Consider the following 57,473-nt stretch of genomic DNA (forward strand, 5'->3'; position numbering starts at 1 on the left):
CAGATACCGATCCTTTTCATCCACAGAATGAAGATCTCAGGCTATGGCAGATAAAGAGAGTGAAAACAAGGCGTTACTTGAACCTTTTCTGTCGGTGACGAAAAACAGTGGTGAAGTTATTCAGCTTCATCCGAATAAAAATAACACCGTACAACCGGTCGCACTGATGCGCCTGGGTCTGTTTGTTCCTACCCTGAAGTCAACGGCGCGCGGAAAATCCGGCGCAATGGCTTCAACCGATGCCACCAAAGAGCTCAAAAACCTGTCGCTGGTGAAAGCGGAAGGTTATGAAAAGATTACCATCACTGGCGCACGGCTGGATATGGATAATGATTTCAAAACCTGGGCCGGCATCATTCAGTCTTTCTCGCGTTATCCGTCGAAAGGCGACACCGTCACGCTGCCGTTTATCGACTTCGTCAAGATGTGCGGTATTCCCTCAGCCAACTCGTCCGCGGCGCTGCGTAAGCGTCTTGACGCCTCGCTGCGACGCATCGCAACCAATACCCTGTCGTTTGAGGGGAATGGTAAGGCCTACCACACGCACCTGGTGCAGTCGGCTTACTACGATCGTGAGAAAGATCTGGTGCGTATTCAGGCCGATCCTAAGCTGTTTGAGCTGTATAACTTCGACCACAAGGTGCTGCTGCAGCTGCGTGCTATCTCGCGCCTCAAGCGTAAGGAGTCGGCGCAGGCGCTGTATACCTATCTGGAAAGCCTGCCCACTAATCCGGCGCCTATCTCCCTGGCGCGCTTACGCATGCGCCTTAATCTCGGCTCAAAAACCACCACGCAAAACCATGTGGTGCGGCGCGCCATGGAGCAACTGAAAGAGATTGGCTATCTGGACTACTCCGAAGTGAAACGGGGCCGTTCGGTATTTTTCATCATCCACAGCCGCACACCCAAACTCGATGGTATCAGCAATCTGGAAAGTATCGATTCGCTGGAAGACCTCGATTTCGAAGACTGACTTCACCCATTCACTGTAATCAGTCAGCTCTCTTCGCGCAGTGTCACTGAGCCTAAAAGTGACACTGCCGCTTTACCCTCATTCACTGTAATCAGCACAATCTGATCTGTTCACTGTAATTGGTAGCATTCACTGTAATCAGTGGTCGCTGCCGGTATCGCCTGTTCCGTAAAAACCCTCCAAACTTCCTTTTCATGCATAACAGCGCTTTTATTGATAGTGGGTACTTACCAGGTGGGTTGACAGACATCTCGTCTACGATTTCAGAGACCGTCTGGCTGATTACAGTGAATGTCTGGTCTGCTGCGCGATTCTGCTGACCACAGTGAACACGTAAGCATACGACCTCACTGATTACAGTGAACGCTTTATCGTATCTGACTGAAAATTAAACGTAATAATCGATATGCAGCAATACATTCACTGTATTCAGTAATTGTGCTGTAAAAGTAACCAGTAAAAGTGACAGGGTTGGTCACTATCACTGATTACAGTGAATCGTGGGAAAGTTTACCGATTATAGTGAACGTCATTTCATGATGAAACGGCTCTCTGCGTTACTGATTGCAGTGAACGTTCTCTACACTCCCCTACCCTCACCGCAGGCACTGGCCTGCAAGGGAGATAAAGCCAGCTACTGACTATAGTGAACGTTATCGGGGTTGAGGCGTAGCGGGCATGCACTGATTACAGTGAATGTGTTCGTCAGGTACTGCTGCTTCAAAGAGCATCGCGCGCGAACCCGGCTACTGATTACAGTGAATGTTGTTAGCTGAGTGCCCTTCCCAGTGCTGCGCGACCATCTCTCAACCTGGCGCGATAAAGATGATCGGGTTTACTGATTACAGTGAATGCTCAGTGAGGCAGGTCAGCGATTCAGGCTTAAACACGCTTTTCCTTTTACTGACTATAGTGAATGCGCCGCAGCGATCAGGTTATGAATATCTGCTCGCGGTCACATTACTGATTACAGTGAACATTGACGAAAAGGTATTCATAGTTTACTGACTACAGTGAATGTCGCTGGCATCGACGTCGCAGTTTACTGATTACAGTGAATCTCATACCTGCTTCAATCGATGCGCTGGCAGATTGCCGCCAGTAAGGCTGCCCTGAACATGGCACTGCACGGCGCTCGCCGCGGCGCAGCCCAATTTTCCTGCAGGTGATGCTCGCCAGCCCGCAATCGCACACCGCGTAATTCTCATCGTGTGCAGCTTCTCCCCTTCGCACTGGCTGGCAGCACTCTCTCACACCGTGCATTGCAGGCAGTCAGTGAGGGAAGAATGTAGTGGGCTTGTGCTGACTATAGTGAATCCTGACCATTTGGTGAGCAGATGATGCGCGGAATAACTGACTACAGTGAACATTTACTCTTGCGCACTGACTCACCCTGGCGCCGGTAGCGCTGTCCCTGCGCTAAAGGATTACTGATTACAGTGAATCTTCCGGCAGGGTTACTGATTGCAGTGAATGTTACGCTGAGTACAGTGAACGCATTCCATTTTTTTACGCCACCCGCTGATTACAGTGAACGTGCGGACTGCTCTGTCAGGTAACGGCGCGCAACATTTCACCGTAATTGACCGCTTCAGCCAGAGATGTCGGTTACTGATTACAGTGAACAGTGGCAGAGTGCCGCCCTTACGCCGAGCACCTTTTCATCAATTGATGGGTAAACAATCAACGCGCGCTACTGACTGCAGTGAACGTCTGGTTTAACCCCCTCTTGCAAAAGGTCTTTTTACAACGCGAGCCGATGATGAACAGATGAGATAGATTTGCCTCATGTGCAGGATTTCGGTATAAAGTCATAAATCCTACATGTGTGGAGCAAGTATGGCTAACGATGAGAAGCAAGTTCTAAAAGTCGCTCAACGCTCAGAAAGAATGCTGATGAGCCTGACGGAGCAGATTCAGGCGCAAAAAGAAGAGTTGCACGAGAATACTTTTTACCAGGTTTATGCCAAAGCGGCGTTAGCCAAGCTGCCCAAGCTGACGCGCGCCAGTGTCGATTACGCGGTTAACGAGATGGAAGAAAACGGCTATCCGTTTGATAAGCGCGCGGCCGGCAGTTCCACCAAGTACGCGATGTCGATCCAAAATATTATCGACATCTACCATCATCGCGGCGTCCCGAAATACCGCGATCGCCATCCTGAAGCGTTTACGCTGTTTGTCGGTAACCTGAAAGGCGGCGTGTCTAAAACCGTTTCCACGGTATCGCTGGCGCACGCGCTGCGCGCGCATCCGCACCTGCTGTTCGAAGATTTACGCATCCTGGTTATCGATCTCGATCCTCAGTCTTCGGCCACCATGTTCCTGAATCATGAACGTTCGGTCGGTTTGGTTGAAGCCACCGCAGCTCAGGCGATGCTGCAAAACGTCAGCCGCGACGAGCTGAAAAGCGAATTTATTGTGCCGTCGATTATTCCAGGCGTTGACGTACTGCCTGCCTCTATCGATGACGCTTTCATTGCCTCACGCTGGGAAGAGCTGTGTGCAGAGCATCTGCCGCAGCAAAACGTGCATGCGGTGCTGTATGAAAACGTGGTGGCTAAGCTGAAAAAAGATTACGACTTCATCTTTATTGACAGCGGCCCACATCTGGATGCCTTCCTGAAAAACGCCATTGCCGCTTCCGATTTGCTGATGACGCCGGTGCCGCCGGCACAGGTTGATTTCCACTCCACGCTGAAGTATCTGACGCGCCTGCCCGAGCTTATCGACATCATCGAAGAGTCGGGAGCCACCTGCCGGTTGCAGGGCAACATTGGCTTTATGTCCAAGCTGTCGAATAAAGCGGACCACAAGATGTGTCACAGCCTGGCGAAAGAGATATTTGGCGGCGATATGCTGGATGCGGCGCTACCTCGGCTGGATGGCTTTGAACGCTGCGGTGAATCGTTCGATACGGTTATCTCCGCTAACCCATCTACCTATGTCGGCAGCAGCGAAGCCCTGAAAAACGCGCGTTCGGCGGCAGAAGACTTTGCCAAAGCCGTTTTTGACCGTATTGAATTTATCCGCCTGAACTGAGGTTATTATGAGCGCAAAAAGAATCACTATTGGCCGCACCTTCAGCCAGAGCCCGTTACAAAATGAACCCAGCGAGGATGGCCACTCCCAGACGTTTATCCTTTCCACCGGTAAACGCGCCCTGTTCACCCTGGAACACATCACGGCTAAAGAGATAGAAGAACGTACGTACGTGGTGATGGAAACCAACGGCCGTGACCAGTCCGGTCTCACGCCAGAGTCACTGCGCGATATCATCCGTACCATTAAACTGCAGCAGTTCTTCCCGGCCATCGGCGTGAAGCGTGGCGATCGGATTGAAATCCTCGATGGTTCGCGTCGTCGGGCGGCCGCGCTGCACTGTAAAACCGGGCTGGATGTGCTGGTTACCGACGTTGCCATCTCTGCCGAAGAAGCCCGTCGTCTGGCGCAGGATATCCAGACCGCGCGTGAGCATAATCTGCGTGAAGTCGGCATGCGTTTGCTGTCACTGAAAGACAGCGGCCTGTCGCAAAAAGAGATTGCGCAAACTGAAGGGCTGTCACAGGCAAAAGTGACCCGCGCGCTGCAGGCTGCCAGTGTGCCGCTGGAGCTGGTCACCCTGTTCCCGAACCATTCAGAATTGACCTATCCTGACTACAAAACGCTGTTGCAGGCCTACGAAAAACTGCAGGAAACCGGTCAGACTGTTGATGCTCTGATCGAAACCATCGGTATGGATGTGGACAGCGTCTGTGCGCGTGAAGGCCTGGCGGAAGATGAAGTCAAGAATGGCATCCTGAGGCTGGTCCGTAACGGTAGCCAGACGCTGGTGCAGGCGCCGGCTAAAGATAAAGTGGTGGCGACACCGCTGTGGACCTTCGCGGATAAAGACCGTTACGCCCGCAAGAAAACGCGCGGACGCATGTTTAGCTATGAGTTTAACCGCCAGTCCAGAGAATTACAGGAAGAGCTGGATCGTGTTATCACCGAGACGCTGAATAAGTATCTCAATCAGTAATAGCGCTTCACCTCTGATGATAAGCAATCTGTAGCAGAACAATCCCGTACACCCTGTACCGTGCCGCTACAGATTGTTACCTCACCCACCAGATATCTCCCCCCAAAATTTCATCCTTCGCCAGCGTGATTTCAGCGCTAAGTGCATGAAATCAAATTAACCTTAGCCGGAATTTCAGGCTGAAATCGCCAGCTCAGCAATGTAATACGGTGAAACCGCGCCATCGCTGTCTGAGACTTTTATGATGGCAAGCTTTGCTGGATGCGAAATCGACAGTGAAAACAGCAGGGGGAATCCTTAATGAAATTTGCCGGAATCAGGCGACGTTCGCCATGGCGATTTCACCTCTAACTGTTTGAAAAAAGGGTTTTTATCTGCAGGATTTCAGGCTGAAATCGCCCGAATTTCACAGCAAATCTTCATGCTGCCGTGAGAAAACGGGGATTTAGCCAGACGATATTCAATGTGTTATCCACAGAAAACGTGGATAACTTTTACTGTAGCCCCTATGCCATAAGCGCCGTCTGGCTGGGCGACTGCCACACTGCATCACGCACGCGCACCGGTTTATGAATCAAACCGAGCGCATAAAAGCGGTCAGCGATAGTTTGCTGTTCTTTGATGACGTGGAAAACCATGGCCCGCGTCTGGTGGCTGCGTCGGGATAAGGCACGTTCCACGGCTGCGAACTCCAGCCCCAGTTCCTGCGCCAGCATAGTGGCGGCTTCATGGCGATGATTATCAATAAAGGTCCCGGTTTGCTGCAGGCTCGTCACCAGCTGCTGCACGATATCGTCATGCTGCTGCACATAATCATGGCGCGCCAGATAAAACTGGTGGTTGTGCACCCGGCCTTCGCCCTTCTCCAGCACGCGCAAATCGGCGTTGCTTTCTGCGGCACTTAGCAGCGGATCCCACATCATCCAGGCATCGACGGCCAGATAATCGCTGGCTGTGAGCGGATATTTCGGCGGCGTGTACACCACTTTAATTTCATCCAGACCGATGCCGGCTTCCTCCAGCAGCTGTAACAGCAGCCAGTGAACATTCGATCCTTTATTGACCGAGATACGCTTACCCCGCAAATCTGCCAGGCTGTGGATAGTACTGTCGCGTGGCACCACAATCCCGACGCTGCCCGGCGCGGGTGGCTCCCAGGCGATATAAGTCACGGCGTTACCGCTGGCCTGCGCGAAGATGGGCGGCACCTCACCGGTGGTGCCGAAATCAATCTCATTATTTTGCAGCGCATATAACAGTTGCGGACCGGCAGGAAACTCACTCCACACCACGCTGATACCCTGCTGGTTAAAGCACTGTTCCAGCGTCTGACGCGCTTTCAATACGCCAAGATTGCCAAATTTCTGATAGCCGATACGCAACTCGCGTTCAGGGCGCGCGGCCCCGCTGGCGTGTGCGAAGGCCATGACGGCGGACTTGCGCCGCCCTTTTATGACGCCCATCTGTGCCAGATGCGTGCGCAGCGTGTGCCGGCTAATGCCCAGCAGCGTGGCGGCCTGCGTCTGATTGTTGTCCGCTATTTCCAGTGCGTTACTGATCAGACTCTGAATCACCCGATCAAACAGCTGTTGCGGTTCGCGTGTAATCTGCTGGCGCAGAAAACTATCCAGCGTCGAATCGTCCGTTTCGCTGTATCCACGTTCACTGTAACCTGCCAGCCGCAGCTGCGTCGGCGTTAATGTCTCATCGCGACTGAGCAGCACCGCATTGTGCAGCGTATTCTCCAGCTCACGAATATTGCCGGGCCAGCTGTAGTCGCGCAGTGCTTCCAGCGCGTCAGGCGACAGGCGACGTGCCGGACGGCCAAGGCGGCGTGCATACAGGGAAAGGAAATGCTGGGCCAGCAGCGGGATATCCTCGCGACGCTGGCGCAGCGGTGGCAGGGGAACAACGGCGATATTCAGACGATAAAACAGATCTTCACGAAAACGCCGTTCGCGAATTGCCTGCGCCAGATCGACATGGGTTGCGGCGATAACGCGCACGTCTATTTTGATGGCCTTGCGTGAACCGACGCGCGTGATCTCACGCTCCTGAAGGACGCGCAGCAGTTTAACCTGCAGCGGCAGGCTCAGTTCACCTATCTCATCCAGCAGCAGCGTGCCGCCCTGCGCCGCTTCAAACCAGCCAGGGTGCGCCTGAGTCGCGCCGGTAAAGGCACCTTTCTCATGTCCAAACAATTCAGCTTCTGCCAGGCTTTCTGTCAGGGCGCCGCAGTTGACGGCCAGAAACGGGGCATGCCGGCGTGGACTGTGGTGATGCAGATACCGCGCGACCACCTCTTTGCCGGTGCCGGTTTCGCCCACAATAAGTACCGTGGCGTCGGTGGGTGCGAATTTATCCAGCAGCGACTGGAAAGCCAGCGATGCCGGGTCGACCAGGCGAGGTGAATCCGGTTGATTGTAAGGTGTCAGCATGAGATGGCTCCTGTAAAGGTCTGCCATCACGCTAAACCCGGTAAGTGGCAATGAACAGCAGGAAAAAAGCATAAGCAGTTGCATATGCAGCAAATGCTGTTGGCGTTGCGTTGCAATTGCAACAGACATTACGCGTTCTGATGGCCTAACTGACTGAAAATGCACAATCTCTGTTTCGTTAAAACCTGGCATGCTTTTCGCTTACGCCTATATAACCAAATAGAAAGTAATGAATGAACGTTTTCTCATAAAGTTATATAGGATAAGCATAATGGCCGATTCTGCGCACGAGAGCATAAATGTCTTCTGGTTCCTGCCGACGCACGGCGATGGCCGTTACCTGGGTACCACAGAAGGCGGACGCCCGGTTGATTTAGCCTATTTACAGCAGGTCGCGCTGGCCGCCGACAATCTGGGCTTTTACGGCGTCCTCATTCCGACAGGCAAAAGCTGTGAGGATTCCTGGCTGGTGGCTTCCGCGCTGGCACCAATGACGCGCCGGCTGCGCTATCTGGTCGCCGTACGGCCAGGGTTACAGCCACCCACGCTGGCAGCGCGCATGGCTACCACGCTGGATCGTCTGTCGGAAGGCCGTCTGCTGATTAACGTGGTCACCGGCGGCGATCCGGTAGAGAACAAAGGCGACGGCATCTTCCTCAACCACAGCGAACGTTATGAAGTGACTCGCGAGTTTCTGGATGTGTATAGCCGGCTGATGCGCGGCGAAAAAGTGGATTATCAGGGCGAGCATATTCAGGTTGAAGGCGCTGAGGTGCTGTTTCCACCGGTGCAGGAAAACGGTCCACCGCTCTACTTTGGTGGCTCATCGGAGGCAGCAATCGACGTGGCGGCGCAGCAGATTGACACCTATCTCACCTGGGGAGAGCCACCGGCGCAGGTAGCAGAAAAACTGGCGGTCGTGCGTGAGCGCGCTGAGTCACGCGGCCGGAAACTCGAATACGGTATCCGCCTGCATGTGATTGTGCGTGAAACCGAAGAAGAAGCCAGAGCGGCGGCGGATAAACTGATTGCCCATCTGGATGACGACACCATCGCTCAGGCGCAGAAGATTTTTGCCCGCATGGATTCCGCCGGTCAGGCGCGCATGAGTGCGCTGCACAACGGTTCGCGTGATAACCTCTACATTGCGCCGAATCTGTGGGCAGGCGTCGGACTGGTGCGCGGCGGTGCCGGCACCGCGCTGGTGGGCAGCCCGCAGCAGGTCGCTGAACGCATCCGGGAATACCGGGCGCTCGGCGTGACTAACTTCATTCTTTCGGGCTATCCGCATCTGGAAGAGGCCCATCGCGTGGCTGAATTGCTGCTGCCTCTGTTACCGCTGGCCCACGGTCAGCAGCAGCGCGCCCGTACCATTAACACTGGTCCGTTTGGTGAAACCATCGGCGGCGATAAGCGCCCATCGGCGAAACAGACGAGCGCCAGCTGATGCAGGAGAAGGCGATGGCAACAGCGCACATCATTATTGTCGGCGGGGGCTTCAGCGGCACAGCGCTGGCGATTCACCTCGCCCGCACGTCGCTCGCGCCGCTACTGATTACAGTGGTCGAACCGCGCGCCAGCCTCGGCGCCGGTGTTGCCTATTCCACGCCGGAACCGGCACACCGCATCAACGTGCCGGCTGCGCGTATGCAGCTCAGCGGAGAAGAGCAGGGCGCCTTTGATCGCTGGTATCGTCAGCAGCCGGAATGTTCACTGGACTCAGCAGCACACTGCGCCGATGGCGCGGTGTATCCGCAGCGTGCGCTGTTTGGTCGCTATCTGGCGCAGCAGTTTGCCGCCGCCGCTGAGGCGCATCCGCATGTCACTCTGCGTCACGTTCAGGCGCGTGCGCTGGCATGGGAAGGGCAACAACTGCTGTTGAGTAACGGTGAAACCCTGACTGGCGACATCCTGGCACTGGCCATCAGCCATCCACCGCCGTCGCTGCCACGCATGCTACAGCCGTTTGCCGACCATCCGGCGCTGATTGCCAACCCGTGGCAGCCAGGCGTGCTGGATAGCGTTGAGCCTGATGCATCGGTGGCGATTGTCGGCACCGGCCTGAGCATGGCTGATGTGGTGGCTTCGCTGGCGACGCGTCAGCATCAGGGGCCGCTGCTGGCGTTCTCACGGCGCGGACAACTGTCACGCGCCAATCTCAGCGGCGAATGGCCGGAGTGGACACTGGCCACGCAACCTCAGCCCAGCGCGCGTTGCTGGCTGCGGCATATTCGTAATGATGTCGCTCGCGCCGCCGCGCAGCAGCTGCCGTGGCAGCGTGTGCTTGATGAGGTGCGTGTGCAGGGACAAACCATCTGGCAGTCACTCCCGCTGCCTGAACAGCGACGCTTTGCACGTCATCTGCGTTCATGGTGGGATGTGCATCGCTATCGCATTGCCCCGCAGGTCGCCGCCGTCATCGCCCGGCGACAGCAGCAAGGTAGCCTGCAGGTATTGGCCGCTCGCCTCGTGGCGATTCACGCTCACCCGCAGCAGCTGGAAATCACCCTGCGTCAGCGCGATGGCACCCGGCAAAACCATGTGCTGGATAAACTGATTGTCACGACCGGACCGGGACATGAAGCGCTGACGACCAGCCAGCCGCTGCTGCAATCGCTCAGCGAGCAGGGCCTGATCCGCGCCGATGCGCTCGGCTTCGGCATTGATGTGGATCACCGCTCGCGCACCCTCAACCGGCACGGCCAGCCCAACGCACGCCTGTTTGTCGTGGGCCCGGCGGCGCGCGCCCGATTTGGCGAGCTGATGGGGTTGCCGCAGGTGGCCGATCACGCGGCCGCCGTAGCGGATGAAATTCTTAAGGTATTGCCTGTCGCTCACGCTGAGCGATGTCCCCCTTCCGCCTCCTGAACACTCAACATCCTGAAAATTAACTGACGAACGCCGGGTCGCTGCACGATCACGGCCTCGCTATGGAGATTGCTATGCCATCGCAACGCGAAATACGCCTGAATGCCTTTGATATGAACTGTGTCGGTCACCAGTCGCCCGGACTCTGGGCCCATCCCCGTGACCGCTCATGGCAGTATAAAGATCTGGAATACTGGGTTGATTTGGCGCGCCTGCTGGAGCGCGGCAAGTTTGACGGCCTGTTCATAGCCGATGTGCTCGGCATTTACGATGTGCTGAACGGCAACGGTGACGCGGCGATACGCCAGGCTACTCAGGTGCCGGTGAACGATCCGCTGGCATTGATTACGCCGATGGCGCTGGTCACAGAGCACCTCGGTTTCGGCTTAACCGCCTCGCTGTCGTTTGAGCATCCATATCCGTTCGCGCGCCGTTTGTCGACGCTGGACCATCTGACCAAAGGCCGCATTGGCTGGAACATCGTTACCTCCTATCTGGAGAGCGGCGCGCGCAACATTGGTCATAAAGCGCAAACCGATCATGACAGCCGGTATGACTATGCCGATGAGTACCTGCAGGTGGTCTACAAACTACTGGAAGGTAGCTGGGAGCAGGATGCGGTGCTGCGCGATCGTCAGCGTCGTATTTTTAGCGATCCCGGCAAAATCCATCCGATTAACCATCAGGGTACCTTCTTTAACGTACCGGGCATCCATCTGTGTGAACCCTCGCCGCAGCGCACGCCAGTGCTATATCAGGCCGGTGCATCGAGCCGCGGCAAACAGTTTGCGGCTGAGCACGCAGAATGTGTGTTTGTCGCCGCGCCGTCCAAAGTGCTGTTGAAGAAAACCGTGGCCGACATCCGGCGTCGTGCTGCCGAAGCCGGTCGCGATCCGCGCAGTATTTTGATCTTCAACCTGCAGACGGTGATTGTCGGTGAAACCGATCGGGCGGCGCAGGCGAAGTGGCAGGAGTATAAAAACTGGGTCAGCTACGAAGGCGCGCTGGCGCTGGTTTCTGGCTGGACCGGCATCGACTTTGGACAATATCAGCCGGACCAGGTGCTGAAATACCTGCACACCAACGCCATTCAGTCAGCAGTTGAAACTTTCTCTACTGCCGATCCCGATCGTCAATGGACGGTGAAAGCCCTGGCTGACTGGGTGGGCATCGGCGGTTTTGGCCCGCTGCTGGTAGGCAGTGCGGCAACGGTGGCGGATGAGCTACAGAGCTGGGTAGAGGAGACCGACGTGGATGGTTTCAACCTGGCGTATGCGCTGACCCATGAAACCTTTGAGGATGTGGTCGAGCTGCTGATTCCGGAGCTGCAAAAACGCGGCGTTTACAAACAGGATTACGCCGCGGGCACGCTACGCGAAAAGCTGTTTGCCGCCGGGCCGCAGCTCAGTGCGCCGCATCCGGGTGCTGGCTATCGCGTACGCAGCGCGCAGCAGCAGGAGGTCATATGATCGAAATCGAGCGCCTGAGTAAACACTACCGTGCGCCGGACGGTCGCGTCACCGACGTGCTGAAAAACATCACGCTGCAGGTGCCGGAAGCCAGCATCACCGCTGTGGTCGGACCGAGCGGTGCCGGAAAATCTACGCTGGCGAAATGCATCAGCCTGCTGGAGCAGCCGAGCGGCGGCAGCATCCGGGTTAACGGCAGCGACTTATCCCGGCTGGATGGCGAAGCGCTGCGCCGCGCCATCGGCACGGTATTTCAGTCTTCCGCGCTGCTGCAGCGTAAAAGTGCCTGGGAAAATATCGCGCTGCCGCTGCGCTATCTCGGTGTGGTCGAGCGCGATATCCGCGCCCGCGTCGGCGAGCTGCTGGAGAGTGTCGGACTGAGCCACAAAGCCAGCGCCTTTCCCACCCAGCTCTCCGGTGGGCAGCGGCAGCGCATCGGTATTGCCCGCGCGCTGGCGCTGCGTCCCTCTGTACTGCTGGCCGACGAAGCCACCTCCGGCCTCGATCCGGAAGCGACGGTCACCATCCTTGAGCTGCTGAAAAAACTGCGTGACGACTACCGGCTGGCAATCGTGCTGATCACCCATGAAATGGATGCCGTACGTCAGGCGGCGGATGCGGTTGCCGAGATTCGCGATGGAGAGATAGTGCAGTATGGCACCGTCAGTGCGCTGCTGGCACAGCCGGACAGCGCGCTCGGCCAGCGGCTGCTGCCGCTGACGGCACAAGTCAGTGATGCCGGACTGGTGCTGCAGCTTAGCTACCGTACCGATGTCGCGGTGGCCAGCGACTGGATTTCGCGCATCAGCCAGCAGTTCGCTTTAAAGGTGGATCTGCTGGGTGCGCATGTCGAGCGGGTCAATGGCATCCAGGCCGGACGGTTGCAGGTGGGCATTCATTTTCAGCAGGAGCAGGTGCCGCTGGCACGGTTGCTGACGCAGCTGGAGCAGTATGGCCTGGCGGCCAGCGTTGCTGTCAGCATGCCGCCCTTGCGGGAGGCGGTATGAGCGTATCCGTGATAAGCCAGGACACGCCCTGGCCTGAAATTCCGGCACTGATGCTGCCAGCGCTGGGTGAAACCGCGCTGATGGTTGCCATTGTGATGCTGTTTGTGGTGAGCCTCGGTGGCGTGGTTGGCGTGGTGCTGTTTAACACCTCGCCGCGCGGACTGTTTCCGCAGCGCGGCGTGCATCGGGTGCTGAGCTGGATCGTCAATATGGGGCGCTCGTTACCGTTTCTGGTGCTGATGGCGGCCATCATTCCGTTTACCTTCTGGCTCACCGGCACCACCATCGGTATTCCGGCGGCGGTGGTACCGATGATCGCCGCCGGGATTCCTTTCTTTGGCCGCCTGGTCGACAACGCATTACGCGAGCTGCCCGGAGAAGTTACCGCCGTGGGGCTGGTGTGCGGCGGTTCGCGCTGGCAGATCATCCGCTCCGCCCAGCTGAGTGAAGCGCTGCCGGCGATTGTCGCAGCCATCACGCTCAACCTGATCTCCATGATTGAGTACTCGGCCATCGCCGGCACCATTGGCGCTGGCGGCATTGGCTACCTGGCGGTGGTGTATGGCTATCAGCGGTTCGATAACCACATCATGATCGCCACCATCGTGGTGTTAATTGCACTGATTCAGACCATTCAATTTTTCGGCGACCGGCTGGTTGCGGCCTTGCGCCATCCTCAGGGGACATCGTTATGACAACACAAGAATTTGAGTTACGTAAAACACGCCGCTGGCCGTGGCTGCTGCTGATTATAGTGGTCATTTTGCTGGCCGTCGCTGGCTGGTTGTGGCGCAGCCAGCAGCCGCAGGCGGTGGTGTTTGGCACCACGCTGAAAGTGCATTATGAGCCGGCAATGGCCGGGGAACAGAAGCTGATTGACTATGTGGGTGAGCATATCGCGCCGGACTACGGCCTGAAGCTGGAGGCGGTCGGTGTGCAGGATCCGGTGCAGGCGGACCGTGCGGTAGCAGAAGGGCAGTATGCTGCGACGGTCTATCAGCATCAGTGGTGGCTGAAGCAGGTGGTCGATGCTAACGGCTTCCAGCTCACTTCCAGCCTGCCTCTGTTCCAGTGGGCCTTTGGTATTTACTCCGATCGCTACCACTCTGTGGCGGATCTGCCGCAGGGCGCAACCATTGTGGTGCCCGACGATGGGGCGAATCAGGGCCAGGCGCTCTGGCTGCTGGCGCGTCAGGGATTGATCACCCTCGATCCGACGGTAGAACCGCGCACCGCCAAACTGAAAAACATTGTCGGTAATCCGCACGGTTTCGTGTTCAAAGAGCTGGATCTGCTGACCATGCCGCGGGCGCTTAATTCGGTCGATGCGGCGATTGGTTATGTGTCGCAGTTTGACGCCGGTAAAGTCCCGCGTGACAAAGGCATTCTGTTCCCGCCCGCGCCGCGCACCTTTGCCTCGCAGCTGGTGATCGGTACGCCTTACCTGGAGCAGGAGAATATCGTCAAACTCAGACAGGCATTTGCCGATCCGCGCGTACAGCAGTGGCTAAAAACCACCGATGACCCGCTGGTCAAAGGCGTACTGGTGCCGGTTTCTGCTGAATAACTTTACTGCCGAATACGCTACCCGGACCCGCATTGCGCGTCCGGGTTTTAGTGTTGGTGTCTTTTTTATCTTATTGATTATATTGTAATTAATAGCAAATATTGTTGCTTTGGTTCCCTGCATAAAGCGCTTATAACCACCTCACCTGCACAACAAAAACAGACGTGAGGCGTTATGAGTACTCTTCCTTTAGAAAACACCTTGCCGGCTTCGCAACCGGTACGTTCGGTCAGTGATGTGGCAAGGCTGATCAACACCCGCAGTAGCAAAAACAACTATGCGCGCATGATTGTGTTTCTCGCGTTGGGTGGCGTGTTCCTGGACGCCTACGACCTGACTACGCTGTCGTACGGCATTGATGATGTGGTGCGCGAGTTTCAGCTATCGCCGTTTATCACCGGGCTGGTCACCTCATCTATCATGGTCGGCACCATCGTCGGCAACCTGATTGGTGGCTGGCTGACGGATAAATACGGCCGCTATTCGGTGTTCATGGCCGACATGCTGTTTTTTGTCGTATCGGCGATTGCGGCGGGCTTAGCACCCAACGTCTGGGTGCTGATTGGCGCGCGTTTCCTGATGGGCATTGGCGTGGGCATCGATCTGCCGGTGGCGATGTCTTATCTGGCGGAATTCTCTAAATTTGCCGGCAAAGGCAACAAAGCCGCACGGCTCGCGGCCTGGTGCCCGATGTGGTATGCGGCTTCCACTGTGTGTTTCCTGCTGATTTTTGGCCTCTATTTTCTGCTGCCTAAAGAGCATCTCGACTGGCTATGGCGCGCCTCGCTGCTGTTTGGCGCGGTACCTGCGCTGTTGATCATCGCGGTACGCAGTAAGTTCATGAATGAATCACCGTTGTGGGCCGCGAATCAGGGCGATCTGACCTCGGCGGTGCGTATCCTGCGTGATTCGTACGGTATTCATGCACACGAAGCAGAACCAGAAACGCCACCCGCGGCGGCGGCACCGAAGGTGAGTTTTCGCGTACTGTTCCAGAAGCCGTGGCGTGAACGCACCATCGTTGCCGGCGTAATGAATATCTGTATTTCGTTTGAGTACACCGCCATCGCCTTCTTCCTGCCGTCGATACTGGCGCAATTTCTTGGTGCCGGTGTGTTCGAGACCATCTCAGCTTCGCTGGGGCTGAACGCGCTGTTTGCCTTTACCGGCGGGCTGCTGGGGATGCGCCTGGCGTGGAAATATCCGTCACGCCACGTGGCGATCGCTGGCTTTGCGCTGCAGTTTTTGGCGCTGGTGGCGCTGGCACTGATTGGCCACCCGCAGGCGCTGGTGGGCATCGTGTTCGCGGTGCTGATGCTCGGGCTGTGGCTGTTCGCTGAAGGCTTTGGCCCGGGCGCGCAGCTGATGGTCTATCCGGCGCTCTCGTATCCCACCTCGATTCGCGCGACTGGCGTCGGCTTTAGCCGTGCGCTGTCGGGCATCGGCAGTGCGCTGGCGCTGTTCATTCTGCCAATTCTGCAGGCGGCGCTCGGCACCAACATGTTCTGGGTGGTATCGCTGGCCGCCATCATTCCGATCTTTTTCCTGCTGGCGGTGCGTCACGAACCGACCCGCCACGACATCGACGACCTTTCCCCTCAGGAGTAAAACATGAGCATTCTCTCTACCGGTACTGACTATGACACGCTGGCGGCGCACTTCCGACCGCTGTTTGCCCGCATCGCGGCGGGCGCGGCGGAACGCGAGCGTACGCGTACCTTGCCTTATGAACCACTGCAGTGGCTGAAGGAGGCCGGCTTTGGCACGGTGCGTATTCCACAGCAAAAAGGTGGCTGGGGCGCCTCGCTGCCGCAGCTGTTTCAGCTGTTGACTGAGCTGGCGGAAGCGGATTCCAACCTGCCGCAGGCGCTACGCGCGCACTTTGCTTTTGTCGAGGACCGGCTCAACCAGCCGGACAATGTGGAGCGCGATGCGTGGTTTCGCCGTTTTGTTGATGGCGAGCTGGTGGGCAGCGGCTGGACGGAGATTGGCAACGTCAGGCTGGGCGACGTGATCACCCGCGTTACGCCTGCCGCCAATGGCTGGACGCTAAATGGCGAGAAGTTTTACAGCACCGGTGCGCTGTTCGCCGACTGGATAGACGTTTACGCACGCCGCGATGACAATCAGGGTGACGTGATCGCGCTGGTTAATACGCATCAGCCGGGCGTCACGCGTGAAGATGACTGGGACGGATTTGGCCAGCGCCTGACCGGCAGCGGCACGACGCGCTTCGAGCACGCGCATGTGGAGACGCAGCACGTGTATGATTTTGCCACGCGCTTCCGTTATCAGACCGCGTATTACCAGCATGTGTTGCTGGCGACGCTGGCGGGCATTGCGCGCGCGGTGGCGCGGGACGGCGCGGCAGCCGTTGCCGCACGAAACCGCGTTTACAGTCACGGCAACGGAGCTGCCTCGCGGCAGGATGCGCAGGTGCTGCAGGTGGTGGGCGAGATCACCAGTCTGGCATTTGCCGTCGAAGCCACAGTGATTCGCGCTACCCATTCACTGCAATCAGCGTATGAAGCGCACGTCAGTGCCGATGAAGCGGCCATCGCCGCCATCAACAACCTGGCGGAAGCCGAGGCCGGACAGGCGCAGGTGATCGCCAGCGAGCTGGTGCCGCGTGCTGCCACCGAATTGTTTAATGCGCTTGGCGCGTCGGATACGCGCGTCAGCAAAGCGCTGGATCGTCACTGGCGCAATGCGCGCACCGTCTCGTCGCATAACCCGGTAATCTACAAAGCGCGCGACATCGGTGACTGGAAAGTCAACGGCACGCCGCCAACCGGCATCTGGCAAATCGGCAGGGGAGAGGGGTAACCAGCCTTGATGAACAAACGGCGCCGTTATCGGGCGCCGTTTAATGGCGCATAATCCGGCTGCGTCATGGAATTAGCACGTCATAAGCCGCAACCCGGCGGCTTAAGAGCGGTATTCAATAATATTGAAACCTTCATCAGCCGCTGGCGCTGAGAAATAACGGCTTATGATTTCAAACTGTTTATCTGAAGCGGCAAAATCGTGGGTGCCAGCTGCGTTACGGGCACGTAATCGGCTCTTACACACCTCATCAGGGACGTTAAGGAAATGCAGGTGGTTAGCAGCACCTGATGCTTTAATGATACTCATCATCCATTCACGACTGGCGGGTGTATTAGCCGGAAAATCCAGCACTACCGACATCCCCGCGTTAAGTAATGACACCAGATGCGGTTTCATGGCATTTCTGAGTTTAGAGGAATACTGCACGTAATCCGCGACCGTGTGCATTTCATCGGCATAGAGCGCTGCAAGCCAGCGATCCTCACTGATAATGAGAGTATGTGGTGCAGCACCTAATTTTGCGGATAACGTGGATTTACCCGACGCAATTTTTCCACATAACAGGTGAAGCGTGGCTTTCTCAGGTGATGCGACATCGGTGGTGTTCATGGCTGACCTCACTGGTTGATTACCGGTAAGGCCCGCCTTACCGGCGGGAAAATGGCAAACGTTATCCCACCTGAACGTGCAAGGTGATAATAATGATTGCGGAAGACAGAGCTGAGCAAGTTTTCATCGTTTTAAACTAACAGGTTAAGTCTCAATAATCACCTGATGCTTTGCTTTAGCTGTGATGGCAGCGTGTTGTTGATAGCGGAGTGCGCAGGGGGTAGGGCCGCTTTGTGCCAGGAGCGGACATTATCTACGTTCGATGCATCCTTCGTGAGACAGGCCATCCCGGTTTGCATTCAGCTAAACTTTTTCCTGTTTTTCGTCCGGAACAGAAAGAATTCCGCTACAGCTGGCTGGTATGTTTGGTCCAGGACATTTAAATCAACAACATGCATGGTCCACTAACGATGAAAGTGATTCTTGTTCGACACGCAGAAACAGAGTGGAATGAGAGAGGTGTTATTCAGGGGCATAGCGATAGTACGTTGACTCTCCGGGGGGAGCGCCAAACATCAGCCTTACTGGCAGCATTTGTCGCGAGTGATTACCAGGTTGAACGTGTTTATGCTTTTCCACTTGGTCGTACCTGGCAAATGGGACAGAGCCTGTCTGAGTGCTTTAGTTGCTCATTGGTAGCTGAAACAGCCCTTGAAGAACAGGCATTTGGTCAGTTTAAAGGCATGTCAACGACACAGCTCCTTCAACACCATCCGAAAGATGCAAATGCGTTATTCAAATTTGATGCGGAGTATTGTCCGCTAGAGGGAGAGTCATTAGCACAGGCAACTCAACGAGTAATAAGTTTCTTACAAAATCTGCAAGGCACCAAACAACATCATTGCGTATATATCGTGTCGCATGGGCATGTCAGTCAGGGAGTGCTGGCAATACTCAAAGAAGGGACTATCGATAACTTTACCCGGTACGCTCACCCCAATGCGACTTACTCCGTTTTCGATTTTTTGGATGGAAAATGCACTGCGCTCAGATGGGGAATTGCCACACATCTACTTGAACGTTAGGTTCTGGTGGCCGTTTGAGTTAGGCGATATTATCTTAAACACGATGTCCGCTTCTCGCTCATATCGAACATTAGCCGGACGTCCGTCCGCTTTGTGCCAGAAGCGGACATTCCTTTTCAAGGAAAAGGGGAGCGCCAATCCCCAATTTAAAAAGGTAAGTTGTCAGAAGTCAGTCGAAGACGTCAGATCACCATATTTTTTAATGACTGAATCAATTTGCTCTCTCTTCTTCTCAAAGACTTTAAGCGCGTCGCTGCCAAGCGGAAGAATGACCGGCGGCTCGGGCATATTCGTGATTTCTATTAACACGCTGGCAAGTTTTTCCGGATCTCCAGGTTGCACATGATTACCAGCATCCAGTTCTTCTATCCGTTTTTGCGATTCAGTTGCATAGGCATCAATGCTCACTGATCCATAACGAACGGAACTTCGGTCAAGGAAATCCGTCCTGAAGCGGCCCGGATAAAGGCACGTAACGGCGATGCCAAAATCAGCAACCTCCTGTGCGAGACCTTCAGACCAGCCAGCCATTGCATGTTTTGACGCGCAATAAACAGACGAACCCACGAAACCTTCAATGCCAGCTATGGAAGCGATATTGATGATATGACCGCTTCCGGCTTTACGCATGACGGGCAGAACTGCACGGGTAACATTAAGCGTACCCAGAAAGTTGACAGCCATTTGCGCTTCAACGGCATCTGCATCAATCTCCTCAAAAAAACCTAACTGACCGTACCCGGCGTTATTAACGAGAACATTCAGGCCCCCAAAAGCCTCAAGTCCTGACTTAACCGCCTCCTTAATGGATTCAGGGTCGTTCAGCTCCAGCTTTACTGATAATAGCCGTCCGTCCGCTATGTCGTTAAGTTCCGAAAGATTTTCAGGTCGTCGGGCTGTAGCGATAACGTTATCACCGTTTTTCAATGCAGCCCTGGCGATGACCAAACCAAGACCACGTGAAGCTCCAGTTATCAGCCATGTCTTCATTTTCGATACCCCTCACTGAATGGTTTAATCGCCCATTAACCATCAACATTTATCCGATGAAAATTATGTTGCGTAAGAATTCAGCCGCTTCATTCGAACGTTCTGTTCTGCCAATGGTATACGCAGCGCGTACTGGCTCTATAATTGCTTCTCTGCAGATAAGCCCAATAAACCTTTCATTAACAGCGTGTCGATAATTTGCGTGCCTGCCGCATTAATACCTACATATCTTGCATAATACCAAAGCATTACCTGAAATGGTTAGATTAATGATATTATCGCCCTTTTTGTTAAAATAAGGCGTTACTGTGTGCAGTTAAATCAAAATCATTTATCCTTATGAGGATAAAAAAGCTGTCTAAATTTTTCAGTTTGACCACTGTCGCAAAATGCTGGCTACGACAACCTCCACCGCGTCCTCCTGAACAAGGTGTTTTGAATCAGCGACAGTAATAAAATTCTGATGAGGCATGCGACTGGCAAATCGTTTACCATCACTCAGACTTATCCATTCATCCTTCTCGCCCCAGATAATAGTTGCAGGGCAACGAAACTCGTTATAACGGTGTTCCACTTCAGCTGTATATTTATCATCAATCTGAGCAACCTGCCGCCAGAACGCTTTTTGGCCGTGTTCACCTAACCATTGATCCAGATAAAGATGCATGTCATTTTCATTTAAGGGCCTTTCTACGGCGTTAGCAATATAGGCCCGGGCAACAGCCTCATGGACATATGCCGGAAGCTCATTAAATACGTTTTCATAAGCTTTTGCTGCCACCACCAGGGGCGAACCAACTGGAGTTACCGAAACGGGATCGATGACAACAAGCGAGTTATAATCAAGACCATTGAGAATATGTCCCCGCAGGGCCGTGGCGCCGCCAAAATCGTGCGCAACAACGTCCGGATTTTCAATTCCCCAGAATTTATAAAGAGCCGACCAGACGTGATTCTGGATGCCTAATGATGTATCAGTATTTAGAGGTTTATCGGATTCACCAAACCCAAGTAAATCGAAATAAAATACCTGGCGTTCTTCGGCAAGAACGGGGGCTATTCTGCGCCAGACCTGAGAAGAAAATGGCCAGCCATGTATTAATACAGCTGGCTTTCCTTTACCGATAGTTCCCCATGCAATTGAGTGGCCTTTAAAATCAAAGCGTTCAGTTAGAAGCAGTTTTTTATCAGACATACCATTCCTCATCATTAATTAAAAAACAATCAGATAAATAATGAACTGAAATCAAAACTTAGTGATAGAGCCTCCCTTTTCGAAAACCTTTCATATTACAAGTGAAGTTTTTACCCGGTAAGAATAACTTTATCTGGAAATTATTCTCTGCCTGCCAGCCAGCAAACCGAATACCGCGTCAAGAAGGGCAAGCGTGACACACAGAATTAGCGGCATATGCCAGTTATGAAAGATTTCGTTCAACTTTCCAATAACCACCGGGCCAGCAGCGGCAAGAAGATAACCAATACATTGCGCCATACCCGACAACACAGCCGCCTGGCCAGCGTGTTCAGTACGTAAGCCGATAAATGTGAGTCCCAGAATAAAACTTGCTCCCGAGCCCAGCCCAAGCAGCACGGACCAGATCGCCGCCTGACAGGGAAATGCCATCAGTCCAAGAAATCCCAGCGCCATCGAGCCAGCCGAAATCACAGCAGCAATACGCTGATCCTTCATGTGGCGAAGAGTTGGGCCAATTATCAGGCCAGGCAAAGCGATAGCCAGCTGCAGAATTCCGTGCATTGTTCCTGCTTTTGCCGGTGTCATTCCGGCATCAGTCAATATGGCAGGTAACCAGCTGATAGCGATATAACTGATGACCGAGTTAAGTCCCAAGAACAGCGTTACCTGCCATGCCAGTGCTGAATGCCAGATTACAGATGAAGATCCCCGCGGAGTTATCACAACTTCGTCGGCCGGAGCTCTACGCAACTGTGGGATCCATACGGCAATCGCCAACAGAGGCAGAACGATCAGTGCTAAAAGAGCATTTGACCAGCCGATAGATGCTGATAACGGAACGATGGCAGTCGAGGCAATTGTTGCCGCAATCCCCATACTTAAGACATAACAACCGGTAATTAATCCAATACGTTCAGGGAAGCTTCGTTTTATCAGGCTCGGCAAAAGTACGTTCGCAATTGCTATACCCGCGCCGATGACGGCAGTACCCGTAAAAAGCGCTCCGGGCGTGTCAAATGCACGCAACAAAATCCCGCCAGCAACCAGACTGACGCCGGCGAAAAGTGCACGGCTTAATCCCAACTTTTTCCCCAGCCAGGCACTTATGGGAGATAACAATGCAAAAACCAGTAAGGGAAGCGTGAGAATTAACCCGGTCATTGTGGTTGTCAGATGAAAATCCCGGGTAACGAGATCAAGGACTGGCGGCAAACCGGTGAACGGAGCACGCAGGTTCGTCGCAACCACTAATACCCCTGCAAAGAGGAGCACTTTTGATGTTTCTGGCGGGTTAAACGACTTGCGCATTTGGGGTTTCCTTATGAAAAACTTTACTCTATACACCCCGCATTTGGTTTAATATGCATGAAATGACATGTACCATTTAAATTATGACAATACGAACTTCTCTCGCGGAATTAAATTCGCATTTCAATCCTGACGCAAACGACCTGCCGGTCATCGCCCTGCGACTGGAAGTAGAACAGAATACGACTGAGCTGCCTGTGCATCAGCATCGAAAAGGACAGCTTGTCGTCGCACGGCACGGTGCAGTGACATGTAAAGTACCCAGAGCCCTCTGGCTTGTTCCTCCTCAGCACGCCGTATGGATCCCCGGAGGGATGCCGCATAGCAACCTTTCTACACACAATGCCAGAATCAGCTATTTGTTTGTCGAACCTGATGTAATACCGATGCCGGAAGAGTGTTGTACGCTTGCGCTCACCCCCCTTGTTCGCGAACTTATCGAATATGCAGCAGACCAGGAGCAGGGTTATCCAAAGCAGGGCATCGTTGCACGGACGATGGCCGTACTGCTGGAACATCTGTCGGATGCGCCGGTAGCTGAATTACATTTGCCCGTTTCTGAACATCCTAAAATCGCTTTCATAGCTGATTCCCTTACCCGTAATCCGGCTGACCGCACCACACTGGAGCAGTGGGCCAGTGCCACAGCAATGAGTAACAGAACGCTTGCGCGTCTTATTAAGTCGGAAACAGGATTGACGTTTGGCCGATGGCGTCAACAGATCCACCTGCTCATTGCTTTGCGTCAGCTCTCATCAGGAGCGTCAGTTCAGCAGGTGGCCGGGGAACTGGGCTACGATACCTCAGCGGCCTTCACCCTGATGTTCAGAAAAGCCCTGGGGAAACCGCCGACACAATATTTCGCTGACCTTTATCAGGAAAAAAGATAGCGCTCATTGCATGGGGTAAATGAGGAAAACCTGAGAAGTGACCGAAGTTTGCAGGGTTTGCAACAGGAGCTACCCAGACTGCATTATCCCATGGAAGCGCTGTTCTGCACCCGCACCGTCCGGTAAAAGAGCAGGCCGGACGAATTTCACCGAACCGGATGCTGCGCATGCGAAGCGTTTCTTAAAATGTCGTTTCTGACATCTCATCAATTTCCGCTTTTCGCTCACACTGAACTCTCTGGATGTATCTGATATCTGCAACGTACCTGAAGCGGAGTTCATATGACCGGGCATACCCGGTCATCTTCCGCCAGTAGATTATGGTTATTTTGACCTCAGAAATTCATATTTTTATGCCCAGACTTCTGATATTTCAGATGAACTGGTAACAAAAGCATGTTGAGGTATTATTTTTTCAAGTAAAAACACATTGGTTTCATGAGCTGGGTCTGCGCAACAATCACTCACAACGATGAGGCGGTAATCAAGGTCGAAAGCTTGCCCGACTGTAGAAAGCACCACACCACTGGTCGTCACGCCTGTAAGGATCAGGGTTTCGATGCCTTGTGCACGGAGAATCATATCAAGTTCGGTAAAAGAAAAAGCACCGACCCTGCGTTTAACAATGACGGGCTCATTCTCTGCCGGCGCGACATCAGCATGAATAGCCGAGCTCTCGTTATCAGCCATAAAAATTCCATTCTCTTTTATGGACGAGAAAATCGTGTTGTTCTGGCTTACCTCAGGGTAACCCCTGCGGAATCCGACACTAACGTAGATAACCGGTACGCCTGCTGCGCGTGCGGCAGATATCAGCGAGGCCGTGTTGCGAATAACGTTTCCAGCACTCTCATGCGGGAGAAAGTTGTTGAGAATGATCGTCTGAAAGTCCATTACCAGCAGCGCGCTGTTATTATTAATGTTACTGAGTTGATTTGACATAAAATCTCCGAAATTTGCAGGTGAAGGATAATGCTGCCAGTCAGCGCGTCGATGACTGGCGTTGTATTTTGAAGTTCCACGCCGCTCCGAGCAGCAGGAAGCAGCTGGTTGCCAGGAAGACGGCTCGCATTCCGATATGCCCGCCAACAACCCCCCCAATCAGCGGCCCGATGAACTGTCCGGCGAACTGCGCTGCGACGGAATAACCAAGAATGCTCCCTACCATTTGATCTGGTACGCGATGACGTATCACTGCCGCAATACATGGCAACAGGCCGCCAAGTGCCAGCCCCATAAGGAAACGCAGGGCAATCAGTTGCCACCCGGACGTAACAAATGCCTGAGGGATCAGCAACAAACCGGCCGCAGTTAACGCAAGTGCGATAATGCGCAAGTGCCCTATCCTGTCTGCCAGCTTCCCAAGCCAGGAGGCGGAAATAATGCTTCCTAATGCCGCTGCCGCCATCACATATCCTGCAACTTTGGTTATCTGAGACGCGTCACTGACGAGGGTTCTTACATAGACCGTGATAATGGGTTCAATTGACATGTTAGCCAGCATCAGCAGCAGGCCGGTGCAAAGCATGCCGACAACTGCAGACCGTGCGGGTATCTGCGACCAGCCAACCCGGGGCTGAGTGGCTACATCCGAAGGTTTTTTCACCTCTTCCCGGATAAGAAGAAGTGTCATGAGGAAAGCTAAAAATATCAGCGCGCCGGCACAAAGAAATGTGGATCGAATTCCAATCAGGCCGGGTAGCCATCCCCCGGCAAGCGGACCGGCAAGATTCCCTGCCATTACACCGGATGAAACTATCCCGAGCGCCCACGCTGCACGTTCTCTGGGAGCCTGGACCGCAATAAGAATTGTCGCGCCGGAGGAATAACCGCCAGCCAGTCCTACCAACAACCGCAGACCGACAAGTTGCCAGATATTGGTTACCAGCCCCATAAGAGATACCGTAACCGCCATGCCCAGACTGGCTCTCACGAGCATCGACTTGCGTCCATATCTGTCACCAAGTCTTCCCCACACCGGGGCGATCAGGCCGGCGGTAATAAACGTTGCGCTGAATGCCACACCAGACCATTGAACAACTGCGGCATGCCCGTGAACACCAAGCTCTTCAACATACAAGGGGAGGAAAGGCAGCATCAGAGTCATTGCGAATACGGTTGAGAATGAGCCAATGAAGCAAACGATCAGATTTCGCTGCCAAAAGCTGTTATAGAGTCGGGTCATAAAAGTGCTCTTTCTTGGTATACCAATTTGGTATACCATACAGGTTGTGCATTTTACTGTCAATTTATGGGAGAACATTGCCGTCATGAGTCAGGCATCAGAGGTTGAAAACCAGTTACGAAAACTAATTCTGAGCATGGAGCTGGGACCGGGAGAACGGTTGACAGAGCGCTGGGCTGAAGCGACGTTTAACGCGTCCCGGACACCTGTGCGAGCCGCATTACAAAAGCTGGAGTCAGAAGGGCTGGTATGTCGTGACGGAATACGCTGGATGGTGGCGCCGATTGATATCGCGGAAGTTGAACAGCTGTGTATTTACCGGGAAGTACTGGAAGTTGCGGCATTAAAACTTTCAGCCGGCCAAATGACGGAAGAACAAATCAGCAGTCTGGAAACCCTGCTCAAAGAGAAAGCTGCTGATGCAGCTGAAGATATTATGGACGATGCCGGAACACGATTCCATCTACAGCTGGCCCGTCTGTGTCAGAATGCGTTTATTATCGATGGGATAAGCGATGCTCTGCGCCGGCTTTCACGGGCAAGATGGCTGGACAAAGCACCGTCGAATCCCGCCTGGGAGGATCATCGCGAAATAATTGCTGCGCTTCGCTCGCAGGATACTGAGAAAGCAGCAGAATTACTCGCCATTCATCTTAGTGAAAGCCGCCTCCGCCTTCTTGAAGCTATCGACTCAAGCAGACGCAGTCTAAGGGCGAGAGGTATTACTATAACCTGACCATGCGGGGCGTTATTACTATAAAATAAAAAGGTCCGCTTTTCGCTCAGAGCGGACGTTTATCTGATCCCGCCCGCTTTGTGCCAGAAGCGGACGTTTTCAGCCAGTCCAGCCGGCTATCTTGTGCTCATAGCAAGTTTAGCCGCGAAGCATAAAAATAAGCCCCCTGTTGCTCTGTCCATCATCTGGACAACGCGATTTTTCTTCAAAATGGCTGACGCAAAATGCGTGCTTAAAATGAGTGTGACTGACCATATAGTCCCAATCGCCACGTGGATGCTGACCAGGATAAAAGTCCATATAAAAGGAGAGTGACCGGCAGGTATGAACTGCGGCAAAAAGGAAACATAAAAAATGCCCATTTTAGGGTTTAGCACATTTCCCAACATTCCTCTGATAAACCAGTTCCCCTGAAAACCATTGTCATCATCGCCATCACTGAAAGATGATCGGGGACGTAACAGCAGTTGTAAACCCAGCCAGCTCAGGTAGACCGCGCCACAAACTTTAAGCACCGTATAAGCCATTTCTGAAACCACCAGAAGAGCACCAAGGCCTAATGCGACCAGCGCCCCCCATAAAAAACAGCCAGCATCAATGCCAAGCGCAGCGTGAAAAGCCTTTTTGCCGCCCTCTGCACAAGCAGTGCGCAGAATAAGTGCCGTATCAAGGCCGGGGGTCAGGGTAAGTAACAATGCTGCGAGAGAGAATGCGAAGAGAGAATCGTTAACAGTCATTTTCTTAGTCCGAAAGAGCAGATGTTAATCATTTAGTTCCCTGTAATCAATCTAACAAATATCAGTTTTAAATGTCCGCTTTTCGCTCATAGCGGACTTCAAGCTCAGTCAGTCTGTCCGCTTTGTGCCGGGAGCGAACATTGTTCAGGTGTCAGGCAGGTACATCAGGGACAGATTTTCCCCGGATGGCTGGCTTAATATCTGTTAAAGATTTCACACCCACAGGCCGATAAAAACAGGAGCGACAGAAACGTAAGGAGATGCGCATGTATGGAAAACTGGTCATTACGGGAATAATAGTAACGTTGTTAAGTGGATGTTCGGCTGGGTTTAGGCCTTCTCTGGAAGACTATAAAGGTTCAGATGCAGCCAGGGTTCGTGCTGCATCTGAGGGCAATACAGCCCTGCAATTTTACGAAAAACAACCGAGTGGCTGTTATAAAAAAGTTTTAGAGCGCCGGGTTACGGCTGGTCTGGCTATTCTCGGTATTCCTGTGTCAGGAAATAAAAAAATCGGAATGCCAGAATCAAGTAACAATAAGGGGGTTTTCATAAATGAATTTACTATCAAGCCGGGGCAACTGATAAGTATAATTCATTACTGGACTCAGCCGGGCTACTACCAAAATACAGAACGATCTGTCTCCACCAGATTCATTCCTCAGCCAAATCATGATTACGATATCGTCGTCACTGGCTCAGAATTTGGCGGGGATAGCGTATCGGTGAGAGATCTGGATCCAGGCGCTAAGATTGTTGGATGGGAAAGCAATTACTGCCCCTCCGGTATATTTGATTAATTGCATGACGCTGGTCACCGTGTGTACGCTTAAGCCCACCCTGGAGTGGGCTTTTTCATGTGTTAATAAAAGCGCTTGCTTATGCTGGAAGCGTGTCGGGTTCAGAAAAAAATCAATGACGATTAACGCACGGCAAATACTGCATTCAGGATGAAATGCAGAAAAATAATGATGAAAGCCGTGGCACTCAGCAAGGTGCGCTTTTCCTTCAGGATGAACGTCAGTCCGGACAACGCCGCACCGGTCGCTGGATAAAAAGCAGAGGATAGCCGGGCGGAGGTTGAGGGCAATAGCGGTTACGGGATTCAGTGCAAGGCTAAGTCAGCGTAGCGGTGTGGTGCGCCAGGGGTCTGGAAGAAGGCGGAGACAAAAGACGTTTAGCGAAACGGTGCTTACAATTCATAGGGTTACATAATATTAATGCTCCCGGGCGACTTCATGCGCTGTTCTACACTTACACATTCAATCAAAACGTTTGATTGAAAAAGCAGCATCACTGAGAGGGAGGCGACCGCAAAGCGTCACGCAGCCGCATTCTTCATAACTGATCATGCACGTGAGGAGAACATCATGAAAGCAGTTGTCTATAACGGACCTTTTGACGTTTCAGTCAAAGAGGTTCCGGATCCTAAAATCGTTCGCCCTACCGATGTGCTTGTCCGTATTACCACCACCAATATCTGCGGTTCAGATCTGCATATGTACGAAGGACGAACCAGCTTCGAACAGGGTCGCATCTTTGGCCATGAAAATCTGGGGCAGGTCATTGAAATCGGCAGCGCGGTTGAGCGGGTCAAAGTTGGCGATTATGTCTGCCTGCCCTTTAATGTCGGCTGCGGATTCTGTGAAAATTGCGAGAAAGGGTTAACCGGCTATTGCCTGACGGCCAATCCGGGTACGGCCGGTGCCGCCTATGGCTTTGCTGAAATGGGCGAATGGGATGGCGGACAGGCGGAGTTACTGCGTGTGCCCTATGCTGACTTTAACTGTCTGGTGCTGCCGCCGGATGCGGTTGAAAAAGAGGAGGACTACGTTTTACTTTCCGACATCTTCCCCACCGGCTGGCATGCCACTGAACTGGCAGGATTGCGCCCCGGAGAGAGTGTGGCGATTTACGGCGCAGGCCCGGTCGGCTTGATGGCGGCTCACTCGGCCATAATCAAAGGCGCATCGCAGGTGTTTGTGGTTGATACTCATCCGGACAGGCTGGCGCTGGCCGAACAACTGGGCGCAGTGGCGATCAATGGGGTGGGCGATGAGGCCGTAAATAAAATTCTCGAGTTAACCGACGGGCGCGGCACGGATTGCGGTTGCGAGTGTGTGGGATATCAATGTTGCAATAAACATGGCCACGAGGATAACTCTGCCACGCTTAACAGTCTTGTCGCGTCAACTAAGGCCACGGGCGGCATCGGTGCGGTCGGCGTTTTTGTTCCGCAGGATCCCGGAGGCGCAACCGACCTGGCCAAAGAGGGTAAAGTGCCTTTCGATTTTGGGAATTTCTGGTTTAAAGGTCAGTCAACCAAGACCGGTCAGTGTAATGTCAAAGCATACAACCGCCAGCTCGCAAGGCTTATCCATCAGGGCAGAGCCAATCCGGCGCAGATCATCTCGCATCGACTAGCCCTGGCAGACGCTGCCGAAGGCTATAAGCATTTTGATGATCGTGATAATGGCTGGACAAAAGTCATTCTGAAACCCTGAGAGGTAACTCAGAAGAGCTAAGACGCATTCAGGCGGTGGGAAGAGGGAGCACGAAAACTGCCTGTTTGTGGCTGGCTATATCTGGCATGAACACCCTTATGACACATCAGCGTAACTCCGACAGATATTTGCCCACTGGTTATCCAGTTTGATGCACATGCGCAGCCTCTGTTCCTCAGGGCACGAAGCCGCACAGTGATCATCTGCCACAACAAAGATAACAAGCGTCGAGGCATTTTGGATCTTCGTCTGACATCATTCCTCCTCAGCTAAAGTTATTTATCAGGCATGAAAGAGATAACGGATTATTCCACTTTGTAATAACCAATTTTTTTAATTATCATTTTTCATGCTTTGCCAAAGCACGCGCTGAGCGAGAAGGGGACACAGCATTGATGTAATAATCGTGAGAGGGAGCCAAACGCCTGGTATTATAGCCATATAGATGATCATGACGGAGAAAAGGCCAATGAAAATTACACTTAAAAAAGAAAATGGAACATCCGAAACACAGGATGTTGCGTCTTTGATTATCACATTAAGTAATGGTGAAACTGTTGAAATTAGTGACGAAAGCCAGCAGCGTCCGTCACATCTTTCGGAAGGAATTACGGTGTGGGGAGGAAGCATGCCGAAAGAAGGCGCCTCCATTGACGACCTCAGGGCTTCAACGCGATCATTAGGTATTTATCCCCTGGCCGCTAATTTGATTCACCTTTTCCCACTCAGTAAATAGCCGCTAAATACAGCACTATGTGAGTTTCGTTTGGGGGCATTTGAGTCGGATAATCGTAAACATCGGCTTTTGCCATAGAACGAATTGACGAACAGACCGATGTCCGCTTTGAGCGAAAAGCGGACATCATCCGTTTGATTTGCAAGCAATTCGGGAAACAGGTTGTTTGCGTATACATGACTTTGCCGGCGATCTCTTTTTGCCGGGCTTGCAGTCTGTGGTTAGTTGAACACACCGTTAATCACGGCGGTCACAACTGCTGTGCTCAACGCAATAAGCACTAAATCATCTCCCACCGCGCGCCACTCGTAGCCGGGGTAGTAAGGTAGCGCATTGATCATGGATGCTGGCAAATTTTTCTTAGCAATACCCGGTGGCAATGCTTTCCCACGCGCCACTTTCTTAGCGATTCCCGGCGGCAGAGACTGATAGCCTACCAAACCATAGTTGACGGCGAGCGCTCGTGCCTGAGAGAAGCTAATATCAGATTGAACATGATCGGGGTGCCGGGCGTTCTTGCGATGTCCATGTTCGTTTTTCGACGATGCGTAACCCTGCTCTTTATTTCCGTGCGCGCCATTATTACCGTGATTGCCATTGCCATTGCCATTGCCATTGCCAGGGTTTGCATAAGCCGGTGCAACAAAAACGGCGAAACCAATCATCAGAGCAAAGGTTGTTTTAAGCGTGCGTTGCGTGAGCATGACAGATGTCCTTGATAGTTTGTGTTGCCTTATTGAAATATAGAACGAGGCGGCAATCTTAACCATCACCTCATTTCTGAAATATCAGTAATGTAATAAGCCGGACATGTCTGGGACTCACTCTGAACGCGGGCATTCCACTGCTTAGCCTCTGAATCCAGGGTGGTACCTGCCGGCTCGTGACTATTGAGAGAAATGTCCGTTTTTCGCTCATCGAGGCATTCGTCGGTGGAGAAGTCCGCTCCGTGCCGGCCCGTTATTTCTGTAGTCTGGCTGCGGCTTTCAGCGTCGCCTGCCGCCGCTTTTCAATAAATGGCGCAACCTGTTGCTGAGCTTTTTTCAGCTGTTCTTCAGATGCGGAGCGGGGCGAGCCACAGTCAAAGGGCGGGGCAGGGTCATATTCCATATGCAGCTGAATGTTTTGCGCGATATCCGGTCCGAACATCTCTGATACGACGCTGAGGGCAAAATCGATACCTGAAGTCACACCGGCGCCCGTTATACGGTTGCGGTCGCGTACAACACGCTCATTTACTGGCTCTGCGCCCAATAGCGCCAGCTGATCCAGCGAAGCCCAGTGCGTCGTCGCTTTATATCCCTCAAGAAGCCCGGCCGCGCCCAGCACAAGCGATCCGGTGCATACTGACGTTACCAGCTTCGCCTGTTTACTTTTAGCCCGGATAAACGACAGGACTTCTTCATCCTCCATCAGGTTTATCTGCCCCGGCCCGCCGGGAATACATATTATATCCAGCGCGGGACACGCGTCGAACGTGGTGGTTGGCTGAATCGCCATCCCCCGGTCTGACACCACAAGGTCCAGATTTTTCCAGATGAGATGCACTTTCGTGTCTGGTGCCCGCGAAAAGACTTCAAACGGACCGGTCAGGTCAAGCTGCGTAAGCGCAGGGAACAGCAGCAGACCGATGGATGTAGATGCAGAATCACTCATAAATAATGCCTTCATCTAAAAGGTGATAGTGGCTTTGCCATCAGCAAAGGCAATGGTTTGTGCAATAAAAAATGGAACCCCGTTACTGTCTGTCAGATTATCGAAATTAAATTAACCACGATGACACTCAATGCCAGGCCAATCAACATCATTCCTGAGATACGTTCCAGCCAGGGTAATAAACGGGAAAAGTGCTGGAGTACCAGACGATTGCCAATGAAAGCGGCGACCAGTAAATCCCATAGCAGCACGACACTAAACATCCATATGCCATAGACGACTTTCACATTCACCATCGCATCGCCACCACCAATAAGCGTGGCCAGACTCACGTAAAACAGCGCATTCTTGGGATTGAGTATTCCGGAGAGAAAACCCATGCCCAGTTCACGGTAATGGTTCGAGGCACCAGCAGGCTGAGTTACTGATTCCGCTGTTTTGACGCTGCAGGCAGACAATGAGCTCATGCCAGCAAAGCGGATAAAAAGCAGACCGACATAGAGTAAATAAGCACTGCCCGCGAGCTGAATAACGATAAAACTGATGCTCTCAGGATGGAAAAGCGTGATACCGCTGAAGGCAGCCAGTATAAACACGCCGTTCGCTATGGCTATCCCCAGGCAGACATTGGCGGCGCGCCGCCAGCCGGCTCTGATTGAGGTGCGTGCCACGAGAAAAAAATCCGGGCCGGGCGACAGCAACGCCAGAAAATGCGCTGCTGCCACGATAAGAAATTGCTGCAACACGGTATTACCCTCTTAAAAATTTTTAACAGGGTGCAGCTCCCGGGCAGGATTGTATTGAACAAAATTGCACTTGCTCAGGTTCGATAGCAGCCTGGCGTTACGCCAGTGTGGGCCTTAAATACGCGCTGAAAATGACTCTGGTCAGCGAAACCCAGCCGGTAAGCGATATCGGTAATGTCACAGCCTGACTGAAGCCAGTGACGTGCTTTATTTATGCGCAAATTAAGCTGATAAGCATGCGGTGTCATGCCAGTCGCAGCGCGAAATGCTCTGATGAGCTGATAACGACTCATGCCTGAAAGGCTTGCCAGCTCCGACAACGCCCACGGCTGCCTTTCAGCCTGGTGCAATACTTCAATCACGTTGTGTAATGCCCGACTGAAGTCAGACGCCATGACAGGAAAGGCTTTCACCGGGCCGGTGCCATATTTACTGTCGCCAATAAACTCGATTAGCGCTGTATTTTTGTCTTCTGTACTGGCAGTCGAAAACAGGAGGTTATTCAGTTCACAGAAGCGATGATAGCGCTCTTGATTATTCGTCACCCGAACTTCACCTTGACTGATGAAGCTGCCTGAAACATCGTCCATTTCAGCAAGTAAAGCATTTAACCACGCGGCATCTATATGTAACATCTGATAGCTCCAGTGCTTATGGGGCAATGGATTACAGGAGTGAACCGCGCCGGCGGGAATAAAAACCATCATTCCAGGTTGTAAAGAACAGGGACCACCGGATGCGCCTGTGAACAGGCTGCCGCCTGCGTCAACTGCGCCAATTGAAAAGGTCGGGTGACTGTGTGGTCTGTAACATGCGCGGCTGTGACACGCGCGACGACTTTCGACAAAAACCAGCGACGGATCGCGCCAGAACTCTGTACGAGTGGCTGCGCTGTCATTATCGCAATCGCAGCCGGAAGAGGGTGTGCGCGGAATGAGCATGCCTGTTTCCATCCTGGTACCAATTATCGTTGTCATGCCTGTGAGGCGTTAAGCCAGACACGATAGCATTAATTCAGATGCCTGACTCAGGCTGGCACGATGTTGTCAGTCTGCTGCGGGTAGGGCCGCCTGATGTTATGAATCACTGCATCAGACGATGCAGAGAAAAAGCGATCAGCAAGACTGGCATATTTCCCGGGCATCAATGAGTTTGTTTTATTCGCGAAAAATACTCGTGTTTGAATGACGGCGACAAGCCAAATGTCCATAAGCCTGAATGGCCGCGCTGGCCTCGTCGCCATCCAGTGAAAGCATAATCACCCGAGCGGAATCTCATCTATGTGAGTATAAATTTTTAACCCGAGTTCCCGGCCAATCCGTATATCGTTATCGGCGCCGTGCGACGCGCCCTGCATACGTAAGATCGCGTCGCAATGCTGAATCAGCCGATGTGCAACCGGATAAAGATAAGCCTCACTGATTTCATCACCGATTGCCTGTGAACCTGCGGCGGCGGCAAGAGGTAATGCCAGCCATTCTCCAATCACCGGCGTATGCCCTTTGTGATAAACCTGCAGTGCCGCTTCGTCTAATTTTCGCATATTCGCGTGAATTAAAACCGGGTCTCCTTCGGTGCCGCTGCGCACAGGGCCGGCGATCAGGATCAGCATGGTATTGGCTCCTCAAAATGGACATTCATGGCAACGTATTGCAGTAACATGATGGTTTTCGCATCCATAATCTCCCCGCTGCGAATTGCGCTCAGCGCCTGAGTCAAAGGCCATTCCAGTACTTCAATATCCTCGCCCTCGTCGGCAAGGCCACCGCCTTTGCTCTGGCGATCGTCATCAGCATATTCGGCGATAAAGAAATAGAGTTTCTCGGTAACCGAACCCGGACTCATAAAGGCTTCCATGGCTTTTTCAATATGCTGCACCCGGTAACCGGTTTCTTCTTCTGCCTCCGCGACAATGCGGGTTTCCGGCGAAGCGTTATCGAGCAGCCCGGCAGCCGCTTCAATCAAAAAACCGTGGTGACCATTAATAAAAACCGGCAAACGAAACTGGCGGGTCAGCACCACGCTGCGCTTTTGGCGGTTATACAGAAGCACGACGGCACCATTACCGCGGTCATACGCTTCACGCTGCTGCTCTTGCCACGAGCCGTCACGGCGCTGCAATTCAAAGGTGTATTTTTTCAGGGTGTACCAATTGTCGGACAACAACTGCTCACGGATATTGCGTATTTTCTGCTGCATAGCTTGCCTCCTGAAGATGACAAAACAGACGCTATCATGCATAATCGTGCAAATTCAAGAAAAAACGTGAGCGGGTAATTATGCTATCGAGCCAGCGTAAACAACAGATTCTGAAGATTCTGGCGGCTGAAAATCAGGTGATGTCAGGTGAGCTCAGTCAGCGTTTTGGTATATCCGAGGACTCAATACGCCGCGATTTGCGCGAGCTGGCCGCTGAAGGGCTGTTACAGCGCGTGCACGGCGGCGCGCTGCCGGTTTCAGCCGCGCTGGCATCCTTCGAAAAACGCAAAAACGTGCAAATGAGTTCCAAACAGTGTGTGGCGCAAAAGGCGGTGAAGCTGATTCAACCCGGGCAGGTAGTGATTATTGACGGCGGAACCACCACCGCAGAACTGGTGCAGTTGCTGCCAGCAGACCTGGCTTTCACGGCGATCACCCACAGCCCCGGTATTGCAGTTGCGCTGGTGGATTTTCCGCGGGTAGAAGTGATAACCCTGGGCGGGCTGCTCTATCGCCACTCGGTGGTCGCGGTGGGATCGGCTGTTCATGAGGCAGCTGCGCGTATTAATGCCGATCTGTTTTTTATGGGCGTTACCGGCGTGCATAAAACCGCCGGCCTCACGACCGGCAACTATGAAGAGGCCGGCATAAAACGCGCGCTGGCGGGGAGAGCCGCCGAGACCGTTGTCATGGTGTCAAAAGAGAAACTCAATTCCGCCTCCGCCTTCGCGATTGGGGATCTGGATCTGGCCAGTACGCTGATTGTCGATGGCGAGCCTGATAAAGAACTGCGCATGGTTTTAAAGCAGAAGCATGTCTCGCTGATGTAGTGCTAATCGCCGTGTTTTTGCAAAACAGATCGGTTCATGATCTTCTATGGCCTGCCGGGTAAAGCGATTGTTGTCGGCTGTGTGTCAGAAGCGGACATCGAAAACGTCACTGTTTTAATTAGAGGATAACAGATGATAATCTATGGGCTTAAATGACTAAGCTCCATTAATTCAAGCGTCTGACCATCAGGGCTTTGTAAATATATTACTCTGGTTCCCTTCATGGGGCCTGACAACACTGTCTGAGGTTTACCCGGCGTCTTCCAGCCATAGTCCGATGCTTTGCTCAACAGTGTATCAAGATCTTCAACTGTAAAAGCAAGGTGAGCGTAGCCTGGGATATAAGGTGCTGAAGGTTCTGCTGGCTGCTCTATATTACTATATTGTAGTAATTCAATTTTGATACCAGCCAGTTCAAGCAAAGCCATCCGTACATCAGCTCCCCTTGCACCTGTGACTTCATCGATTATGGGTCCAGACATTTTTCCTTCGCGTATTAATTCACCTCCAAGGATATGAGTCCAGAAGAACACGGAGTCTTCAATGTTTTTAACTGAAAAACCAACGTGATTAACACTTAAGATCATTCGATTACCTGCTGAGTTTCGAAAATTGGCCATCCAACTATATGAAAAGAAAGCTTTATTGCTACACAATAAATGCGATGGGATTTGTACAGGAACAAGCACTATGCAATTCGGTTTAAACTATGTATTTACGATTCATACACAGCAACAGATGTACAGAAACCAGCTTCCCATTGATAAATAAGCAACCACGCTATAAGCCTGCATTTTTTGTCGATAAACAGCGGATGACCGCTTCGCGCTCATAGCAGAAATGGACTTGTGCTAAGTCCTCTGTAAGCTAAAAGCGGACATTATTATTGATGGCCGCCGATAAAATGCTGGACTTTTTCCTGATCTTACAGCACTTCTACCACTTCAAATTCTTCAGCAATCAACTCCATATCTTCTGAAAAATGACCTTCACGGCTAAAAAATCGCTGGTGTTCTTTCTGCCAGAATTCAAGACTTAAATCGCCTTCACCTTCTTTGCGGGCAAACTCTTCTGTTACATCACAAAAACGCACCAGCCGTAGTGAAATCAATCTGATCACACAGACCGGGGTATTCTGACCATCAAGAATAATGTTATAGCTCCCAATCTTCGGAGCAGACTCCTCCTGCTGGTAAGCGGTAAACGATCCGCAGGAAGCTGTTTTGATGCCTTTTTTTACCAGTTCCGCCAGCTTGCTGGCCAGTTCCGCGCTGTCACCCATTTGCCAGGCAACTGCGCCAGGATACTTCACTTTTATTTCCTCAACCGCAAACATGAAAATTTCCTCAATCGTCGGTGAATGAAAAGTTAAATCGTTTATAGCATGAACTGTTCCACTATTAAGAATCTGGCTGATCGTCGCATGTCGTGGTCCACTTTTTGGTCAACGTGGACACTTTACATAAATCCAAACGACAGGAGGCTAAGACCTAATGTGCAAACCTGCGCGAGCCAATGACACAAAGGATTACGCCCAGCGTTATGAAAATCATCATCGGACTTACCGTTTCAGACAGTAACGTTGCTGAAAGTCCGAGACCAAAGAATGGCTGCAGCAACTGTAATTGTCCCACAGCGGCGATGCCGCCCGCAGCCAGTCCCCTGTACCAGAAAATGAAACCAATCAGCATACTGAATAGCGATACATATCCCAGTGAAAGCCACGCCTGCAGGCTTATTTCGCCAATGCGCTCCGGCAAGGTCTCCAGGGTGGCAACAAGCATCAACGGCAGGGAAATAATCAGTGCCCAGCAGATAACCTGCCATCCTCCCAATTCACGCGAAAGCTTTGCACCTTCGGCATAGCCGAGGCCACACACAATCACGGAAGCCAGCATCAGAAGATCGCCGGTTACTGATACAGAACCTTTCTGGAGTAGGGCAAATCCCATCACCAGCAGGCTGCCGGCGACTGAAAAAATCCAGAAAGCCAGCCTGGGCCTTTCGCCTCCTCTGACAACGCCGAAAATAGCCGTCGCCATGGGTAGCAGACCGAGGAAGACAATAGAGTGAGCCGAGGTAACGTGCTGCAGCGCCATGGCTGTCAGAAGAGGAAAACCAACCACTACACCTGCAGCAACGACAACCAGAGAAATCAGCTGATGCCGCTGAGGACGAGCCTGACTTAAAAAGAGAATCAGCATAATGGCCAGTACACCGGCAATTGAAGCGCGAGAAAAAGTCAGAAAAAAGGGATCCATTTCCCGCACTGCTATGCGTGTTGCGGGCAAAGAGCCACTGAAGATGATCACGCCGGTCAGCCCGTTCAGCCAACCTGATTTCAGGCCAGAATGTGTATTTTTTACCCTGGTAACTGTCACAACAGACCTCATTAAGTTCGATAAATGTTTTAACAGATAACGTTGACAGCCCCCATGCTAAGTACCAGCATTCAGGACAATCAAATAATTGTCATAGATACAATTCATGAAAGCTCGATACAAAGTCATCGTGGATGAATTCGCTTCCGCGATACGAACAGGCGCGCTCCTGCCGGGCGCCCGCCTGCCTACCCACAGAGCGCTGTCGGCTGAAAAGCACGTGTCACTGGCAACGGCTACCCGCGTTTACGCTGAGCTGGAAGCCATGGGGCTGGTGAGCGGAGAAACCGGAAGAGGAACATTTGTCAGGGAAATTTCGCTGCCCGCCGGGCTGGGTTTGGATCAGTACGCAGTGGCGTCTGACGTGCTCGATCTGAACTTCAACTATCCTACGCTACCGGACCAGGCGGAACGGTTACGCCAGGCAATGCGACAGCTGGCCACATCTGGCGATCTGGCTTCACTGTTGCGTTACCAGCCGCACGCTGGCAGGCAAAGCGACAGGGAGACAATCGCGTTATGGCTCAATGCCTCCGGCATGACCGCGTCTGCTGATGAGGTTTTGATTGTAAATGGCGCGCAGCACGGTCTTAGCGTTGCTGTTATGGGGCTGCTGAAACCCGGGGATGTGGTGGCTGTAGATGCTCTGACCTATCCTGGCTTCAAAGCCCTGGCCAGCCTCTATCATCTGGAACTGGTGGCGATACCCACTGATGCCAGTGGACCGGACCTGACGGCATTCAGGCAAATCTGCCAACGCCGGCGCCTGCGCGCGGTATATACCATGCCAACACTGCATAACCCGCTTGGCTGGGTTATGAATGATGCCCAGCGCAGGGAGCTGGCCCGGATTGCCAGAACGTTCGATCTTCTTATCATCGAAGACGCGGCCTATGCATTTCTTGTCCGTCGTCCACCGCCGCCGCTTGCCACTTATGCGCCCGAAAGAACCGTTTATGTTACCGGTTTTGCTAAAAGCGTTGCCACTGGCCTGCGCGTCGGTGCTGTGGTGTGTCCCGCTGAAATGCGAATCGCCCTGGAGCGAGCCATCAGGGCAACGACCTGGAATACTCCCTCCCTCATGGTTTCGATTGTCTGCGACTGGATTAAAGATGGCACACTTAAACGCTTTGAGGCGCTGAAAAGACGGGACGCGCGTCAGCGGCAGGCGCTGGCGCGCAAAATACTTGTGAACAGTGAATGGGTAAGCCATGCCAACGCTTACTTTATCTGGTTATCACTGCCTCAGGAAGTGAGGGCTGACAGGCTTGTACATCGATTGATGCAGCAAAATATCTCTGTTTCCACAGCAGAGCCTTTCAGCACTTCAAACTGTGTGCCGCATGCTATTCGTCTGGCGCTTGGCTCAGTCACGATGAGTCAGTTGAGCGAGGCCCTGGCGAAAATTAAAGAGGCTATCGAGTATGAGAGTGATCTTTGAGCGCTGTCCGCTCCTCGCTCATAAGGAATTATAGCTGCGTGCATGCCCGATCTGCCCCTGGTGCGGATGTGGTTTCATCGTGCCCGAGCATCTGCACAGGCAGTGCAAAACCTCTGCGCCTGCTCCCGTGACGCTGTTCACAATCCGTGCAATTTAAAAGACACCGCGGTGACTTTTCAGTCGTAAAACCCTTAGCGTGGTGTTTTGTATGTAACATTATTGTTAATTATTAGATATTTTAATGTTGCAAAATGGCAGTGAAAGCTATTATAAAGCTCAAAATCGTGCCAGAACCCTCTATAAATTAACATTTATTTAACATTTAAAATTATATAATTTAGCATTTATGGGCTTCGCTCACATTTCCATCACATCCCCGCGAAAACCTATGTACGGGTAAGTTAATCTCTGAGCGTGAATTAAATAGCAACCGCCTGTTCCCTATATCAGAACCTCATCAGAAAGGTACCAAAATGAAATTTAACCTCGCATTAGTCAGTGCATGTGTGGTTTCAGCGTGCATGTTATTCACAACACCCTCATTCGCTGCCAAACCTTATGATATCGCCGTGGTGGCCAAAGTTACCGGTATTCCGTGGTTCACCCGCATGGAAGTCGGCGTAAAAGAAGCCGCGCAGAAACTGGATGTCAACGCCTATCAGGTTGGCGCCTCGACGCCCGATCCGGCGCAGCAGGTCAAGGTGATTGAAGATCTGATTGCCAAAAAAGTTGACGCCATCATTGTGGTGCCAAACGATGCCAAAGTACTGGAGCCGGTACTGAAAAAAGCGCGCGACCAGGGCATCGTGGTATTAACCCATGAATCGCCGGACCAGCAAATTGGTCAGTGGGATGTTGAAACCATCGACAGCCAGAAATATGCGCAAGCCAATATGGACGAGCTGGCAAAAGATATGGGTGGCAAAGGCGGTTATGCCATTTATGTCGGCTCTTTGACCGTGCCATTACATAATGCGTGGGCCAACGCGGCGATCAAATATCAGAAAGAAAAATACCCGGACATGCATGAAGTCACGTCACGCCTGCCAGTGGCTGAAAATATTGATAAGTCATACTCCACCACGCTGGATTTGATGAAAACCTATCCTGATCTGAAAGGAATTATCGGCTTCGGCTCGCTCGGTCCGATAGGTGCCGGTCAGGCGGTTCAGCAGAAGCGCGCGAAAAACAAGATCGCGGTTGTCGGTATCGCTATGCCGGCTCAGGCTGCGCCATATCTGATGCGCGGTGACATCAAAAAAGTCCTGCTGTGGGATCCAAAAGATGCCGGTTACGCCCTGGTTTCGGTCGCCGATCAGCTGCTGCAGGGTAAAGAAGTCACTGAAGACCTGAGCATTGAAGGTCTGGGCAAAGCCGACGTCGATATGGATAAGAAAGTGATTCGCTTTAATAAAATTCTCGAAGTAACGCCAGAGAATGCGAAATCACTTGGCTTCTGATCAGAATGTTTAACACCTTAATTTAACGGAGATAGATTATCTCCAGCGCCACACCAGGCAAATAGAAACAGATACGGCGTTGTATGTTGTGCTGTATCTGAACTTCTACTCAGAGATTGAAAACATATACCCTGAATAATTCGCGTCAGGCGCGGCGAAAGTCAGTGAAATTCGATGAGATATAAATGATTCGGATAAGCGAGCATCGCCAATACCCGACTGGAAATAGGATGGGCAGGCTTAAGGATCTATGATGAATACGCTCAGCACGTCCCCCGCCAATGCTGAGGCCTTTATCAGCCTCGAAAAAATCAGTAAAAAGTTCCCCGGCGTATTAGCACTGGATAATGTCAGCCTGACGCTGAATAAAGGTGAAGTGCATTGTCTGGCCGGGCAGAATGGCTGCGGCAAAAGCACCATAATTAAAGTCATTTCCGGGGTTTATCAACCGGAAAAAGGCGCGGCCATCACGCTGGACGGAAAACTCTTTCATACCCTGACGCCACAGCTGTCTTCTTATTACGGCATTCAGGTTATTTATCAGGATTTGTCGTTATTTCCCAATCTGTCAGTCGCCGAAAATATCGTTATTCACCGCTATTTACCGGGCGGTGATTTCTGGGTACATCGCGAGTCAATGCGCAAAAAAGCGCTGGCGGCGATGCAACGGGTCGGCGTTGCTCTGGATCCGGATCGTAAAGTTGAAAAGCTGTCGATCGCTGACCGCCAGTTAGTGGCAATATGCCGTGCCATCGCTGCTGATGCCAGTCTGGTGATTATGGATGAACCGACAGCGTCACTGACCCGCAGCGAGGTTAATGGTCTGCTGCGGGTGGTGAATGAACTCAAAGCCGCCGGAATCTGCGTGGTGTTCGTTAGTCACCGTCTCGATGAAGTGATGGAAGTCGCCGATCGTATCAGCGTCATGCGCGACGGCAAACTGGTCGGCACCTATCCGGCCAGTGAACTCGACAGCCATGAGCTGGCGTTCCTGATGACCGGGCAGCGTTTCACCTACAGCCATCTGCCGCACCGGGCGCCCGCCGATGTGACGCCACTGCTGGAAATCAGCCAGCTGAGCCGCAAAGGGCAGTACCACGATATTTCGCTGTCGCTGCGCCAGGGAGAGATCACGTCGATTATTGGCCTGCTCGGTTCGGGCCGCACGGAACTCTGTCTGAGCCTGTTTGGCATGAGCCAGCCGGACAGCGGAGAGATTCGCATCAACGGCAAAGTGGTGAAATTCCACTCTAACCGCGACGCCATTCGTCACGGCATCGCCTATGTGTCGGAAGACCGACTGACGCAGGGGCTCATCATGGATCAATCCATTTATGACAATACGCTGGTATCGATTTTCGACAAGCTGCATACCGGCACCGGATTAATGGATCACCGCAAAGCCGCGGCGGTGGTTAAAGACCTGATCCGTGACCTGAACATTAAAGTCCCGGACAGCAGTTTACCGGTTAAAACGCTCTCCGGCGGCAATGCACAACGTATCGCCATCGCCAAATGGGTGGCGACGCGGCCCCATATCCTGATCCTCGATTCACCAACGGTAGGGGTGGATATTGCCAATAAAGAAGGCATTTACCGCATTGCCCGCGATCTGGCGGAATCCGGCATGGCGGTGCTGATGATTTGCGATGAAATTCCGGAAGCGTATTACAACAGCCATCGCGTGCTGGTGATGCGCAAAGGCGAACTGGTAGCGGAGTTCGCGCCGCATCAGAGCAGCGAAGCGCAGATTGCGGAGGTGATTAATGGGTAACAAATCGCTATCGAAACTGTTTACCCAGCACGAATTCTGGCTGGGATTACTGGTGCTGCTGCTGGTGGTGGGTCTGAGCGCCAGCAGCAGTGAATTTATGACGCTGGGTAACCTGACAGACGTCGCCACCAGCTATGCCATTCTGGGCATTCTGGCCTGTGGACTGTTTGTGGTGCTGATTGCCGGCGGCATCGACATCTCCTTTCCCGCTGTCACCTCCATCGGTCAGTACGTGATGGCGAGCTATATCATTCATCACGGCGGCAGCTTTCCGCTGGCGTTTGCCATGTCGATGGGGATCGGGTTGCTGCTCGGCCTGGTCAATGGTTTTCTGGTGTACTGGCTGCGCGTGCCGGCCATCATTATCACCATCGCGACGCTCAACCTGTTTTACGGTTTGCTGGTGTATCTGACTAACGGTACCTGGTTGTACGGTTTCCCCGACTGGTTTATGAACGGGATCAGCTGGTTCTCCTTCACCGCCGCCGACGGTTACGACTATGGCCTGACCCTGCCGCTGCTTTGCCTGCTGGGGGTGATCATCGTTACCGGCGTCCTGATGAATCGCACCCGCGTGGGCCGCCAGATTTACGCCATGGGCAGCAACCGTGACGCCGCATCGCGTCTTGGTCTGAACATCCTGCGACTGCATTTTTACGTTTACGGTTTTATGGGATTGCTGGCGGGTATTGCTGCCGTGGTACAGGCGCAAATTACCCAGTCGGTAGCGCCCAATTCCCTGCTCGGTTATGAACTGACGGTGCTGGCGGCGGTGGTATTAGGCGGCACCAGCATGACCGGCGGGCGCGGCTCGCTAACCGGTACCATTCTGGGCGTGATGCTGCTGGCCTTCCTGCAAAATGGCATGACCCTGCTGAGCATTTCATCTTACTGGCATCAGGTGTTCAGCGGCGCGATCATTCTGGTCAGCATTAGCAGCACCGCGTGGAACGAAAAACGCAAACTGGCGAAGGGGATGTGACATGACGACGTTAAACCGATTCTTCCCCGGCGACCGCATCATTCGTTTGCAGTTGCTGATCATCGTGGCCGTTGCCGTGCTGTTCTCCTTTACGCTGGGTGGCAGCTTTTACAGCGTCGGCAATTTCCAGTCGATCTCCTCGCAGTTACCGATTCTGGGCATGCTGGCGCTGGGGATGGGCATTACCATGCTGACCGGCGGGATCAACCTTTCGATCATTGCCGGTGCCAACGCGTGTTCACTGGTGATGGCGGCGATTCTGGTGGCGCATCCGAACCAGCCGGAATATGTCGCACTGGCGCTGCTTGCGGGTCTGGGTGTGGCGCTGGTGATTGGGGTGCTCAATGGCGCGCTGATTGCCTTTATCGGGGTTTCACCGATTCTGGCAACCCTCGGCACCATGACGCTGATCGCCGGACTGAATATTCTGCTGACCAACGGCGCGGTCATTTCCGGCTTCCCGCCGGTGATTCAGTACCTCAGCAACGGCAGCCTGCTGGGTATCCCGGTCGCCCTGGTGTTATTCCTGCTGGTGGCGCTGCTGCTGTGGGTATTTCTGGAACACACTACGCTCGGCCGCAGCCTGTATCTGATGGGTTCCAGCGAGCAGGCGACGCGGTTCAGCGGGGTCAACACGCATAAAGTCACCATCGCGGTGTACGTGCTTTCAGCTCTGCTGGGGTGGGGCGCGGCACTGCTGATGATGTCCAAATTTAACTCGGCACAGGCTGGCTACGGCGACTCCTATTTGCTGGTGACCATTCTGGCCTCGGTGCTTGGCGGCATTAACCCTGACGGCGGTTTTGGCCGGGTGATTGGGCTGGTGCTGGCGCTCATCGTACTGCAAATGCTGGAAAGCGGCCTGAACCTGATGGGCGTCAGTAGTTACCTGACCATGGCGCTGTGGGGTTGTGTCCTGATCCTGTTTATCGCTCTGCAAAACAGAAAATCATAAGCGAAAGCTTTTCAAGAAAGGAAAGAACATGGCGAGTTATTTTATTGGCGTCGACGTAGGAACCGGCAGCGCCCGCGCGGGCGTCTTCGACATGACTGGCCGTATGCTCGGCCAGGCCAGCCGGGAGATCACGCTCTACCGCCCGAAAGCTGATTTTGTTGAGCAATCCTCTGATGAGATCTGGCAGTCCGTGTGTAACGCGATTAAAGACGTGGTCAGTCAGGCGGATATCAACCCGATTCAGGTGAAAGGCATCGGTTTTGACGCCACCTGTTCGCTGGTGGTGCTGGATAAAGAAGGCAAACCGCTGACCGTCAGCCCGACCGGGCGCAGCGAGCAGAACATTATTGTCTGGATGGATCACCGCGCGATCACGCAGGCAGAACGCATCAATGCCACCGGCCATCGCGTGCTGGAGTTTGTTGGCGGGATTATCTCGCCGGAAATGCAGACCCCCAAACTGCTGTGGCTGAAACAGCACATGCCGACCACCTGGAGCAACGTCGGACATCTGTTCGACCTGCCGGATTTTCTCACCTGGCGCGCCACCCAGGATACTACGCGATCGCTGTGCTCAACCGTCTGCAAATGGACCTATATCGGCCATGAAGACCGCTGGGATCCGAGCTATTTCCGCCAGATTGGCCTGGAGGATTTACTGGAAAACAACGCGGCAAAGATCGGCAGCGAAGTGAAAACCATGGGTGAGCCGCTGGGGCATGGCCTGACGCAGCGCGCTGCCGCAGAGATGGGGTTAATGGCGGGCACGGCGGTCAGCGTTTCGATTATTGATGCGCACGCCGGCAGCCTCGGTATTCTCGGTGCCAGCGGCGCATCTGGCGAATCAGCGGATTTTGACAACCGCATTGCGCTGATTGGCGGCACGTCCACGGCCCATATGGCGATGTCGCGCAGCGCGCGCTATATCGGCGGCATCTGGGGGCCGTACTATTCGGCGATTTTGCCGGATTACTGGCTGAACGAAGGCGGGCAATCTACCACCGGCGCGCTGATTGACCATGTGATTCAGTCGCATCCGTGTTATCAGGATCTGCTCAAGCAGGGCAAAGACAGCGGCAAAACCATCTATGAAGTGCTCAACGGCATACTGCGCAAGATGGCGGGAGAACCCGAGAATATTGCCTTCCTGACCAAAGACATTCATATGCTGCCTTATTTCCATGGCAACCGCTCACCGCGTGCCAATCCGACCCTGACCGGCACGCTGACTGGCCTGAAACTGTCACGCACGCCGGAAGACATGGCGCTGCATTATCTCGCCACCATTCAGGCGCTGGCGCTTGGCACTCGCCACATTATTGAGACCATGAACCAGAGTGGTTACTGCATTGATACCATTATGGCCAGCGGGGGCGGCACCAAAAATCCCATCTTTGTGCAGGAACATTCCAACGCGACGGGCTGCGCAATGCTGTTACCGGAAGAGAGTGAAGCCATGTTGCTCGGCAGCGCCATGATGGGCACCGTGGCGGCGGGTGCGTACGACTCTTTACCCGAAGCGATGGCCGCCATGAGCCGCATCGGTAAGACCATCACGCCGCAGACCAACAAAATCAAAGAGTATTACGACCGTAAATACCGTGTATTCCATGAGATGTACCACGACAGCATGAAATACCGGCAGCTGATGCAGGGAAAAGTCGAATAATTGCCGAAGAAGCAGGGCTGTAATCACAGCCCTGTGACGTAAGCGGCGGTTGCGGTTATTTTTGCCCATCCGCCTGAAGCACCCTTTTCGCCACAATCCGCATTTCCACCAGGGCGTTTTCCGGAATGAACTCTGACACGCCGATGGCAGACCATGCCGGGTAGGGGGCTTTGATATACACATCTTTGACCTTAGAAAATACCCCGATGTGTTTTTTAAGATCGATATGAAAGGTGGTCATCTCCAGTATATGTTCATAGTCCAGTCCGGCAGCGTTTAAATACACACCCAGCTTATAAAACGCATCATGGAATTGTTCTTCAGGGTGGGTACTTATCGGTTTGTCTTTCCGCGCTGCCGTCACCCCGGAAAGATACAGGGTGCCATCGGCTTCGATAACGGGAGAGAAGTGCCAGTCATGGTAATAGTGCTGAAATTCTTCAGGAACGATCGATTTTTTCATGGTTTTTCTCTGATTGATGACCTGGGCAATGGCCGCCTGTTTAAAACCCTATGCCTGGCGAACTGCCCGATCGGGTACTCTTAACATAAAACGGCGCAGAAGATCCGCAGCAGGTCGGTGTCATCGCCTTTTTTATTTTTCCGCAGGTGATACCGCTGAACGAAATCGGGTTATTGTCATGGCTCACCCTGCTTAACATCAGGCCGGACACAGTGTGGCAGACGGTGCCGGACGACTGAAGGAGACGATGATGCACCGGGTAGGTTTACTGATTTCCGATCATTTCCAGGTTCTGGGATTATCCACGCTGAGCATTTTTGAGTTTGCCAATCAGGTAAACGGCGAACCGTTTTACCACTGCACGGTTTATTCAGAGCGCGGTGGCGCGGTGCAGTCCTCTTCCGGCTTCGGCGTCGACAGCCAGCCGATCCATAGAGATATGGAAATGGATACCTGGCTGGTCGCAGGCGTAATGACACCGCTGGAGTTGCCGGCCACAGCGGGCATCGTTGATTTTCTGCAGGTGCAGGCGCCCCGGGCCCGCCGGGTGGCCGGGATCTGTACCGGCGCATTCGTGCTGGGGCAGGCCGGTCTGTTATCGGAGCGCCGCGCCACTACGCACTGGGTACATGCCCAGAGTCTGCAACTGCTGCACCCGACGACGCGGATAGAAGAAGACCGCATCTTTATTATTGACGATCACATCTGGACCTCGGCGGGACTCACCGCCGGACTGGATATGGCGCTGGGAATGGTGGAGAAAGATCTCGGTGCCGAAGTGGCGCGCAGCGTGGCGCACCTGCTGGTCATGCATCACCGCCGCTCCGGCGGACAGACGCAGCACTCTGAGATGCTGATGCTGTCTCCGCGCAGCGACCGGCTGCAGTCGGCGCTGGAATATGCGCGCAACAATCTCAGCAAAGCGCTGACCATCGAAGACCTTGCGGATGCGGTTCACCTCAGCGCGCGGCAGCTCAGCCGCCTGTTCCGTTCTGAGACGGGCAAGTCGCCGGCCAAAGCCATTGAGGGATTACGACTGGAAAACGCCCGCTTGCTGATCGAGCAGAGCAGGCTGCCGATGGAGGTGATAGCTCGTGAATCCGGCTTCCGCGATCGCCGCCATATGCGGGAAGTGTTCATTCGCGGTTACGGCATCCCGCCGCAGTCGCTGCGTACCGGTAAAGCCTGACGCGCCCTGTCCCGCCTGAACGCCTTCTGATCACGATGGCCGGAATCCCGGTCATCATGTTGTCCGAAATCACGACCTTTCTCGTCAGCCGCGCCGGTGCGCGACTGCGTACTATGAATTCACCAACCCGATAACTGACAAGGTGAATATCATGACGCAGCAAACACACACCAACCGCGGCACTGCCGTTGTCACCGGTGCCTCTACCGGTATGGGCGCACTGTACGCCGGCCGCCTGGCACGCATGGGCTATGACCTGATCATCGTGGCCCGCAATCACAACCGCCTGAACCAGCTGGCTGAACACATCACCACCGACAGCGGCCGCAGCGTGGAAGTCATCACCGCGGACCTGGCCGATGCCGCACAGCTGAACGCGCTGGAAGAAAAGCTGCGTCAGGACGCGAGCATTACGCTGCTGGTGAATAACGCCGGCATCGGCACCCATACCCCATTGCTGGACAGCGACGTGGCGCAGATGAACGCCATGATAAATCTCAACGTCATCGCGCTGACCCGCCTGACCTATGCGCTGGTGCCAGGCATGGTGGCGCGCGGGCGCGGCGCCATCATCAACATCGCCTCGATCGTCAGCATTGCGCCTGAGCTGCTGAATGGCGTCTACGGCGGCAGCAAGGCTTACGTGCTGGCGTTCAGTCAGTCGCTGCACCATGAACTGGCCGGTAAGGGGATCCAGGTGCAGGCCGTACTGCCTGGCGCTACCGCGACGCCGTTCTGGGATAACGGCGGTCTGCCGGTTGACCAGCTTGACCCGAACATCGTCATGAGCGCGCAGGAGATGGTTGATGCGGCGCTCACCGGCTTCGCCCGCGGCGAGCTCATTACCATTCCGTCCCTGCAGGACGAAGCGCTCTGGACCCGCTATGAGCAGGCGCGTCAGGCCATGATGCCGCACCTCGGCAGCGACGCGCCGGCTGAACGCTATCGGCCCGTCTCTGTGCACTGAACGCCCCCTTATTCAGAATCGCAATCTCAATAACTGTCCCATTAAGGAATCAGATCATGAAACTGACCGATAACACCATCTTCATCACGGGCGGCACTTCTGGCATCGGCCGCGCAATGGCAGAAAAATTTCATCAGCTGGGCAACCAGGTGATTATCTCCGGACGCCGCGAGGCGCTGCTGCAGGAAGTCACCGCCGCCAGTCCGGGCATGGGCTATGTGGTGCTGGACGTCACGCGCGCCGACAGCATTCAGGCCGCGGCACAGAGTGTGCTGGAGCGCTATCCGGCCCTGAACGTGGTCATCAATAATGCTGGCATCATGCCGTTTGACAACGCGGCGGGCGAACTGGATGACGCGCAGGCGGTGACGCTGCTCAACACCAACATTCTGGGCCCGGTGCGCGTCAGTGCGGCGTTTATCGAACACCTGAAGCAGCAGCCGGACGCGGTGCTGATTAACAACAGCTCGGTGCTGGCCTTCCTGCCGCTGGCGACCAACGCGCTTTACTCGGCCACCAAGGCCGCAATTCACTCCTATACCCTGTCGCAGCGCTTCCTGCTGCGTGATACCGGCGTGCAGGTCATTGAAATTTCACCGCCGTGGGTGGATACCGATCTGATTTACAAAAGCGGCGACCCGCGCGCCATGCCACTGGACGCCTTCATCAGCGAGACGTTTGAAAAGCTGGGTACCGACACCATCGAAGCGATTGTCGACCGCGTGCTGCCGGTGCGCGATAACCCGGGCGCGAACGAGCATACGCTGGTGAATCAGTTCAACCAGTCTGTAGCGGATAACCCGATTCCTGTTCAGTAAACATTTCAGGGGCAGCGCCCCTGAAGTTTATGCCGGAGAGAAATAATGAACGCTGTCATCACCTCTTCCCAGCGCCGCGCACTGCGTGCGCTGAGCATTGCCTACTTCGTACAGGCTACCGGCGCGCTCTCTGTCGCTGGCAGTCTGCCGGCCATCTCTGCAGCCTGGCAGCTGACTGATGCGCAGAGCGCGCGCTTACTGAGTGTTTTCGGACTCACCTTCGCGCTGGCGGCTCCGCTGGTGCAGGTGCTGTTTGGTCACCTGCGCCGTCGCCGGCTGGTGCTCACCGGCATTGCGCTGTTTAGCCTGGGCGCCTTCGCGTTTGTGATGTCGCCGGGCTACAACGCACTGCTCGCCTCACGCATCCTGATGGGGGCCGGCGCCGGGTTCATCGGTCCGGTGCTGGTTGCGCTGGGCTCCGAACTGGTCCATGAACAGCAGCGCGGCCGGGCCATCGGCATGGTGCTGCTCGGGGTATCGATGGCAAGCCTTGCCGGTATTCCGCTCGCCGCCTGGGTAGCCAGCCTGTGGGGCGCGAAAGCCCTGTTTGCGCTGGTCGGATTGCTGAGTCTGCTGAGCGGGCTGAACATTGTGCTGACGGTGCCGGGTGACAGTGCCGGGACGCGCATCCGCCTGCGTGAGATGGCCGGCGTGCTGGCCGATGGCAAATACCTGACGGCTTTCCTGGTGGTGTTTTTTATTACTTCCGGCGTTTACAGCTTTTACGCTTTTATCGCGCCGCTCATCCGCGACAGCTACGCCGGCGGCACGCATGCGGTCTCTGCGGCGCTGGCCGTGCTGGGCGTTGCCGGGGTGCTGGGCAATCTCTGGGTCACCCGCGCGGCGACACGCTTTACCGCTGAGAAGTTGCTGCTGAGCGGCATGACGCTGCTCATTGTCGATACGGCGCTTATCGCCGTGCTGCCGAAAGCGCTAGTCATGCTGCTGGCGGCACTGGTGGTCTGGGCGTTTGCCACCGATCTGCTCTGGCCCAGCCAGCAGCGCCGGATCGTCGAGCTGGCATCAGTCCGCCATCGCGGCATTGCGCTGGCGCTGACCAGTGCCTTCATGTTTGGCGGTATCGGCTTTGGCTCGGCGGTCGCATCATGGATATATCCACTGGCCGGCTTTTACGGGCTGATCGGCATGTCGGTGGTCTTTATTCTGCTGGCGATGCTCAGTCTGCAGCTGTCAGAAAAGCGCAGGCAACCGGTAAACATCGCTGAGTGCGGTCAGCGTCAGGCCTGAATCGGTGGACGCCGCTTACCGGTGCCGCGAAGCGAATGCTGGCCTGGCACGCTCTGCGTATTAAATGTGTGACGTCAGCAGGGAAGGGGACCGGCTGGCTGCGGACAGGCTTTTACAGAACGTCCGGTATGCGATCCTGGCAGGGCCATGACGATGATAACTCAGGGAAACAATCTCCCGTTGACACCTTAAAGTGCCCATTGTATAAAAGCCCGCTTCGTTAATGAGTTTCATTTGCATTAAAGCGGCGCGGGCTTCTCAAAACAATATCAATGGGGATAGGGGTTAATGAAAAAGGTCATCTGCACGTTATGTTTGGTGTTTGCATCGGTTAGTTCTGCGCTAGCGACCACCTATCCTCTCACGATTGAAAACTGCGGCTATAAAGAGACCTTCACCAAACCGCCTGAGCGCGTGGTGGCGCTGGGGCAAAATACCGCAGAAATTTTGCTGCTGCTCGGCCTGCAGGATAAGGTCATCGCCAGCGCGTTCTGGCCAACTAAAGTGTTGCCACAGCTGGCTGAACAGAATGCAAAAATCAAAACGCTGACGGTAGAAATCCCCACCCTCGAATCCGTGCTGGCGCAAAATCCGGACTTCGTTCCTGCCCAGACGCCGCTGCTGCTGGGACCCGAGAGCAAGGTGGCAAAACGCGAAGATTTAATCACCCTTGGCGTGAACAGTTATGTGTCGCCAGGAATGTGCGCCACCAAAAAAGCCGCAGGGGATATGTATGGCAGTCGCCAGCAGCTGTGGGATATGACGTACCTGTATCAGGAGATTCAGGACTTCGCCAAAATTTTCAACGTGGAAGATCGTGGCCAGGCGGTGATTGCCGATTTCAAAAAACGTGAAGCGGCACTGCGTCAGGAGTTTGGTAGCAGCAAAAAAGATCTCTCGTTTGTGTTCTGGTTCTCAAGCTCGTCACCGTCTGCAGATGCGTATGTGGGCGGTAAAAACAGTCCATCCGGATTCATCGCCAGCGTGCTGGGCGGGCACAATGCCATCACGTCAGAGACCGAATGGCCGACGGTCAGCTGGGAGAGCATCATTGCTGCCAATCCGGATGTGATCGTGGTCTCCAGTCTCGATCGCAATCGCTGGGCGCTGGATAAAGCCGAAGAGAAAATCAAATTCCTGAAAAGCGATCCTGCCGTCAGCCAGCTGGATGCGGTAAAAAAAGGCCACATCGTGGTGATGGATGGCCAGGCCATGAACCCGACCATCCGCACTATCTACGGAGCCGAACAGGTGGGTGAGCAAATGAGAAAACTGGAACTGAACTGATGACCATCGCTGTTGTTCAGGCGCGACAGGGGCTATTCCTGACCGCCTCGCTGGTGGCTGCCGTCGCGTTATTATTGCTGGTGATTGCGACCGGTGTCAGCGTCGGAGAACTGTCGATCCCGCTAAAAAGCGTCTTTTATGCCATCAGTAATAAAATGGGGCTCACGCACGTTCCCCTGAGCCGCATCTACGAAAGTGTGATTTGGGACTTTCGCCTGAGCCGGGCGCTGGTGGCGGCATGCTGTGGCGCCGGATTGGCGATTTGCGGTGCCGTTTTGCAGAGCCTGCTGAAGAATGCGCTGGCTGAGCCTTATGTGCTCGGTGTCTCTGCCGGTGCCTCCACCGGGGCGGTTTCTGTCGTGGTGTTGGGCATCGGTAGCGGAGCCGTCTCGCTGTCGGCGGGAGCCTTTGCCGGCGCCTTCACCGCCTTTGCCTTTGTCGCTTTTCTGACGAAAGGGGCGCGCGGCGGTAATGAACGCACCATCCTGGCTGGCGTTGCGGCTTCCCAGCTGTTTAATGCCATCACCGCTTACACCATCAGCACTTCTGCCAGTGCGCAGCAGGCGCGCGATGTGATGTTCTGGTTGCTGGGCAGCTTCAGTGGCGTGCGCTGGCCGGAATTCCAGCTGGTGCTGGTGGTAGTGACCATCGGGCTGGCCATTTGCCTCTACTATTCCCGGGCGCTGGATGCGTTCACTTTTGGTGACGATGCGGCTGCCTCGCTGGGTATTGCGGTGCCTCAGGTGCGCCTTGCGCTCTTTATCGCCACCGCGCTTATCACCGCCACCATCGTCAGCATGGCCGGTTCAATTGGTTTTATTGGCCTGGTGGTGCCGCATGTCATGCGTTTCTTCTTTGGTCCGCTGCATCGCACGTTGCTGATTGCAAGCGCACTGGCCGGTGCCATTCTGATGGTGCTGGCAGATATCGCGTCGCGCCTGCTGATTGCCCCGCAAAGCCTGCCGGTGGGCGTGGTGACCGCGCTGGTTGGCGTACCATTCTTTGCGGTGATTATCTGGCGTTCGGGGAATAAATAATGAGTATCTCCGCTGACAACATTAGCTGGAAGGTCGGAAAAAAGGTCATCGTCGATAACGTGTCGCTGCACATTTCCCGTGGTGAAACGGTAGGGCTGATTGGTCCTAACGGCTGCGGCAAATCTTCCCTCCTGCGCATCCTCGCCGGCCTGCGGCGCCCGGATGCCGGCTGTGTGACGCTGGACGGGCAAAATATCGCCCGCATTGCCCGCAAACAGCTTGGTCGTCGGGTGGCATTCGTCGAGCAGCACGGCATGACTGACGCCAATATGCGTGTGCGCGATGTGGTGAAACTGGGGCGCATTCCGCATCATTCGCCATTCTCCAACTGGAGCGCGCACGATGACGAAACCGTGACGGCCGCCCTGCAGCGCGTGGACATGCTGGAGAAAAGTGAGCAGGGATGGCTGAGTCTCTCCGGTGGCGAACGTCAGCGTGTGCACATTGCCCGCGCACTGGCGCAATCGCCGAGCGAAATTCTGCTGGACGAACCCACCAACCATCTGGATATCCATCACCAGATGCAATTAATGCAGCTGATCAGCGAGTTACCGGTTACCAGCATTGTCGCCATTCATGATCTCAACCACGCATCGATGTTCTGTGATTCGCTGATCGTGATGCAGAACGGTCAAATCATCGCAACCGGCACGCCGCAGGATATCCTGACCGAGGCGCTGCTTTGGCAGGTATTCCGGGTGAAAACCAAAATTGAGATCTCCCGCTTTCATGGCAAGAAGCACATTCATTTTATTCTTTAGGGTCAGGTAGCATGCTTCCGTTCTCGCTGCGTCCTGTCTCTACCCTGCGCCCGGGCGTTTTGCTGGGCAGCCAGTTTGTTTTCAACATTGGCTTTTACGCGGTCGTTCCCTTTCTGGCGATATTCTTACGCGATGATATGTTGCTCTCCGGCGGCGTTATCGGGCTGATTCTGGGATTACGCACCTTCTCCCAGCAGGGGATGTTTCTTCTCGGTGGGGCGCTCTCTGACCGGTACGGCGCAAAGATCATTATCCTGTGTGGCTGTCTGGTCCGGATTGCGGGTTATCTGTTGCTGGCACTGGGGCAATCGCTGTGGCCGATCATTCTGGGTGCCTGTCTGACGGGCATCGGCGGTGCGCTGTTTTCTCCGTCAATTGAAGCGCTGCTGGCCAAAGCGGGAACGCAAAGCGAGGCCAAAGGCAAGCGCGGCCGCGCGGAGTGGTTTGCGCTGTTTGCGGTGTGCGGCGAACTCGGTGCCGTACTGGGCCCGGTGGCTGGCGCACTGCTGACCGGATTCGGTTTCCGCCAGGTGGCGCTGGCAGGGGCCGCGGTCTTTGTCATCGCGCTGATGGTGCTGTACTTTTTTCTCCCTGCTACAGGTAACAGCAAACAGGCGCTGAAAATTGTCCCCTGGTGGATGACCTTCCGCCAGCCGCGTTTTGTCGCTTTCATCGTGGCTTACAGCTCGTGGCTTTTGAGCTACAACCAGCTGTATCTGGCGTTGCCAGTGGAGATTCGGCGAGCAGGCGGCAACGAGAAAGATCTCGGCCCGCTCTTTATGCTGGCCTCGGTGTTGATCATCGCTTTTCAGCTGCCGCTGGCGCGCTTTGCACGACGCGTGGGGACGGTAAAAGTTTTACCGGTGGGTTTTTTGCTGCTCTCCGCCGCGTTTGCCAGCGTGGCCCTGTTCGCGTCAACCACGCCGCCTGACGGCTGGCTGCGGTTAATCCCTGCGGTGTGTCTGGTGACGTTTCTGACATTCGGCCAGATGCTGCTGGTGCCGTCGGCCAAAGATTTGATTCCCCGCTTTGCCGACCCCGCGACGCTGGGTGCACATTATGGCGCCCTGGCCACTGCCGGCGGCTTCGCGGTGCTGGCCGGAAATTTAATGTCTGGACCGCTGCTGGATAACGCGCTTATTCCCTCAACGCAGGCTGTTTATCCCTGGCTGCTGCTGGCGCTGTTTCCCCTGTGCAGCGCCGTTGCCATGACCCTGATTTGTCGCCCGCTGCGCAGTGCGCCGATCGGGAAAACCTGAATAACGGATGCCGCTGCTCCGGTTATACCGCCGCGGTGCTGTAGCATGACATGCACAACGCGGGTAGGCAGGTTGCGCAGGCTCTCATCGACAAATGACCAGCCCGATCATGTGTAAACTCTACCTGGTTAACAACACCCAGAAAAACGTTTTCAGGAGTCAAGCCAGATGTTTACGCACATGCGCATTGCCAGACCCGTCTCCCAGCTTGAACGATCGGTGCTGATGTTTAGTCAGGGACTGGGTCTGCAAAAAATTGCCGAATTCCACGATCACGACGGTTTCAATGGCGTGATGCTGGGGCGAAAAGACCTCGACTGGCACCTCGAATTCACCTGCTGCCCGGGACATCCCGTTCAACCCGCGCCAACCGAAGACGATCTCCTCGTCCTCTATTATCCGGATGAAAATGCATGGAAGCTGGCATGTGCAACCATGATTGAAGCGGGTTTTAAACGGACGAATTCTTTTAATCCTTACTGGGATGTGAATGGGCAAACCTTCGTCGATCCCGACGGGTACCGGGTGGTGATGCAAAACAGGGCGTGGGGATAACGGAGAAAGCCTCGTGCAATGGTTCAGTCAGGAAAAATTTGCGGTTCGTCTTGAGTGGGGCCTGCCTGCGGTAGAGCATCTTGCCGGGGAGGTCGACTGCGTTGTCATTGTTGACGTTATGTCGTTCTCAACTTGCGTCAGTATGGCTGTCAATAATGGTGCCTGTGTCTATCCGTACCCCTGGAAAGATGCTTCTGCTATTGAATATGGTTTGAAAATGGGAGCCAGCACAGCGAGTCCGGACAGACGATTCAGCGGTGAAGGTTACAGCCTATCGCCGGCTTCGCTAAGAAACATCAGCGAGGGTGAAAAACTGGTCCTCCCATCGCCTAACGGTTCAGCCGTTTCATTCAAAGCAAGGGATGCAGGAATAGCAGTTTTTAGCGGTTGTTTCAGAAACATGTCTGCGACCGCGAATGCCTGCCGTTCCTTCGGGCGTGTTCTGGTGATCCCTGCGGGAGAACGCTGGCCTGATGGTAGCCTTCGGCCCAGTATTGAGGATTACGTAGCTGCTGGCGGAATTATCGCTGCAATGGGGCGGCAAAATTGCTCACCAGAAGCAGAGGCTGCGGTGGCTGTCTGGCAGCATTACCAGAAGCAAAACCTGGTGCTTCTACGGGAGTGTTCGTCTGCTATAGAGTTGATGCAACGTGGATTCGCCGCGGATGTCGATCTCTGCCTTGAAGTAGACAAGTCCAGCCTGGAATGTCGGCTTTGGGGTGATGCCTATATGTCAGCATTGACCGGGCAAAATAGTTTCTAACCTGACCAGACGGCGCGCTCTGTGCCAGGAGCCGACATCAATGAATATTGCTGAGGATTCAACTCAGCGATGTTTCTCTAACCTGATATCAGTGTCATTGATGTCAATTTTATTGGCCCAGCCGAGATGTATATAAAATTTTGCTGCACGACTTTTTTTGTCAGTTTCAAGCCACGCAATCTCATGATGCCTGAATAATTCCTTTTCCGCGATTTCAACAAGCCTGCGGCCTATACCCCTGCCTTCGTACTCCGGGAGAACAAAGGCAGCAAAAAGGCAGCCTTCATCAGGTAAAATCATAGAAAAACCAATAATTTTTTCGTTATCAGTCGCAACCCATGCACAGCAACTCTTTTCAATCAAATCAGCTACTACGTTTTCGGTAATCCCGATTCGCTGCATTTCCTCACGACTTAAATGATTCTCGATAACTGAGATTCTGACATGAAACATGCCATCGATATCAGCTGCCTGGGCGGTTCTTATATTTATGTTCACAGGTTTAACTCCATTCCAGGATAAGCGTAAATTTTAGTATTGATGCCATTTTTATAAAGCCATCAGGGTGTAAGTTTTAAACTGCTTGTCATGTCTGTTTTTCGCTTACACCAGACATCGAATTGTATCCGGGTCCGCTTTGTAGCAGAAGCGGTCATTGCCAGTGGATCCCCATTCCCGCCTTTTAACTCCTGAGCTTGCTGTTTATCGCTTATTCATGCCGATGGCTTCGCTAACAAACACACTTCGGTACTGACCGAAGCAACATGGTTTCGTCTTCATTAAGCTGCCCGAAAATAAACGACGGAGCGGAACATGATTGCAGTACTTTTTGAGGCAGAAGCCCTGCCAGCAGCTCAGGAGCGATATCTTCAGCTCGCTTCTGAGCTGAAACCTCTGTTATCCGACACGCCTGGATTTATTTCCATTGAGCGCTTCCAGAGCCTGA

Annotated in this window: 53 protein-coding genes and 1 pseudogene (1 of these 54 running past the window's edge); 35 read left to right on the top strand and 19 right to left on the bottom strand. The window is 53.8% G+C overall.

The genetic code is table 11. The features are described from left to right. The first annotated feature begins 43 nt into the window (after nucleotides 1-43). From AC6I8F_RS19435 to AC6I8F_RS19445, 3 genes are all read left to right on the top strand, one after another. Nucleotides 44-973, top strand: a complete 930-nt coding sequence (locus tag AC6I8F_RS19435) for a RepB family plasmid replication initiator protein (RefSeq protein ID WP_021508802.1) — start codon at nucleotides 44-46, stop codon at nucleotides 971-973. A 1,839-nt stretch (nucleotides 974-2,812) separates the two neighbouring features. Next, on the top strand, nucleotides 2,813-4,012 hold the full coding sequence (locus AC6I8F_RS19440) for an AAA family ATPase (RefSeq protein WP_058770419.1): 1,200 nt from the start codon (nucleotides 2,813-2,815) through the stop codon (nucleotides 4,010-4,012). A 7-nt stretch (nucleotides 4,013-4,019) separates the two neighbouring features. After that, a complete protein-coding gene (locus AC6I8F_RS19445; protein ID WP_125311077.1) occupies nucleotides 4,020-4,991 on the top strand; it encodes a ParB family protein in 972 nt (323 codons plus the stop codon). 506 nt (nucleotides 4,992-5,497) lie between these two features. On the opposite strand, the gene AC6I8F_RS19450 is transcribed toward AC6I8F_RS19445, so the two are convergent. After that, nucleotides 5,498-7,429 carry a sigma-54-dependent Fis family transcriptional regulator gene (locus AC6I8F_RS19450; RefSeq protein ID WP_127835049.1) on the bottom strand — a complete coding sequence of 644 codons (1,932 nt, stop codon included), beginning with the start codon at nucleotides 7,427-7,429 and terminating at the stop codon, nucleotides 5,498-5,500. 271 nt (nucleotides 7,430-7,700) lie between these two features. Between AC6I8F_RS19450 and ssuD the strand changes: the two genes are divergently transcribed. From ssuD to AC6I8F_RS19490, 8 genes are all read left to right on the top strand, one after another. After that, nucleotides 7,701-8,876 (top strand): FMNH2-dependent alkanesulfonate monooxygenase, encoded by a 1,176-nt coding sequence (gene ssuD / locus AC6I8F_RS19455; protein ID WP_498028924.1) that lies wholly within the window; start codon nucleotides 7,701-7,703, stop codon nucleotides 8,874-8,876. Nucleotides 8,877-8,890: 14 nt separating this feature from the next. Next, a complete protein-coding gene (locus AC6I8F_RS19460; RefSeq protein ID WP_498028925.1) occupies nucleotides 8,891-10,297 on the top strand; it encodes an FAD/NAD(P)-binding protein in 1,407 nt (468 codons plus the stop codon). Nucleotides 10,298-10,371: 74 nt separating this feature from the next. After that, complete coding sequence (locus tag AC6I8F_RS19465) at nucleotides 10,372-11,766, top strand: LLM class flavin-dependent oxidoreductase (protein ID WP_058770423.1); 1,395 nt, start codon at nucleotides 10,372-10,374, stop codon at nucleotides 11,764-11,766. After that, a complete protein-coding gene (locus AC6I8F_RS19470; RefSeq protein ID WP_498028926.1) occupies nucleotides 11,763-12,773 on the top strand; it encodes a methionine ABC transporter ATP-binding protein in 1,011 nt (336 codons plus the stop codon). The genes AC6I8F_RS19465 and AC6I8F_RS19470 overlap by 4 nt, the downstream gene beginning before the upstream one ends. Then, a complete protein-coding gene (locus tag AC6I8F_RS19475) occupies nucleotides 12,770-13,468 on the top strand; it encodes a methionine ABC transporter permease (protein ID WP_058770425.1) in 699 nt (232 codons plus the stop codon). The genes AC6I8F_RS19470 and AC6I8F_RS19475 overlap by 4 nt, the downstream gene beginning before the upstream one ends. Beyond that, nucleotides 13,465-14,340, top strand: a complete 876-nt coding sequence (locus tag AC6I8F_RS19480) for a MetQ/NlpA family ABC transporter substrate-binding protein (protein ID WP_058770426.1) — start codon at nucleotides 13,465-13,467, stop codon at nucleotides 14,338-14,340. The genes AC6I8F_RS19475 and AC6I8F_RS19480 overlap by 4 nt, the downstream gene beginning before the upstream one ends. Nucleotides 14,341-14,514: 174 nt before the next feature. Continuing rightward, entirely contained in the window at nucleotides 14,515-15,948 is a 1,434-nt protein-coding gene (locus AC6I8F_RS19485; protein WP_058758925.1) for an MFS transporter, read from the top strand. A 3-nt stretch (nucleotides 15,949-15,951) separates the two neighbouring features. Further along, nucleotides 15,952-17,166 carry an acyl-CoA dehydrogenase family protein gene (locus tag AC6I8F_RS19490; protein WP_264444314.1) on the top strand — a complete coding sequence of 405 codons (1,215 nt, stop codon included), beginning with the start codon at nucleotides 15,952-15,954 and terminating at the stop codon, nucleotides 17,164-17,166. 102 nt (nucleotides 17,167-17,268) lie between these two features. Here AC6I8F_RS19490 and AC6I8F_RS19495 read toward each other — a convergent pair whose 3' ends face one another. Continuing rightward, nucleotides 17,269-17,778: a P-loop nucleotide/nucleoside kinase family protein gene (locus AC6I8F_RS19495; protein WP_264444316.1), complete on the bottom strand. Its 510-nt coding sequence runs from the start codon at nucleotides 17,776-17,778 to the stop codon at nucleotides 17,269-17,271. A 410-nt stretch (nucleotides 17,779-18,188) separates the two neighbouring features. Here AC6I8F_RS19495 and AC6I8F_RS19500 point away from each other — a divergent pair, with 410 nt between their 5' ends. Further along, nucleotides 18,189-18,803, top strand: coding sequence for a histidine phosphatase family protein (locus tag AC6I8F_RS19500; protein ID WP_498028927.1), 615 nt, complete (start codon nucleotides 18,189-18,191; stop codon nucleotides 18,801-18,803). 162 nt (nucleotides 18,804-18,965) lie between these two features. Here the strand turns inward: AC6I8F_RS19500 and AC6I8F_RS19505 are convergent, their stop codons facing one another. From AC6I8F_RS19505 to AC6I8F_RS19515, 3 genes are all read right to left on the bottom strand, one after another. Continuing rightward, nucleotides 18,966-19,793: an SDR family NAD(P)-dependent oxidoreductase gene (locus AC6I8F_RS19505; protein ID WP_498028928.1), complete on the bottom strand. Its 828-nt coding sequence runs from the start codon at nucleotides 19,791-19,793 to the stop codon at nucleotides 18,966-18,968. Nucleotides 19,794-20,160: 367 nt separating this feature from the next. Further along, on the bottom strand, nucleotides 20,161-20,988 hold the full coding sequence (locus tag AC6I8F_RS19510; RefSeq protein WP_059010006.1) for an alpha/beta fold hydrolase: 828 nt from the start codon (nucleotides 20,986-20,988) through the stop codon (nucleotides 20,161-20,163). 129 nt (nucleotides 20,989-21,117) lie between these two features. After that, entirely contained in the window at nucleotides 21,118-22,299 is a 1,182-nt protein-coding gene (locus AC6I8F_RS19515) for an MFS transporter (RefSeq protein WP_498028929.1), read from the bottom strand. An 83-nt stretch (nucleotides 22,300-22,382) separates the two neighbouring features. Here AC6I8F_RS19515 and AC6I8F_RS19520 point away from each other — a divergent pair, with 83 nt between their 5' ends. Continuing rightward, nucleotides 22,383-23,189, top strand: coding sequence for an AraC family transcriptional regulator (locus AC6I8F_RS19520; protein ID WP_498028930.1), 807 nt, complete (start codon nucleotides 22,383-22,385; stop codon nucleotides 23,187-23,189). Between the two features lie 335 nt (nucleotides 23,190-23,524). Here AC6I8F_RS19520 and AC6I8F_RS19525 read toward each other — a convergent pair. Beyond that, nucleotides 23,525-24,092: pseudogene (locus AC6I8F_RS19525) on the bottom strand (cysteine hydrolase family protein). Between the two features lie 79 nt (nucleotides 24,093-24,171). Next, nucleotides 24,172-25,374: an MFS transporter gene (locus tag AC6I8F_RS19530; RefSeq protein WP_059010204.1), complete on the bottom strand. Its 1,203-nt coding sequence runs from the start codon at nucleotides 25,372-25,374 to the stop codon at nucleotides 24,172-24,174. A gap of 85 nt (nucleotides 25,375-25,459) precedes the next feature. Here AC6I8F_RS19530 and AC6I8F_RS19535 point away from each other — a divergent pair, with 85 nt between their 5' ends. Then, on the top strand, nucleotides 25,460-26,110 hold the full coding sequence (locus AC6I8F_RS19535) for a GntR family transcriptional regulator (RefSeq protein ID WP_059010013.1): 651 nt from the start codon (nucleotides 25,460-25,462) through the stop codon (nucleotides 26,108-26,110). A 116-nt stretch (nucleotides 26,111-26,226) separates the two neighbouring features. Here the strand turns inward: AC6I8F_RS19535 and AC6I8F_RS19540 are convergent, their stop codons facing one another. Further along, complete coding sequence (locus AC6I8F_RS19540; RefSeq protein ID WP_498028931.1) at nucleotides 26,227-26,847, bottom strand: LysE family translocator; 621 nt, start codon at nucleotides 26,845-26,847, stop codon at nucleotides 26,227-26,229. A 266-nt stretch (nucleotides 26,848-27,113) separates the two neighbouring features. On the opposite strand from AC6I8F_RS19540, the gene AC6I8F_RS19545 reads away from it, so the two are divergent. The 3 genes from AC6I8F_RS19545 to AC6I8F_RS19555 all read left to right on the top strand — a co-directional run bounded on the left by AC6I8F_RS19545 (nucleotide 27,114) and on the right by AC6I8F_RS19555 (nucleotide 30,087). After that, nucleotides 27,114-27,647, top strand: a complete 534-nt coding sequence (locus AC6I8F_RS19545; RefSeq protein WP_498028932.1) for a hypothetical protein — start codon at nucleotides 27,114-27,116, stop codon at nucleotides 27,645-27,647. A gap of 570 nt (nucleotides 27,648-28,217) precedes the next feature. Further along, entirely contained in the window at nucleotides 28,218-29,351 is a 1,134-nt protein-coding gene (locus AC6I8F_RS19550) for a glutathione-independent formaldehyde dehydrogenase (protein ID WP_059010018.1), read from the top strand. A gap of 469 nt (nucleotides 29,352-29,820) precedes the next feature. Next, nucleotides 29,821-30,087, top strand: coding sequence for a hypothetical protein (locus tag AC6I8F_RS19555; RefSeq protein WP_072208583.1), 267 nt, complete (start codon nucleotides 29,821-29,823; stop codon nucleotides 30,085-30,087). Nucleotides 30,088-30,308: 221 nt separating this feature from the next. Here AC6I8F_RS19555 and AC6I8F_RS19560 read toward each other — a convergent pair whose 3' ends face one another. The 6 genes from AC6I8F_RS19560 to AC6I8F_RS19585 form a co-directional block, all read right to left on the bottom strand. Beyond that, nucleotides 30,309-30,791: an anti-virulence regulator CigR family protein gene (locus AC6I8F_RS19560; RefSeq protein WP_498028933.1), complete on the bottom strand. Its 483-nt coding sequence runs from the start codon at nucleotides 30,789-30,791 to the stop codon at nucleotides 30,309-30,311. A 256-nt stretch (nucleotides 30,792-31,047) separates the two neighbouring features. Continuing rightward, nucleotides 31,048-31,743, bottom strand: coding sequence for a DJ-1/PfpI family protein (locus AC6I8F_RS19565; RefSeq protein ID WP_058776170.1), 696 nt, complete (start codon nucleotides 31,741-31,743; stop codon nucleotides 31,048-31,050). A 92-nt stretch (nucleotides 31,744-31,835) separates the two neighbouring features. Then, a complete protein-coding gene (locus AC6I8F_RS19570; protein ID WP_059010208.1) occupies nucleotides 31,836-32,486 on the bottom strand; it encodes a LysE family translocator in 651 nt (216 codons plus the stop codon). A gap of 77 nt (nucleotides 32,487-32,563) precedes the next feature. Continuing rightward, nucleotides 32,564-33,430: an AraC family transcriptional regulator gene (locus AC6I8F_RS19575; RefSeq protein ID WP_059010021.1), complete on the bottom strand. Its 867-nt coding sequence runs from the start codon at nucleotides 33,428-33,430 to the stop codon at nucleotides 32,564-32,566. A 317-nt stretch (nucleotides 33,431-33,747) separates the two neighbouring features. Beyond that, entirely contained in the window at nucleotides 33,748-34,101 is a 354-nt protein-coding gene (locus tag AC6I8F_RS19580; RefSeq protein WP_498028934.1) for an NUDIX hydrolase, read from the bottom strand. After that, nucleotides 34,095-34,688: an NUDIX domain-containing protein gene (locus tag AC6I8F_RS19585; protein ID WP_498028935.1), complete on the bottom strand. Its 594-nt coding sequence runs from the start codon at nucleotides 34,686-34,688 to the stop codon at nucleotides 34,095-34,097. Before AC6I8F_RS19585 ends, AC6I8F_RS19580 begins: the two co-directional genes overlap by 7 nt. 80 nt (nucleotides 34,689-34,768) lie before the next feature. On the opposite strand from AC6I8F_RS19585, the gene AC6I8F_RS19590 reads away from it, so the two are divergent. After that, complete coding sequence (locus AC6I8F_RS19590) at nucleotides 34,769-35,518, top strand: DeoR/GlpR family DNA-binding transcription regulator (RefSeq protein WP_150058828.1); 750 nt, start codon at nucleotides 34,769-34,771, stop codon at nucleotides 35,516-35,518. A gap of 140 nt (nucleotides 35,519-35,658) precedes the next feature. Here the strand turns inward: AC6I8F_RS19590 and AC6I8F_RS19595 are convergent, their stop codons facing one another. The 3 genes from AC6I8F_RS19595 to AC6I8F_RS19605 form a co-directional block, all read right to left on the bottom strand. Continuing rightward, complete coding sequence (locus AC6I8F_RS19595; RefSeq protein WP_059010027.1) at nucleotides 35,659-36,105, bottom strand: VOC family protein; 447 nt, start codon at nucleotides 36,103-36,105, stop codon at nucleotides 35,659-35,661. A 338-nt stretch (nucleotides 36,106-36,443) separates the two neighbouring features. Then, nucleotides 36,444-36,854: an ASCH domain-containing protein gene (locus tag AC6I8F_RS19600; protein ID WP_498028936.1), complete on the bottom strand. Its 411-nt coding sequence runs from the start codon at nucleotides 36,852-36,854 to the stop codon at nucleotides 36,444-36,446. A gap of 154 nt (nucleotides 36,855-37,008) precedes the next feature. After that, a complete protein-coding gene (locus AC6I8F_RS19605; protein ID WP_498028937.1) occupies nucleotides 37,009-37,911 on the bottom strand; it encodes a DMT family transporter in 903 nt (300 codons plus the stop codon). Nucleotides 37,912-38,005: 94 nt separating this feature from the next. On the opposite strand from AC6I8F_RS19605, the gene AC6I8F_RS19610 reads away from it, so the two are divergent. From AC6I8F_RS19610 to AC6I8F_RS19635, 6 genes are all read left to right on the top strand, one after another. Then, a complete protein-coding gene (locus AC6I8F_RS19610; RefSeq protein ID WP_282997028.1) occupies nucleotides 38,006-39,340 on the top strand; it encodes an aminotransferase-like domain-containing protein in 1,335 nt (444 codons plus the stop codon). 473 nt (nucleotides 39,341-39,813) lie between these two features. Further along, on the top strand, nucleotides 39,814-40,800 hold the full coding sequence (locus tag AC6I8F_RS19615) for an autoinducer 2 ABC transporter substrate-binding protein (RefSeq protein ID WP_498028938.1): 987 nt from the start codon (nucleotides 39,814-39,816) through the stop codon (nucleotides 40,798-40,800). A 253-nt stretch (nucleotides 40,801-41,053) separates the two neighbouring features. After that, nucleotides 41,054-42,574 carry a sugar ABC transporter ATP-binding protein gene (locus AC6I8F_RS19620; RefSeq protein WP_127835124.1) on the top strand — a complete coding sequence of 507 codons (1,521 nt, stop codon included), beginning with the start codon at nucleotides 41,054-41,056 and terminating at the stop codon, nucleotides 42,572-42,574. Next, nucleotides 42,567-43,556: an ABC transporter permease gene (locus tag AC6I8F_RS19625; protein ID WP_021508774.1), complete on the top strand. Its 990-nt coding sequence runs from the start codon at nucleotides 42,567-42,569 to the stop codon at nucleotides 43,554-43,556. Before AC6I8F_RS19620 ends, AC6I8F_RS19625 begins: the two co-directional genes overlap by 8 nt. A 1-nt stretch (nucleotide 43,557) precedes the next feature. Further along, nucleotides 43,558-44,511, top strand: a complete 954-nt coding sequence (locus tag AC6I8F_RS19630; RefSeq protein ID WP_058758909.1) for an ABC transporter permease — start codon at nucleotides 43,558-43,560, stop codon at nucleotides 44,509-44,511. A 28-nt stretch (nucleotides 44,512-44,539) separates the two neighbouring features. Continuing rightward, a complete protein-coding gene (locus AC6I8F_RS19635; RefSeq protein ID WP_104187689.1) occupies nucleotides 44,540-46,180 on the top strand; it encodes an FGGY-family carbohydrate kinase in 1,641 nt (546 codons plus the stop codon). Between the two features lie 55 nt (nucleotides 46,181-46,235). Here the strand turns inward: AC6I8F_RS19635 and AC6I8F_RS19640 are convergent, their stop codons facing one another. Next, nucleotides 46,236-46,643, bottom strand: a complete 408-nt coding sequence (locus AC6I8F_RS19640) for a Rid family hydrolase (protein WP_021508771.1) — start codon at nucleotides 46,641-46,643, stop codon at nucleotides 46,236-46,238. Nucleotides 46,644-46,893: 250 nt separating this feature from the next. Between AC6I8F_RS19640 and AC6I8F_RS19645 the strand changes: the two genes are divergently transcribed. The 10 genes from AC6I8F_RS19645 (at nucleotide 46,894) to AC6I8F_RS19690 (ending at nucleotide 56,527) form a co-directional block, all read left to right on the top strand. Further along, nucleotides 46,894-47,832, top strand: a complete 939-nt coding sequence (locus AC6I8F_RS19645) for a GlxA family transcriptional regulator (RefSeq protein WP_104187691.1) — start codon at nucleotides 46,894-46,896, stop codon at nucleotides 47,830-47,832. A gap of 151 nt (nucleotides 47,833-47,983) precedes the next feature. Next, on the top strand, nucleotides 47,984-48,799 hold the full coding sequence (locus AC6I8F_RS19650) for an SDR family NAD(P)-dependent oxidoreductase (protein ID WP_127835070.1): 816 nt from the start codon (nucleotides 47,984-47,986) through the stop codon (nucleotides 48,797-48,799). 56 nt (nucleotides 48,800-48,855) lie between these two features. Further along, nucleotides 48,856-49,617 (top strand): SDR family oxidoreductase, encoded by a 762-nt coding sequence (locus AC6I8F_RS19655; RefSeq protein WP_104093497.1) that lies wholly within the window; start codon nucleotides 48,856-48,858, stop codon nucleotides 49,615-49,617. Nucleotides 49,618-49,662: 45 nt separating this feature from the next. After that, entirely contained in the window at nucleotides 49,663-50,865 is a 1,203-nt protein-coding gene (locus AC6I8F_RS19660) for an MFS transporter (protein WP_498028939.1), read from the top strand. Between the two features lie 288 nt (nucleotides 50,866-51,153). Beyond that, entirely contained in the window at nucleotides 51,154-52,152 is a 999-nt protein-coding gene (gene eitA, locus AC6I8F_RS19665; RefSeq protein WP_211725605.1) for a siderophore ABC transporter substrate-binding protein EitA, read from the top strand. After that, nucleotides 52,152-53,189 (top strand): FecCD family ABC transporter permease, encoded by a 1,038-nt coding sequence (locus tag AC6I8F_RS19670; protein ID WP_498028940.1) that lies wholly within the window; start codon nucleotides 52,152-52,154, stop codon nucleotides 53,187-53,189. The genes eitA and AC6I8F_RS19670 overlap by 1 nt, the downstream gene beginning before the upstream one ends. Continuing rightward, on the top strand, nucleotides 53,189-53,950 hold the full coding sequence (eitC, locus tag AC6I8F_RS19675; protein ID WP_058781975.1) for a siderophore ABC transporter ATP-binding protein EitC: 762 nt from the start codon (nucleotides 53,189-53,191) through the stop codon (nucleotides 53,948-53,950). The genes AC6I8F_RS19670 and eitC overlap by 1 nt, the downstream gene beginning before the upstream one ends. Nucleotides 53,951-53,961: 11 nt before the next feature. After that, nucleotides 53,962-55,209, top strand: coding sequence for an MDR family MFS transporter (locus AC6I8F_RS19680; RefSeq protein WP_127835072.1), 1,248 nt, complete (start codon nucleotides 53,962-53,964; stop codon nucleotides 55,207-55,209). A 168-nt stretch (nucleotides 55,210-55,377) separates the two neighbouring features. Beyond that, on the top strand, nucleotides 55,378-55,764 hold the full coding sequence (locus tag AC6I8F_RS19685) for a VOC family protein (protein WP_127835073.1): 387 nt from the start codon (nucleotides 55,378-55,380) through the stop codon (nucleotides 55,762-55,764). Between the two features lie 13 nt (nucleotides 55,765-55,777). Then, nucleotides 55,778-56,527, top strand: a complete 750-nt coding sequence (locus AC6I8F_RS19690) for a 2-phosphosulfolactate phosphatase (RefSeq protein WP_127835074.1) — start codon at nucleotides 55,778-55,780, stop codon at nucleotides 56,525-56,527. A gap of 63 nt (nucleotides 56,528-56,590) precedes the next feature. Here the strand turns inward: AC6I8F_RS19690 and AC6I8F_RS19695 are convergent, their stop codons facing one another. After that, complete coding sequence (locus AC6I8F_RS19695) at nucleotides 56,591-57,025, bottom strand: GNAT family N-acetyltransferase (RefSeq protein ID WP_498028941.1); 435 nt, start codon at nucleotides 57,023-57,025, stop codon at nucleotides 56,591-56,593. A gap of 315 nt (nucleotides 57,026-57,340) precedes the next feature. On the opposite strand from AC6I8F_RS19695, the gene AC6I8F_RS19700 reads away from it, so the two are divergent. Next, on the top strand, nucleotides 57,341-57,473 hold the 5' portion of the coding sequence (locus AC6I8F_RS19700; protein ID WP_127835075.1) for an antibiotic biosynthesis monooxygenase family protein. Its footprint extends 191 nt past the window's final position; only the first 133 of its 324 coding nucleotides appear in the window; the start codon lies at nucleotides 57,341-57,343; its stop codon lies beyond the right edge, outside the window.

It is taken from the genome of gamma proteobacterium symbiont of Axiagastus rosmarus, assembly GCF_059730925.1.

Bases quoted from the DNA above. Each gene is read 5' to 3' on its own strand.
- AC6I8F_RS19435 (WP_021508802.1), top strand. From the start codon at position 44: ATGGCAGATAAAGAGAGTGAAAACAAGGCGTTACTTGAACCTTTTCTG.
- AC6I8F_RS19440 (WP_058770419.1), top strand. From the start codon at position 2,813: ATGGCTAACGATGAGAAGCAAGTTCTAAAAGTCGCTCAACGCTCAGAA.
- AC6I8F_RS19445 (WP_125311077.1), top strand. From the start codon at position 4,020: ATGAGCGCAAAAAGAATCACTATTGGCCGCACCTTCAGCCAGAGCCCG.
- AC6I8F_RS19450 (WP_127835049.1), bottom strand. From the start codon at position 7,429: ATGCTGACACCTTACAATCAACCGGATTCACCTCGCCTGGTCGACCCG.
- ssuD (WP_498028924.1), top strand. From the start codon at position 7,701: ATGGCCGATTCTGCGCACGAGAGCATAAATGTCTTCTGGTTCCTGCCG.
- AC6I8F_RS19460 (WP_498028925.1), top strand. From the start codon at position 8,891: ATGGCAACAGCGCACATCATTATTGTCGGCGGGGGCTTCAGCGGCACA.
- AC6I8F_RS19465 (WP_058770423.1), top strand. From the start codon at position 10,372: ATGCCATCGCAACGCGAAATACGCCTGAATGCCTTTGATATGAACTGT.
- AC6I8F_RS19470 (WP_498028926.1), top strand. From the start codon at position 11,763: ATGATCGAAATCGAGCGCCTGAGTAAACACTACCGTGCGCCGGACGGT.
- AC6I8F_RS19475 (WP_058770425.1), top strand. From the start codon at position 12,770: ATGAGCGTATCCGTGATAAGCCAGGACACGCCCTGGCCTGAAATTCCG.
- AC6I8F_RS19480 (WP_058770426.1), top strand. From the start codon at position 13,465: ATGACAACACAAGAATTTGAGTTACGTAAAACACGCCGCTGGCCGTGG.
- AC6I8F_RS19485 (WP_058758925.1), top strand. From the start codon at position 14,515: ATGAGTACTCTTCCTTTAGAAAACACCTTGCCGGCTTCGCAACCGGTA.
- AC6I8F_RS19490 (WP_264444314.1), top strand. From the start codon at position 15,952: ATGAGCATTCTCTCTACCGGTACTGACTATGACACGCTGGCGGCGCAC.
- AC6I8F_RS19495 (WP_264444316.1), bottom strand. From the start codon at position 17,778: ATGAACACCACCGATGTCGCATCACCTGAGAAAGCCACGCTTCACCTG.
- AC6I8F_RS19500 (WP_498028927.1), top strand. From the start codon at position 18,189: ATGAAAGTGATTCTTGTTCGACACGCAGAAACAGAGTGGAATGAGAGA.
- AC6I8F_RS19505 (WP_498028928.1), bottom strand. From the start codon at position 19,793: ATGAAGACATGGCTGATAACTGGAGCTTCACGTGGTCTTGGTTTGGTC.
- AC6I8F_RS19510 (WP_059010006.1), bottom strand. From the start codon at position 20,988: ATGTCTGATAAAAAACTGCTTCTAACTGAACGCTTTGATTTTAAAGGC.
- AC6I8F_RS19515 (WP_498028929.1), bottom strand. From the start codon at position 22,299: ATGCGCAAGTCGTTTAACCCGCCAGAAACATCAAAAGTGCTCCTCTTT.
- AC6I8F_RS19520 (WP_498028930.1), top strand. From the start codon at position 22,383: ATGACAATACGAACTTCTCTCGCGGAATTAAATTCGCATTTCAATCCT.
- AC6I8F_RS19530 (WP_059010204.1), bottom strand. From the start codon at position 25,374: ATGACCCGACTCTATAACAGCTTTTGGCAGCGAAATCTGATCGTTTGC.
- AC6I8F_RS19535 (WP_059010013.1), top strand. From the start codon at position 25,460: ATGAGTCAGGCATCAGAGGTTGAAAACCAGTTACGAAAACTAATTCTG.
- AC6I8F_RS19540 (WP_498028931.1), bottom strand. From the start codon at position 26,847: ATGACTGTTAACGATTCTCTCTTCGCATTCTCTCTCGCAGCATTGTTA.
- AC6I8F_RS19545 (WP_498028932.1), top strand. From the start codon at position 27,114: ATGTATGGAAAACTGGTCATTACGGGAATAATAGTAACGTTGTTAAGT.
- AC6I8F_RS19550 (WP_059010018.1), top strand. From the start codon at position 28,218: ATGAAAGCAGTTGTCTATAACGGACCTTTTGACGTTTCAGTCAAAGAG.
- AC6I8F_RS19555 (WP_072208583.1), top strand. From the start codon at position 29,821: ATGAAAATTACACTTAAAAAAGAAAATGGAACATCCGAAACACAGGAT.
- AC6I8F_RS19560 (WP_498028933.1), bottom strand. From the start codon at position 30,791: ATGCTCACGCAACGCACGCTTAAAACAACCTTTGCTCTGATGATTGGT.
- AC6I8F_RS19565 (WP_058776170.1), bottom strand. From the start codon at position 31,743: ATGAGTGATTCTGCATCTACATCCATCGGTCTGCTGCTGTTCCCTGCG.
- AC6I8F_RS19575 (WP_059010021.1), bottom strand. From the start codon at position 33,430: ATGCTCATTCCGCGCACACCCTCTTCCGGCTGCGATTGCGATAATGAC.
- AC6I8F_RS19580 (WP_498028934.1), bottom strand. From the start codon at position 34,101: ATGCTGATCCTGATCGCCGGCCCTGTGCGCAGCGGCACCGAAGGAGAC.
- AC6I8F_RS19585 (WP_498028935.1), bottom strand. From the start codon at position 34,688: ATGCAGCAGAAAATACGCAATATCCGTGAGCAGTTGTTGTCCGACAAT.
- AC6I8F_RS19590 (WP_150058828.1), top strand. From the start codon at position 34,769: ATGCTATCGAGCCAGCGTAAACAACAGATTCTGAAGATTCTGGCGGCT.
- AC6I8F_RS19595 (WP_059010027.1), bottom strand. From the start codon at position 36,105: ATGATCTTAAGTGTTAATCACGTTGGTTTTTCAGTTAAAAACATTGAA.
- AC6I8F_RS19600 (WP_498028936.1), bottom strand. From the start codon at position 36,854: ATGTTTGCGGTTGAGGAAATAAAAGTGAAGTATCCTGGCGCAGTTGCC.
- AC6I8F_RS19605 (WP_498028937.1), bottom strand. From the start codon at position 37,911: ATGAGGTCTGTTGTGACAGTTACCAGGGTAAAAAATACACATTCTGGC.
- AC6I8F_RS19610 (WP_282997028.1), top strand. From the start codon at position 38,006: ATGAAAGCTCGATACAAAGTCATCGTGGATGAATTCGCTTCCGCGATA.
- AC6I8F_RS19615 (WP_498028938.1), top strand. From the start codon at position 39,814: ATGAAATTTAACCTCGCATTAGTCAGTGCATGTGTGGTTTCAGCGTGC.
- AC6I8F_RS19620 (WP_127835124.1), top strand. From the start codon at position 41,054: ATGAATACGCTCAGCACGTCCCCCGCCAATGCTGAGGCCTTTATCAGC.
- AC6I8F_RS19625 (WP_021508774.1), top strand. From the start codon at position 42,567: ATGGGTAACAAATCGCTATCGAAACTGTTTACCCAGCACGAATTCTGG.
- AC6I8F_RS19630 (WP_058758909.1), top strand. From the start codon at position 43,558: ATGACGACGTTAAACCGATTCTTCCCCGGCGACCGCATCATTCGTTTG.
- AC6I8F_RS19635 (WP_104187689.1), top strand. From the start codon at position 44,540: ATGGCGAGTTATTTTATTGGCGTCGACGTAGGAACCGGCAGCGCCCGC.
- AC6I8F_RS19640 (WP_021508771.1), bottom strand. From the start codon at position 46,643: ATGAAAAAATCGATCGTTCCTGAAGAATTTCAGCACTATTACCATGAC.
- AC6I8F_RS19645 (WP_104187691.1), top strand. From the start codon at position 46,894: ATGCACCGGGTAGGTTTACTGATTTCCGATCATTTCCAGGTTCTGGGA.
- AC6I8F_RS19650 (WP_127835070.1), top strand. From the start codon at position 47,984: ATGACGCAGCAAACACACACCAACCGCGGCACTGCCGTTGTCACCGGT.
- AC6I8F_RS19655 (WP_104093497.1), top strand. From the start codon at position 48,856: ATGAAACTGACCGATAACACCATCTTCATCACGGGCGGCACTTCTGGC.
- AC6I8F_RS19660 (WP_498028939.1), top strand. From the start codon at position 49,663: ATGAACGCTGTCATCACCTCTTCCCAGCGCCGCGCACTGCGTGCGCTG.
- eitA (WP_211725605.1), top strand. From the start codon at position 51,154: ATGAAAAAGGTCATCTGCACGTTATGTTTGGTGTTTGCATCGGTTAGT.
- AC6I8F_RS19670 (WP_498028940.1), top strand. From the start codon at position 52,152: ATGACCATCGCTGTTGTTCAGGCGCGACAGGGGCTATTCCTGACCGCC.
- eitC (WP_058781975.1), top strand. From the start codon at position 53,189: ATGAGTATCTCCGCTGACAACATTAGCTGGAAGGTCGGAAAAAAGGTC.
- AC6I8F_RS19680 (WP_127835072.1), top strand. From the start codon at position 53,962: ATGCTTCCGTTCTCGCTGCGTCCTGTCTCTACCCTGCGCCCGGGCGTT.
- AC6I8F_RS19685 (WP_127835073.1), top strand. From the start codon at position 55,378: ATGTTTACGCACATGCGCATTGCCAGACCCGTCTCCCAGCTTGAACGA.